The sequence below is a fragment of the Sulfitobacter guttiformis genome (assembly GCF_003610455.1).
Taxonomy (GTDB): domain Bacteria; phylum Pseudomonadota; class Alphaproteobacteria; order Rhodobacterales; family Rhodobacteraceae; genus Sulfitobacter; species Sulfitobacter guttiformis.
The window spans coordinates 863,075-920,302 of the sequence record NZ_RAQK01000002.1; the positions used below are offsets into that span (position 1 = coordinate 863,075).

The window sequence follows — 57,228 nt, forward strand, 5'->3', positions numbered from 1 at the left end:
GCCGCCCCTGAAGTCGATACCGAAGTTAAGTCCCTGAATCAGAAAAGATGCAAAGGCCACAACCATCATAAGACCAGAGATACCCAGCCACAGCTTCCAACGGGTGAAGAAATCGAAATTAGTGTTCTGTTTGACAAGTCTAAAGCGCATATCAGATCTCTATCGTTTTGGGACGGCGGCGTTCGTACCAGATGACCACCATCAGACGCGTTACGTAGATCGCCGTGAACACCGACGTTAGAATACCCAAGCCCAGCGTAATCGCGAAGCCGCGCACCGGGCCAGACCCCATGGCAAACAGAATCACCGCAGTAATGAATGTGGTGATGTTTGCATCCAGAATGGCGCTCAGTGCTTTTTCATAGCCGAGCTCGATTGCCCGTGCTGGCCCCTTAGAGGTCAGCAACTCTTCTCGGATACGCTCGAATATCAGCACGTTTGCGTCCACTGCCATACCCACCGTCAGGACGATGCCCGCAATTCCCGGCAGCGTCAGCGTGGCCCCGACTAGGCTCAGAAGACCAAACAAAAGTCCTACGTTGATGATCAGGGCGATGTTCGCGAAAATGCCAAACAGGCCGTAGGCGGCAAACATGAAAAACAACACCAGCGAGAAGGCTACGATGGTGGCGACCTTACCAGCGTCAATGCTGTCTTGCCCCAACTCGGGTCCAATTGTGCGCTCTTCCAGAAAATCGAGTTGTGCCGGAAGTGCCCCTGCCCGCAGCAGCACCGCCAAGCGGGTAGATTCCTCCACCCCGAAATTTCCGGTAATGATCCCCGAACCGCCCGGAATATGGCTCTGGATTGTTGGCGCGCTCACTACTTCGTCGTCCAGGACGATCGCAAAAGGAGAGCCGATGTTCTCGGCGGTATAGTCGCCGAATTTACGCGCGCCGCTGGTGTTGAACCGGAAACTGACGGCGGGGCCGCCATTCTGGTCAAAGCTGGGCTGCGCGTCGACCAGTTCCTCGCCCGTCACAACCGGCGCGCTTTCGATCACATAGAAAAGCCCTGTTTCATCAAGCGAGGGGACAAGCTCATTGCCGATTCCTGGACGTTCGGCGGCGTCGGTGGTGCGGCGAACAACAGGGTTAAAGGTAAGCTGCGCAGTCGTGCCGATGATTGCTTTCAGCTCGGCGGCAGAGCCGATACCGGGCACCTGAATGAGAATCCGGTCGGCGCCCTGTCGCTGGATCGTAGGTTCGCGGGTGCCGACCTCGTCGATCCGGCGGCGAATAATCTCAAGCGATTGCTGCATTGTGCGCTCGTCGGTCGCACTCCGTTCGGCCTCGGACAGGACCACGGTGATCACACCACTATCGCCGCTGACTTCGATATCATTGGCGCCAGCGCCGGTGAGCGTTTGTACCGGACGGCCAAGACCGCGCACGATCGTCATTGCTTCGGCCATTTTAGTGGGATCTGTCAGGCGGACCTTCAACTCTGCGGGGCCGGACTGTTGCAGATTTACGGGAGAAATCCGACGCACCGCATCGCGCACCTCAGGCCACATCGCCTCAAGGCGGGCGGTATAGACGTCCTCGACACGCACCTCGGCAAGCAGATGTGCACCGCCGCGCAGATCGAGGCCCAGATTAACAAGGTTGTTCGGCATGAAATCAGGCCATAAAGCGCGCTGTGCTTCAAGTTCGGGTGTGGCACCCGACAGCTCAATCTCTTTGACCGCATCATTGTGCCCTTCAACAACGGTGTAAAACCCGTTGGGCGCTGCCAGCATGAGGCCGACCGCACACGTCAGCCAGATGGCGATGCGTTTCCATATGGATATCTGGAGCATATCGCCCGCCTTTTATCTGGTCGCGTTAGAAGTTACTTGGCCGGTTCGGTCTTGCTTACCACAGTGGCAATCGTGCTCTGAATCACGCGGACCTTTACGCCTTCGGCAATCTCAAGCTCGAGTTCACCGTCGTCTTTAACCTTTACAACCTTACCCAGAATACCGCCCTGCGTGACCACCTGATCCCCGCGGCGCAAGCCTGCAACCATCGCCTGATGATCTTTCAGCTTCTTTTGCTGGGGACGGATCAACAGGAAGTACATGATACCGAAAATAAGGATCAGCGGAATAAATTGCTCGATGCCTGACATGGGGGTGGTCCTTTTATGTGGGTCTTGCAGGGCTTGCGCCCCGATGTCTGAAGTTCGGCAGAACCTATGCGCCGTCTCGCCGCTTTGCAAGGTACCGGCCCCCACTTATCGGGCCTATTGCGGAGTTTTCATGCCCCCTCTATGCCGTAACCCGATTATGGGCCATAACGCGGCCTAACGATTCAATATCTCGACCCATGAGTGAATTTTACGGAGGATACACAGATGCATGACATCCGTGCGATACGCGACAATCCCGATGCTTTTGATGCCGCCCTTGCGCGGCGCGGCGATGCGGCGCTGTCTGCCTCCATTCTGACGCTCGATTCTTCGCGGCGCGCAAAAATTCAGGCGGCCGAAACAGCACAGGCCGACCAGAACTCTGCCTCGAAGCTTGTGGGCGCCGCGAAAGCATCCGGCAATGAGGCAGAATTCGAACGCCTGCGCGCATTAGTGTCCGAGAAGAAGGCCGAAGTTGCCGCGATGCAATCCGAGGCCAAGGAGTTGGATGTGCAACTCACTGATATGCTGGCGCGCATTCCGAACATGCCCGCTGACGATGTGCCGATGGGTGCCGATGAGAATGATAATGTCGAAGTGAAAAAATGGGGCGATGTTCCGGTGTTCGATTTTGAACCAAAGGAGCACTACGACCTAGGTAGTGTTGCCGCTTCCATGGATTTCGAGACCGCAGCCAAAACATCCGGTGCGCGCTTTGTCATGCTCAAGCGCGGCGTGGCACGTATCCACCGTGCGCTGGCGCAATTCATGCTTGATACGCATGTCGACGAGAATGGCCTGACGGAGGTAAACTCCCCCGTGATGGTGCGCGACGAGGCGATGTATGGCACCGACAAGCTGCCCAAATTCGGTGATGACAGCTACCGCACGACCGAAGGCATGTGGTTGGTGCCGACCTCCGAAGTGCCGCTGACCTATACAGTTGCGGGCGATACACTGGATGCAGCAGATCTGCCGCGCCGGATGACCTCCCATACGCTGTGCTTTCGCTCCGAAGCGGGGAGTGCGGGCCGCGATACCTCCGGTATGCTGCGCCAGCATCAGTTCGAAAAGGTCGAGATGGTCTCGATCACCCTGCCCGAAGCCTCCGACGACGAGCAAAAGAGGATGCTGGCCTGTGCAGAGGGGATATTGGAAAAGCTCGGCGTGCCCTATCGTACGGTTCTATTGTGTACCGGTGATATGGGATTTGGCGCGCGACGCACCTTTGATATAGAGGCATGGCTCCCCGGCCAGAATGCCTACCGCGAAATCAGCTCCGTTTCCACGACGGGTGATTTTCAGGCACGGCGCATGAATGCGCGGTTCAAACCCGCAGACGGCGGCAAGCCACAGTTTGTGCACACGCTCAATGGATCGGGCCTTGCTGTCGGGCGTTGCCTGATTGCGGTGCTTGAAAATGGCCAGCAGGCGGATGGCACGGTGATCCTGCCTGCTGTTCTTGCTCCCTATCTCGGAGGCAAAACGACCCTCGCCCTCGACGGGATACTTTCATAAAATAGCGGGTGGCCGGGGCTTAACGCCCCGGAGCGTCCCTTTCCCCATTCGGGACGCCGCCGAACAACTCCGGCAACAGATTCTTCAGCGAACGGGGGCGGTAATCCCTGCGCCCTTTGATCCGCTGGTCTGCACTGCCATGCAGATCTATGGCATGCCCCGGCCCGTCGCGCCATTTCAGGAAATTTCCCATTAGAACATACAGCGGCGGTGGCTGGTTCAGCGTGTGACTGTCTGCCATCGGATCGGGCAAACGGTCCAGCAGATCTGTCATGTCAATGTCCAAGCCCGCCTTCTGCGCCCCTTCTGCCACCCATAAAAGAGACTGCCCCGTGAGCGCACGTGCTTTGGACGCAGAGCCACCGATGATGGCGTGGTTACCCGTAAACCAAACCTGCTGGTAGGGGCGCGCCTCGCTGCGGTCCCCTTTGTTCAGGCCTTCATGGCCTTGCGAGGCCTCAAGGTTGTCCCACAGGGCCGGACGGTAAAATACCCGCCGCTCGTCCAAGGCAACCGCATGCCGCGCCGCCTTCACCATCGAGGTGAGCAATGTATCGTGAAAACTGTATTTGCTATTCCACAGCTTTGCCACTGGACCCAACAATGGCGCAGGAACCCCCAGCGATCCAACCGTGTCCCAAATGCCCAGATAGGCAATCTCGACCTTGTGAAACTGAGATGGATCGTTGTGCCACGGCGTTACAGCCCGCCATTCCATATCAGAGCGTGATGTTGCAAAACGCGGCGACAGTTTACGACGCGCCTGAAGAATATGGAGCGCATCGGGGTGATTCTCGATGCCAGGCTTGCGGTAAAGGTGAAATGCTTCGTCCAGTGTTTCAGGCGTCGGGTCAGCAACGATGCCACATTTGCGGATCATTCCGGCCAATGACCGCGCCGTATAGGCACCCCGCGAAAAGCCGAAAATGAAAATCTCGTCGCCCGCCTCGTATTGGGCGCACAAGGCCACATAGGCGTTTTTGATATTCTCGTTAAGGCCCCAACCAAAGGCACCGCCCCCAAATTTCATTGCGGTCTTGCGGAAAAAGCCCGCCTCTTTGCCCGCAGTGCCTACGCCCTCGAAATAACGGGTGTGCTGGGCGTTCGTGTTGCGGGTTTTCCCGAACAGGTGCGCCACATGGGTGGGCTGCTCGATCGTCGGGCTGCTCCATGTGCCGTCGCAAAAAATAGCGATCCGTGCCATTGGCAAAGTTCCTTTGTAGTATATGTCGGGTACCACATACCAGTTTCGACCAGAAAGGTCCCCATGTCACGTCCCCTCACCGCGATTTTAGTGTTTCTTTTTGCGGTGCTTTTTGCCGTGTCACCCGTATTTGTGCCTAATTTTGGCGGATTCGATCCCGACCAGTTCCCGGTACCTCAGATTGATCCGCCGGTGCAGCCTGAGGGATACGCCTTTGCAATCTGGGGGATGATTTACCTGTGGTTGATCGCAGGTTTAGGTTTTGGTGTCTGGAAACGGCGCGACAATGCAGCTTGGCACCCGATGCGCGTCGCGCTGATCCCCTCGCTGGCGGTAGGTTCTATCTGGCTTGCGGTGGCGGTGGCCAGTCCGGTCTGGGCCGCAGTCCTGATCTGGATCATGCTGGTTTCGTCGCTGGTTGCGCTGTTCCGCACACCTGTTCAGGACAAATGGTTCGCGGCACTACCTTTGGGTCTTTATGCAGGCTGGCTAAGCGCGGCGTCCTGCGTCTCGTTAGGGTTGCTTGCGGCGGGGTACGGGTTCGTCGACAGCACGACGGCGGCAGTTGGCGCGATTATCGTCGCCCTCGTTCTCGCCTCGGCGGTTCAAAACAAACTGGCCCGCGCTCCAACCTACGGGGTTGCAGTGATCTGGGCGCTCGTCGGTGTCGTGGTGCACAACTTTGTAGTGCCAAACGTGACGGTCGCAGCACTGGCCGCAGGCGGGGCAATCGCGATGATTGTCCCTACCTTCAAAGCATGGCGTGCAGACAGATAGGAACTACCTGCTGCCGTCATTCGGCTTGCCACCGATATGTTTGCGCAACTTGGAAGGCGGCGCTTTCTTGCGGCCTTTGTAGGGGTTAGCCTCGGACTGGCCGCGCATCCAAAGACGGATGGGCGTGCCCGGCATATCAAAATCAACACGCAAGCCGTTGACCAGATAGCGGTTATAGCTTTCGGGCACCTTGTCGGGATGACTGCACATCACCACAAAACCGGGAGGCCGGGTTTTGGCCTGTGTCATATATTTCATCTTGATCCGCTTGCCCTGCGGCGCTGGGGGCGGATGCGCCTCAAGCATACCCGACAGCCAGCGGTTCAGCTGTGCGGTGGTCACACGGCGGTTCCACATGTCATAAGCGCGCATAATCGCCTGTTGCAAGCGGTCCAGCCCCCTGCCCGTTTTCGCCGAAACCGTGATCAGCGGCGCACCGCGCAATTGCGGCAGCAGCCGCTCAAAACTCTCTTTTAGCTCTTTGAGCTTACCCTGTTTGTCTTCTTCGACGTCCCATTTGTTAACCGCGATAACCACAGCGCGACCCTCACGCTCCGCCAGATCGGCAATTCGCAGATCCTGTTGCTCGAACGGGATCTCGGCATCCAGAAGGACAACCACCACCTCGGCAAACTTCACCGCACGCAGCCCGTCACTCACACTGAGTTTTTCGAGTTTTTCCTGAATCTTTGCCTTTTTACGCATGCCCGCCGTATCAAAGATGCGCATGGGAACTGCGACGCCGTCCGGTCCTGCCCATTCCGTCATGAGCGAGATCGCATCGCGCGTGATCCCTGCCTCGGGTCCTGTGAGCAAGCGGTCTTCTTTAACAATCTGGTTAATCAACGTTGATTTGCCGGCATTAGGCCTGCCCACAACTGCCACCTGCAACGGTTTGGCGCGGGTCGGTACAGGCACCACATCCATATCGTCGCCGTCTTCCTCGCTCAGATCGACGTCAATCTCGGGAGTTTCGTCGGGACGACTTTCGGCAAAGCCATCAGCCAGCGGCATCAGGACGGTATAAAGGTCGGTCAGACCCTCGCCATGTTCGGCGGACAGGCGGATCGGCTCACCCAGACCCAGCGAATATGCCTCAAGCACACCGGCCTCGGCCGCGTTGCCTTCGGCCTTGTTGGCGACAAGCACGACATGAGCAGAGCGTTTGCGCAGGATCTCGGCAAAGACCAGATCAGAGGGCGTGATGCCCACACGTGCATCAACCATGAACAGGCAAACATCCGCCATATCCACCGCACGTTCGGTCAGACGGCGCATCCGGCCCTGAAGACTATCATCGGTGACCTCTTCCAGACCAGCCGTGTCAATCACGGTAAAGCGCAAGTCGGCCAATTTTGCCGCACCTTCACGCAGATCGCGGGTCACACCCGGCTGGTCATCCACCAACGCGAGGCGCCGCCCCACAAGACGGTTGAACAGCGTGGATTTTCCCACATTGGGACGGCCCACAATGGCGAGGGTGAAGGACATGGATACACTCCGAAACGGGTTGAACCTGCGCAATAGCTCAAAGCGACGCGTAGCGAAAGCCCCCGTGACGCAAGCGATGCCCTCAAACGGGCGCACGCCTCAAAGAGTGATCGCCAAAAGCCTCTGCGCGGTCAGCAATCAGCGGTAGGCGAGCAACCGGCCGTTTTTGGACACCACATAAAGCACACGACCCGCAACCACTGGCGCCGACGTGGCACCGCCCGGAATTTCTGCTGTCGCAACAAGCGCACCATTGCTCGGGTCGTAGCTGCGCAAAACCCCGTCTCCTGAGGCAATTATCACACGGCCTCCAGCGAGGATCGGCCCATAATGGGCGACAACGCGGCTTTGCTTTTTGGGTTTGCGTTGGACAAAATTGGGCAGTTCGACACCCCATATTTTGGAACCATCAGCCGCATCAAGGCGCACCAGCTCGTTCAGGTCGGTAACTGCAAACAGGCTGCCCCCTACTGGCCATACGGGACCGATCGCACCATCGCTGGCAGACCACAGCCGCGAACCTGATGCCAGATCGAGCGCGGCAATACGACCCGACTGGTTGCCGACATAAACGCGGTCACCAGAAACGACAGGTGCGGAGGTCACGTCGGACACGTTACTCATGGCGCGCCCTGGGCGTTTGCCCAACACTGATGCATCCCAGCGGTTCAAACCACCGCGGCGGAACACCGCCTGAACTTCGCCTGATCCGAAGGCGAAAATCGCCAGATCTTCCGTGACCGCAGGCGCGGGTGCGCCCAATACGTTGTTCGTGTCGCCCGTTGAGCCGATCTGCCACTCTACTGCGCCATCAGCGCGATTTACGGCCCAGCCGGTGTTGTCACCCGCAGTCACGTAAACCAAATCGCCCGCTACTGTAGGTGTGCCAGAGCCGCTCGCATCAAGTTGTTGTGTCCAGCGCACTGCACCTGTCGCTGTGTCCACCGCGGCAAGGACGCCAAAACCTATCGAAACATAAACTGTGTCGCCGGATACCACGAGCCCGCCACCCGTCGCGTCGCCAGCCTGATCGCGCGCGGGACGCAGATCGATTTGCCACAGTGTCGCGCCTGTGGACGAGGTAGCGGTCACAATCGACTGTGCATCGAGTGTGAAAATACGCCCTCCCGCCACGACAGGATCCGCAGTTATGCGGTGCTTGCGGCTATCGCCCTCGCCGATGTCGGCGGCCCATGCAAGGGTCAGCGCGCCACCCAATGCAGGATGACTGATCCGGTTTGCGGGGCTACCTGCAGTCTGGGACCAATCGGCGTTTGCCTGCGCTGCGGGCAGCGAGATCGCACGCGATGTATTGCCTGTAAAGGCAGCCTGCTCTTCTTCGAACTGGCTTTGATCCTGTAGAACGGAGCGGATATTTTCGCGCTGGCCGGGGAGAATTACATCAGGCTCGGAGCAGGCTGCCAAAAACGCAGCTGCGCCAAGAAGGCCCATCGTCACATGGCGTTGTGCCCTGCGAACGGAGGGAAGCATCGGATTTGAAGTATCTGTCATGGCCTGCTCATTCTGGTCTGCGTTCGACGCCCTATTGCTGTTTAAACTCAATAAGCGGTCTGCATCCTCATCCGTTATTTTCGTCGAGGGGCGCGCCGCTTAGATCCGGCTCCCCACCCAGCGCTACAATCACCTGCAATGCACGTTGTTGCAAGTCCGGTGTCACACCCGCATCACTCAGGACAGCCTGATAGGTTGCAATGGCACCCTCGATATCGCCTTCCTGAATGGCGATCAGTGCAAGTTGCTCCTGCGCCAACAGGCTCAAGTTGCCGCCTGCTGCGCCCAATGCTTCGAACCCCTGCTTGCGATCTGCAGCAGGCATCGTTTCGGCCTGAAGTGTCAGGGCCTTGAATTGTGCAATCTGTCGGTAGATCTCGGGGATATCCCCATTGACGGCAACGGCATCAAGGCTGGCCACAGCGCCGTCGAGGTCTTCGGCGGCCACCTGCTCGGAGGCCGTGAGCAGCGCCAGCACCGCAGCAGCCTGCGGGTCTACCGCATCGACGGCCTGCAAAGCCGTGACCCGCGCCTCAGGCTCTGGGCTGTCCAGCGCTGCGAGCATTGCATCGCCTAGCGCTTCGGCTTGTGCACGGGTCTGCGCCTTTGAATACTCTGAATAGGCCGCACCGCCCACAATCGCAAAAACCGCCAGCACGGCAATCCAGCCATAGCGCCGGAGCGTCGCCATCATCTGGTCGCGGCGCAATTCTTCTGTGACTTCTTCGATAAATCCGTCGCTGTTACTCATCCGGCTCTGGCCCTTGTGCTGGGTGTTTCGCCTCTCTTAACGAAGCGGCGGCCGCAAGCCAATACCCAAGGGCCCCCCGGCCGCCTGCCCGTTGTCGAGGCAAAGCAATAAAACAAGATGGCGATATGCAGAAAATCTCAATCTGAACTGTCCAGTTCAGTTATTTTGCACTACATAAGGCCCCGAGACCGAACTGTGCAAATTGGATAAGACACTCCGCACAGCACGACAGATAGATATAACGAGGCTTAAAATGCGCATCTTCCCCCTTATTGCAGCGATAGCGCTGTCTGTTTTGTTGTACATGGCCGTTCTCGAACGTCCGGCCCTTATGACGTTCTTTGGGGCCGAAGCCGCACAAACGCCCGATACGCAGACAGAGGCCGAAGCCGAAATAGCCGAGCCTTTGGCCGACAGACGGGTGAAAGTAGTTGTGCAAAAGCTAACTGCGCAAAGCATAGATAATGCCGTTGTACTTCGGGGCCAGACAGCAGCGGCACGTCAGGTCGATGTGCGCGCCGAGACCTCTGCGATTGTCGTCTCCGAGCCGCTGCGCAAGGGCGCGCAGATCGAAGCGGGGCAAATCATGTGCAAACTTGACGAAGGGACCCGTAGTGCGGCCCTCACACAGGCCCGCGCGCAACTGACTGAAGCCCAATCGCGTGTGCCTGAATCTGAGGCCCGCGTTGAAGAAGCGACCGCGCGCCTTGAAGAGGCAAAGATCAACCAGAACGCCTCCTCCCGCCTCAATCAGGACGGCTTTGCTTCGACCTCGCGGCTGGCAAGTTCGGATGCTGCAGTTGCAACTGCGCAGGCAGGTGTAAGCTCTGCCCAGTCAGGCCTGAGTGCCGCCCGCTCAGGTATTGAAGGGGCGCAAGCTGCTGTAGCGGGAGCCGAGGCAGAGCTGGCGCGGCTGGTGATCAAAGCGCCCTTTAGCGGGCTTTTGGAGAGTGATACCGCCGAGCTTGGATCGCTGCTGCAACCAGGTGCCCTATGCGGCACAATTGTCCAGCTCAACCCGATCAAACTGGTGGGGTTTGTGCCCGAATCGCAGGTGAACCATATTCAGGTTGGCGCTATTGCCGGTGCCCGGCTGGCGGCAGGGGGCGGCGATGTGCAGGGTCGTGTCACCTTCCTTTCACGCTCTGCCGATCCAACCACCCGTACGTTTTTGACCGAGATCGAGGTTCCCAATCCTGATCTTGCAATCCGCGATGGCCAGACTGCCGAGATCCTCATCGCCTCCGATGGGGCGAATGCCCATCTTGTTCCGCAAAGCGCTTTGACACTTAATGACGAAGGCGCGTTGGGGCTACGGCTGGTGGACGCCGCAAACATCGTAAGTTTCCAAGAGATCAAGCTGGTCCGCGATACAGTTGAAGGTGTCTGGGTTACCGGCCTGCCGACGGAGGCAAACATCATCGTCGTTGGTCAGGAATATGTCGTCGAGGGCGTCGAAGTGGTGCCAACTCAGCGCGAGGCTTCACAATGACAGGTATCGTTGACTGGGCCGCATCTCGGGCACGTATGGTTCTGGCATTTATTCTGCTGAGCCTTGTCGTCGGCGCCTATGCCTACACCACCCTGCCCAAAGAGGGTGAGCCCGATATTGAAATCCCCGCGCTCTTCGTCTCGGTCCCCTTTCCCGGCATCTCTGCCGCTGATGCCGAAACGTTGTTGCTCAAACCGATGGAGACAGAGCTCAGCGATCTGGACGGTCTCAAGAAAATGACCGGTACAGCCTCGGAGAACTATGCCGGTCTGGCACTGGAATTCGAGTTTGGCTGGGACAAGACCTCGATTATTGCGGATGTGCGCGATGCGATGGGTACGGCGGAGGCACAGTTTCCCGAAGGCGCCGAGACCTACTCCATCAACGAAATCAACTTTTCCGAGTTTCCAATTATCATCGTGAATCTGACCGGCCCTGTGCCAGAACGCACGATGGCGCGCTACGCCAAGCAGCTTCAGGATGACCTTGAGGGAATGAACGCTGTGCTGGAAGCAGGCATTGCGGGCAACCGTGACGAAATGCTCGAAGTGCTGATCGACCCGCTCAAGCTCGAGAGTTATGACGTCACCGCCGCAGAGCTGATCCAGACGGTGCAAAACAACAACCAGCTGATCGCAGCAGGAGAAATAGAGAGCCGCAATGGGGCTTTCGCAGTCAAGATTCCATCAAGCTTCGATGAGCCACAGGATGTGTATAACCTACCTGTAAAAACCAATGGCGACCGTGTTGTGACGCTTGGTGATCTGGCGGAAATACATCTGACTTTCGAGGACCGTCTGGGGACCGCCCGATTCGACGGTGAATCATCGGTGGCGCTGCAGGTGGTCAAACGCAAGGGATTCAACCTCATCGACACCGCCACAGAGGTAAAGGAATTGGTCGCAAAAAGCAGCGAGCAGTGGCCCGAAGAGCTTAAGGCAGCGGTAGAGGTAGGTACCTCGAATGACCAGAGCCGCGTTGTGGACAGCATGGTGCAGCAGCTTCTCGGTTCTGTTTTCACGGCTATTGCGCTGGTGATGATCGTTGTTCTGGCAGCACTTGGCATCCGCGCGGCGCTCCTCGTAGGATTTGCGATTCCGACCTCGTTTTTGCTGTGTTTTGCCTTTTTAGCGCTTATGGGCATATCGATCTCGAATATCGTCATGTTCGGCCTGATCTTGGCCGTGGGCATGCTGGTGGACAGCGCGATCGTCGTGGTCGAATACGCAGACCAGAAACAGCAAGAAGGCAGCGGCCCGATGGCGGCCTATGTCGAGGCCGCTAAGCGCATGTTCTGGCCGGTGATCTCCTCTACCGCGACCACATTGTGCGCCTTTTTGCCGATGCTGTTCTGGCCCGGTGTACCGGGTGAGTTTATGGGCATGTTGCCTGTCACGCTGATCTTTGTTCTCTCCGCCTCGCTGGTCGTTGCCCTCGTTTATCTGCCGGTTATGGGCGGCGTGACCGGCCGTCTGGAGAAGTGGATGGCTGACAATATGGAGCGTATCGCGACCCTGCCATGGTATCTGCATATCCTGTTGTTTACAGCGGCCCTGGCAATGGTCTTTCCCGCTCTGTCCCTGCTCGGGTCGGGTTTGCTTTTTGGTTGGATCGGGGCACAGTTTGGCGCAATGGACGGGCTTGACCTGCTCACTTCCGTTATTCCAACCTTCGTAAAAGTGTTCGGCCTTGTATTGATTGCGGTTGCGGTCCTGCTGGTGGCGCTGGGGGGCTTTATGTTGTTCCTTCTCGCAATTTTTGCAGTATTGACCCGCCTTGGTAAAGTGGGCCAGTGGCTCGCTGCGCGGCTGTTCCGCAAGGAGCCGGACCGGATCAACGCGGGCAATAAACGCTCGGCGTTTGGCCGTGTCATCGAAGTGATCGCAGGCAATCCGATCATGCCACTGGTCATGTCAGGCGCGGTCTTCGTCTTTGTCGGCACCACGCTGATTTACTACACCAACAACTCAAAAGGCGTTGAGTTCTTTGTCGAATCCGAGCCGGAACAGGCGATTGTATATGTACTGGCCCGCGGAAACCTGTCGCTGAACGAAAAGGACGATCTGGTGCGGCAGGCCGAACAAGTCGTGATCGCACATCCCGGTATCGCCACTGCATTCTCCTTCGCGGGCGAAGGCGGACTGGACAGCAACACCGGCGGCTCCCAAGCCCCTAAAGACCTAATCGGGCAAGTACAGTTCGAGACTATTCCATGGGAGGACCGCGCACTCAATCCAGAGTTGGACGGCGATATCATCATCGCCGAGCTCACAGAGCAGTTGTCGGCCATTCCTGGCATTCGCATCGAAGTGCTGTCACTGGACCGTGGTCCGGCTTCGGGCAAACCTGTTCACCTGCGCTTTAAAGGGGACCGTTTTGACCGTCTGGTAGAGGCCACAGCCATGGCGCGGGCGCATTTTGACACTGTCCCGGGTCTGACGCTGATTGAGGACACCCGCCCCCTGCCCGGTATCGACTGGCAGATTGACGTAGATGTTGAAAAAGCCGGTCAATACGGCGCCGATGTGCTGAGTGTGGGCGCCATGGTCCAGCTGGTTACACGTGGTCTGTTGCTCGATACAATGCGCGTCGACACCTCTGACGAGGAAATAGAGATAAGGGTCCGCCTGCCTGAACAGGACCGCCTTCTCAACACGCTGGACACGCTCAAGGTGCGTACCCCTGACGGGCTAATCCCATTGTCCAACTTTATCACACGTACCCCTGTACCAAAACTCGCCGAGATCAGCCGCATAGACCAGCAGCGTGTTATGGATGTGAAGGCGGATGTAACACCGGGCCTGATGAAGATCGTCCAGACCACACGCGCGGGTGAAGACGAACGAAACGAGCAGACCCTTGCCACCTTGCGACCTGCCGGGGCCGATGCCGATTTCACCGACATCGAGGGGACAAAATACAAGATGACCGACCGCACCGCTGCCGCCGATGGTATGGACCTGCAGGCCGATTACACTGCCCAGAAACTGCGCCTTGTGCCTGTAAATGGAAACGAGCGGATTGCCGAGATCACGAAATGGGTTGAAAATGCCGATCTGCCTGATGGCATAACTTATGAGTGGACAGGCGATCAGGAGGATCAGGCGGAAAGTCAGGCATTCCTAAGCTCGGCCTTTACCGCAGCGCTGGGTCTGATGTTCATCATCCTGCTGGCGCAGTTCAACTCATTCTATAATGCGGTTTTGGTTTTGGTGGCGGTTGTTTTGTCCACGGCGGGTGTGCTGATCGGGATGCTGGTCATGGACCAGACGTTCAGCATCATCATGACGGGTACGGGCATCGTCGCGCTCGCCGGCATCGTGGTGAACAATAATATCATCCTGATCGACACCTACCAGGAGTTCAGCCAGTACATGCCCCGTATCGAGGCGATCATTCGCACCGCACAGGCACGCATCCGGCCTGTTCTGCTCACCACGATCACAACCATGGCGGGCCTTGCGCCGATGATGTTCGGCCTCAGCCTCGATTTTGCCAACGGCGGCTACACGATCGATAGCCCGACCGCCCTATGGTGGAAACAGCTGGCGACGGCGGTCGTGTTCGGTCTTGGTGTCGCAACGGTGCTGACGCTGGTACTGACACCTTCCTTGCTAGCGATCCGCGTCTGGGCGTCGACCTACGCGGGCTGGATCGCCCAGCTTCTGGCGCGGATGTCGATGGGCCGTGCCAGCCGCGCCGCGCGCGACTGGGCCTTGCAACGCGATGCAAAGCGCAACGCCAGTTCTGAATTGTTGTGGAGCGACGAGACACTGGATCTCACCCGGCCACAGATCGCACCGTCGCAACCGGCAGAATAGCGCACTATCACCGGTTTGTGAAATTTGGCCCCTCGCACAGTCTGCGGGGGGCCTTATGCTGTGGGACGATGAATAGAGTAGAAAAGGATGCAACAATGATGCGTAAACTTTTGGGCCTGACAACCGCCCTCACCCTCGGCTTTGCCGCTACAGACGCTATGGCGCAGATGGTGACAAAAACCAGTCCACATTCCGTCGACGTCACTATCGAGCGCCTCGCCGCTGCTGTGGAGGGTGCAGGCGCCGCCGTGATCGCGCGCGTGGACCATGCGGCCAGCGCCGCCTCCGCCGACATGGAACTGCGCCCCACCACCACCCTGATCTTTGGCAACCCCAAGATCGGAACGCCCGCGATGATCGAAAACCAGACAGCGGGCCTTGATCTGCCACTGCGTGTGCTCGCCTATGCTGACGGCGAGGGTGTTGTGCATGTGGTCTACCATGATCCCGCAGCTCTGGCAGAGGATCATGGCCTGACGCCGGATGCAGAGTACCTCACCATGATGACTGGGGCACTGGGCAAGCTGACCGATAAAGCCATCGCCGAAGACTGATCCCATTTCTGCGCCAGTTTCCGCCCCGTGTCGCAAATGATGCGGGGCAGTTTTTTCCAGGCATCCTCCGGCGGATTACTCCTCGGATTGCTGGCGTTGCCACAGTTGTGCATAGCGCCCATCAGCGGCAAGTAGCGCATCATGTGTGCCCTGCTCGACCACTTCGCCCTTTTCCAGAACAATGATCCTGTCGGCTTCGGCAATCGTGCTGAGTCGGTGCGCGATTGTCAGCACCGTGCGCCCTCTGCCAGCTTGCCGCAGTGCGTCCTGAATCTCGTGCTCCGTCTCGCTGTCGAGCGCACTCGTCGCCTCGTCCAGTAGGAGTATCGGCGGATCTTTGAGCAAAGTACGGGCGATACCCACACGCTGCTTTTCGCCCCCTGACAATTTCAGCCCACGCTCGCCTACCGAAGTGTCGTACCCTTCGGGCAGCGCCTTGATGAATTCATGGATTTGGGCAGCTTGGGCTGCGGCTTCAATTTCGGCCTGTGTCGCGCCGTCGCGCCCGTATGCGATGTTATACCCGATGGTGTCGTTGAACAGCACCGTATCCTGCGGCACCACGCCGATCTGCCGATGAAGCGAGTTCTGGCTGACATCGCGCACGTCTTGCCCGTCGATTTGCACGCTACCGCCCTGCACATCATAGAACCGGAACAGCAGCCGCCCGATGGTCGATTTACCCGACCCCGTTGAGCCCACAATGGCGACCATCTCACCGGGTTCAGCAACAAGGCTAACGCCTTTCAGGATCTGACGGTCATCGTTGTAGGCAAAGGCCACGTTATCGAATTTGATCTGCCCGCCGCTGACTTTGAGCGCTGGTGCATCGGGCTTGTCATTCACTTCAGATGGCTGCTCCAGCAGATCGAACATCTGCCCCATATCGACCAGCGCCTGTCGGATTTCGCGGTAAACCGTTCCGAGAAAGTTCAGCGGCACGGTTATCTGGATCATATAAGCGTTGATCATCACGAAGTCACCAACCGTCAGATCGCCGCTTTGGACCCCGTAGGCGGCCATTACCATGACCGCAACAAGGCCTGCGGTGATGATGACCGCCTGACCAAAGTTCAGGAAGGCCAGGGAGTAGTTTGTCTTGATCGCGGCAACTTCGTATTTTGCCATCGCGCTGTCATAACGCCCCGCTTCGCGCGCCTCGGCCCCGAAGTATTTGACGGTCTCATAGTTAAGCAGGCTGTCGATCGCCTTTTGATTGGCATCAGTGTCCTGATCATTCATCTGGCGGCGCAATTTGACGCGCCATTCGGTCACCGCAAAAGTAAACCAGACATAGAGCGCGATCGTTACGGCGACCACGGCCATATAGCCTGCATTGAACTGGATCGTCAGAATAATCCCGATCAGGAGCAGCTCGAGGATAAGTGGTCCAATGCTGAACAGCAAAAACCGCAGCAAAAACTCAACGCCCTTTACACCCCGCTCGATGATCCGGCTCAGGCCGCCTGTCTTGCGGGTGATGTGGTATCGCATGGAAAGGCGGTGTATGTGGTTGAAGGTCTCGAGGGCCAACATCCGCAGGGCGCGCTGTGCTACCTTTGTGAAAATTGCATCGCGCAGCTGTTGGAAACCGACGCCCATCAGTCGCGCCATGCCGTAAACCACCGTCAGGCTGATCGCCCCGAGGGCGAACATTGGCACACCTTCGCCCGCCAGCGCGTCCACTGCCCCGCGATAGAATTGCGGCGTGGCCACGATCACCACTTTGGACAAAATGAGTGCCAGCATTGCCCAGACAACCCGCTTGCGTACCCAAGGCATATCCGCAGGCCAGAGATAGGGTGCTACCTTGCGCAGCACCCGCATCGAGGACTGGCGCTCCTGTTCGGCGGCGATTTCTTCTTCTGTTACTGCTTGTTTGTGTGGAGTGGCACGCGGGGTAGATGCAATTTTATCAGCGGTCATGGAACTTCCTATGCGGTCTTGTCTCCTACATAGGTCGTCTATGATCCAAGGGCCACCTAGTTCGGGAGATCAAATACCTGACCTGGATAAATAAGGTCAGGGTTACGGATGCTGGCACTGTTAGCCTCGAAGACCTGAACATAGAGGGTGCCATCGCCGTAGCGGTCGCGCGCGATAGCCCAAAGGGTCGCCCCCGCCTGAACCGTGACCGATTTCACAGGACCATCAGCAGTCGCCGCTGCCTGTGCAAGGATGGCAGCCGACTCGCGTTTGAACGGGGTTTCGACGCGGCTACTGATATCGCCCGTCGCAGTCAATTCATCGACACGCAGGGTATAAACCCCCTCGTCCACATCAGGCAAATCTCCGCGCCAGCGTCCATTGGCTTCCACAGGCAGGCTGATCACTGCGCGGTTGTCGAGATAGATGCGCACCGACGCCGCGTCTGCCTGCGCACGCCCAGTAAGCTGCACCTCCCCCAATTCAGAATAGCCGATTGTATCGAGTGCTACCGATTTCATTGCAGCGGGCAAATCGGGATTGAGCAGTGTCACCCCTTCGGCGTCCGATTTCAAAACGGCCAAGCGGGAGGGATCAGCAGCCGCGTCTGACGCACCGGACTCCACGACCGATACTTCCGGCTGTGTTGCATAAGCGTCTTTAACGGCGGATTCTGCCTGCGCGGTGCCATCGACCGCTGCAACAGCTGGTTGTGCAAGGTCCTTAGCAGACTGGGCGGAAATAAGATCGGCCCCTGCAGAAGGCGCCAAAATAATTTCGTCGACAGAGGCGGTCACCACCTCGTCCTTGCGTGCTGACAACGTGATAACTTGCGCGGCCTGATTGGGGGGCAGAGAAGTAATGGCCGCAAACACGCCCGCGCTGTCAGTCTTTGCTGTCGCAACCTCGGCACCGTCGACTAGGATTTTGACGTCGCTCATGGGCTCGGCGCGGCCCGCTATGATCGTGGTTCCATCGGTTTCGCGCCGCAGTTCGTCAAAGCGCGGAGCAGTGACACGCGCCTCTGTCGCTTTCAATGGCGCCTCAGCGCCCGCCTGTACAGAAGTTTCCTGCTCGGCATTCTCCTCGGGCGTTGCGGTCTGTTGTCCGAAGCCAATGTAGGCCCCCAGCGCCAGAACCACGCACATTCCAGCACCGGCCAAAACTGCGCCCTTGTTTCCGCCCAGCACTGTTTGTCCATAGCTCATAAAAGCATTCCCGAAGTGTGGTTTGAAATAGCCGCGTTGAGCCTTTTTAGCGAAGAGGCTATCACGGGTCAAAGACCAATATATATAAGTGATATTTTCATCCCCTTGATGCAGGAGCCTGCCATGAACACCCCCCCGCCGCCAAAATCCGTCTGCGTCTTTTGCGGCTCGCGTGCAGGAGATGATCCCGCCTTCACCGATGCGGCAGTGACGATGGGCCAAGGCATCGCTGCGCAGGGCTGGCGGCTGGTATACGGTGCAGGGGATGTGGGCCTGATGGGCAGCGTGGCGCGTGCGGCGCAAGAAGCGGGCGGCAACACCTTCGGGGTGATCCCTGCGCATCTGGTAGCATGGGAAGTCGGCAAAACCGATCTCACCCGCTACATCGTGACCGAGACGATGCACGAGCGCAAAAAGGTGATGTTCATGAACTGCGACGCAGTGGTGGTCCTGCCCGGTGGCGCTGGCTCCCTCGACGAGCTGTTCGAGGTACTTACGTGGCGCCAGCTCGGGCTACATGAAAAACCAATTTATATTGTTAATACAAATGGCTACTGGGATACATTAAAGCAGTTGATGAACCATGTTGTTGACCGTGGCTTTGCAGACGCGAGTGTTGCGGAATTTTTGACATGGGTGCCGGATGCAAGAGGTGCTTTGACCGGACTGGCCTCGGACTTGTCCACATAAAGTAGATCACACAATGCCTTGATATAATAATCAAAAGCCCCGCAGCATTGCGCTTGCGGGGCTTTTACTTAACTCAGTTTACTAGGCCGTCTACGCCAGCAAGGCGCATAGCCACCGCTTACATGCGGGAAGCGACGTTTTCCCAGTTTACGAGGTTGTCGAGGAAGTTTGTCAGATAGTCGGGGCGCGCATTGCGGAAGTCGATGTAATACGAGTGCTCCCAAACGTCACAACCCAAAAGTGCGGTCTGACCGAAACAAACAGGGTTCACGCCGTTTTCAGTCTTGGTGACTTTTAATCCGCCATCGGTGTCCTTTACCAGCCACGCCCAGCCTGAACCGAACTGGCCCGCGCCCGCTGCCTTGAACTCATCCTTGAACTTGTCGACAGAACCAAAGCTTTCTACCAGCGCCTTTTCCAACTCGGATGGCATCGCGGCGTTGTCAGGCCCCATCATTTCCCAGAACTGGTTGTGATTCCAAAGCTGAGAGATGTTGTTGAAGATACCATTTTGAGCCACAGCTTTGGGATCGTAGGTGCCTTTGATGATCTCTTCGAGGGATTTGCCCTCCCATTTCGTGCCTTCAATCGCTTTGTTGCCATTCGTGACATAGGCATTGTGGTGCTTGTCATGGTGGAATTCCAGCGTCTCCGCGCTCATGCCTTTTGAAGCAAGGGCGTCGTGGGCATAGGGAAGATCGGGAAGTGCAAAAGCCATGTCGGTTTCTCCTAAATATTAAAACGTTATACCCCCAAATGAAGCGCACATACCCCCCGCGTCAAGGGCAGCGGGGGGCAAACTTCAGCCTTAAAGGGAAATTCGCTGATTACAGCGCGTGATCGGTCAAAACACGCCGACTTCCGACCCGGGCTGAGCGGCGACGCTCAGAACATCAAGCATGTATTGAGCTACCGAGCGGAAGCAGACCACACGGAACACGTCTTCGTGCGGCATCCAGAAGGCAGCAGGCACCTGTGCGATGCGAGTACGGCGAAACATGCCGGCGGTGAAACGGTCTGGCGCACAATCGACCGGCGCCAGTTTTGCCAGCACCTCGCGGGCATGCGCGCCGCGCACCTCGAATACCGCGCGTGCGTCCGAGACGTTCACAACCAGCGTATGGGATTTTCCCAACTTGCCGTTAAGTCCGTCGATGGTCGCGCCGACTTCATCGTAGGGGCACATGATCAACATCTCGTCGGGTGACATCCATGCGATGCCCCGAACACCATCGCTCACACATTCGCGCTGCGCAGGCAGGTTCAAGCCGCCTGCGGCAGCGCTGGCGGCCCTGTGCAGCGGTTTGGCAGACAGATCGCCGCGCAGGGCAATCATACCCATAGGGCCAATCTCTTTTATCTCAGCAATACCAGTGTAGTACGCGGCGTTCTTTAATGCGGATACCGGATCAGACATTCTGCTTTTCCCCTTCTTTATCATAGAACACCGGATCGACGATCCGCGCTTTGTAGGTTTTGCCATCAAGGCCGGGGAACTCCAGCACATCCCCCATCCGGTCCGGCCCATTGTGGACCAGCCCCATCGCGATACCTTTGCCAAGGGTCGGAGAATGATAGGTCGACGTAACGCGCCCGATCATGATGCGCTGGCCATTTTCGTTTTTGCCCTCGCCCACGGCATAGGCCCCGTCAGGCAGGGTAGAGCCATCGACCGTTTCGAGGCCCACAAGCTTCCAACGGTTCGGGTCAGCCATATGAGCGCGCAGATGCGCCCGCTTGCCCAGATAATCCTCTTTCTTTTTCGACAGCGCCCAGTGCAGGCCCAGATCCTGCGGAATCACGGTGCCATCACTTTCATCGCCGATCATGATAAACCCTTTTTCGGCGCGCAAGATGTGCAAACATTCGGTTCCGTAGGGCATCACACCCAAATCGGCACCGACCGCCATCAGCGCATCCCAGAACGCCTGACCCTGCCCGGCATCGACCGCAATCTCGTAGCTCAGCTCACCCGAGAAAGAGATACGGAACACCCGCACCTTGAACCCGCCGATTGTGCCGTCTGCCCACTCCATGAATTTCAGCGTCTCCTTGCTGACATCCATACCGCCCAGCTTTTCCAACGCCTTGCGGGCATTGGGGCCCACCACAGCGATCTGGGCGTATTGCTCCGTCACATTGGCGACATAAACCTGCATGTCCCACCACTCGGTTTGCAGCCATTCCTCCATATGGGCGTGGATACGTTCGGCCCCGCCGGTTGTGGTGTGGCACAACCATGTCTCCTCGTCGATGCGGGCAACCACGCCGTCGTCGATCAGAAACCCGTTGTCGTTGCACATCAGCCCGTAGCGGCATTTGCCGATTGCGAGCGTGCTCATCATATTTGTGTAAAGCAGATCCAGAAATTTGCCCGCATCGGGGCCTTTTACGATCAGCTTACCCAGCGTAGAGGCATCAAGCAGGCCCATATTTGTGCGTGTATTGGTAACTTCACGCATCACGGCCGCATGTGTGCTTTCGCCGCTTTGCCTATAGGCATAGGGCCGGCGCCACTGGCCAACCGGTTCCCATTGGGCTCCGTGTGCCTCGTTCCAGTCATGCATCGGCGTGCGCCGCACAGGCTGGAACGCGGCATCACGCGCCTCGCCTCCGATGGAGGCCATGGAAATCGGATGATACGGAGGCCGGAAAGTAGTGATCCCTACGGTCGGAATGTCCTCGCCCAAAGCACCAGCCAAGGTCGCAAGTCCGTTGATATTACTCAGCTTTCCCTGATCTGTTGCCATCCCGAGTGTGGTATAACGTTTGGCATGCTCGACCGAAACAAACCCCTCTTGCGCCGCAAGGCGGATATCCGAGACTTTTACGTCATTCTGGTAATCAAGCCATGCTTTTTCGCGCAGCTTGACCGAAGCCCCCTGTGGCATCAGCCAGACCGGAGCAAGCGGTGCTTCGGCACGGCGCAGGCCTTTGGCGGCTTTTGTATCTTTGGGCAACTTCATTCCTAGACAGCGCAACGTGCCATCCGCAGCAGCAAAGGCATCATTCAGCAAGTCATCAAGGGCAAAAATACCTGACGCGGCCCCTGCGGTAGAGACGAACTGGCCGCCATCAGCACCTTGTGGAGGGCGATTGGGATCAGGGCTGAAACAGGCGTTCACCGTATCCCACACCAGCTTACCGCCGCAATGAGACCACAGATGCACCACTGGCGACCAGCCACCCGACATCGCAACGACATCACAGCTGATTTCCTCAAGCACCGCACCCTCACCCGCCTGCGAGCAGATGGAAACGCCGGTGACACGCTTGCCGCCTTTGACGGAAGAGATTGCGTGGCCCATCAGGACGCGGATCCCCAACGCTTTTGCTTGCGTCATCGCTTCGCTGTCTTGTGGCAGAACGCGGGCGTCAATGATTGCAGGGACATCAAGGCCCGCGTGCTTCAGGGCAAAGGCGGTCAGGTAGGCGTCATCGTTGTTGGTGACCACAACAGTACGGTCGCCCACGGAGACACCGAAATTGACCGCATAATCGCGTACAGCAGCTGCCAGCATCACACCGGGGATGTCATTACCGGCAAAACTCAGCGGACGCTCAATTGCACCTGTGGCAGTGATGACATGCCCTGCCCGCACGCGCCACAAACGGTGGCGGGGACCGGATTTTTCAGGGGCGTGATCTGTGAGCTGCTCGTAACCAAGGACATAGCCGTGATCATAGACGCCTGCGCCCATTGTCCTGCTCCGCAGAGTAACATTTTCCATGCCACCAAGCTGGGCAAGCGTCGCGTCGATCCATGCCTGTGCCGGCATGCCGTCGATATCGCCACCGTCCACGGGTGTGCGACCACCCCAATGGGCCGTTTGCTCCATCACGATCACACGGGCACCGGACAGCGCCGCAGCCCGCGCCGCCTCAAGGCCCGCGATGCCGCCGCCCACGACCAATACGTCGCAGAAAGCATAGAAATGCTCGTAGGTGTCATCATCGCGCGTTTTCGGTGCGCGGCCCAAACCTGCAGAGTGGCGAATGATCGGCTCGTACACGTGTTTCCAAAGCGGGCGCGGATGGATGAACATTTTGTAATAAAAGCCTGCGGGCAAGAACCGGCTGAGGTGTTTGTTAATTGCGCCTACGTCGAATTCGAGGCTGGGCCAGTGATTTTGGCTCTCCGCGCGCAGACCGTCAAAAAGCTCGGTTGTGGTGACGCGGGCATTCGGCTCGAACGAGCCACCAGAGCCAAGGTTTACAAGGCCATTGGGTTCTTCGGGGCCTGCGGCGACAATGCCGCGCGGGCGGTGATATTTGAACGATCGACCAACCAACATCTGGTCGTTGGCAAGCAGAGCCGAGGCCAGCGTGTCCCCCTCGAAACCGCTCATGTGTTTGCCGTTAAAGCGGAACTTGACCGTTTTGGTTTTGTCGACCAAGCGGCCACCGGTTGCAAGGCGGGTGCTCATGAGTGTGGCTCCATCGCGGGGGGTAAATAGGAAACGGGATTTTTCGAAAAAGAGAGCAGCATCAGGATGCTTTCCGCCAGCCAGGGCGTTTCGCATCTATTTTTTGCAGCAGTTCTTCGGGCGGGGCGGAGGTTTGGCCAGTGTAAGTGCCAAAGACCTCAAGTGTCATCGTATCCCTCGCCATATGAAACCACTTGCCGCAGCCATATCGGTGATGCCAGCGCTCGAAATGCACACCCTTCGGGTTTTTGCGCATAAAGAGATAGGTCTCCATCTGATCATCGGTACTGCCTGCGGCATGGCGGGTGATATGGGCCTCGCCGTGAGCGTGAAATTCGGTTTCTTCGGCCGTGATGCCGCAATTAGGGCAAGATACGATCAGCATGGGCATCCTCCTGAGTTGATGAAGCAGCGGCTTTTGAAGCCACTGAAAAACGCAAAAAAGCCGGCGCCCTGCGGGGCACCGACCTCTCTATAAGTGATATTGGACTGTAAATTAGTCTGAGGAAACAGCCCCGTCGACTGCGTCTGCCGCGCCTTCAACATTGATGTTAATGTCACTTGCGCCACCGCCATTGCCGACGATATCGCCGCTTGCGAACATGAAATACGCAATCGCTGCAACGACAACCACAAGGATGCCAACAATGAAGGCCGTCCCGTTTCCGGAACTTGTGGTAGTTGTCGTATGAACTTCTTTAACGCGGGTGTCTGGATCGGCCATGAAAGATCTCCTGAAATTAGGTTGCTTTCAAAGAAGACGCCGCGCACCCCATAAAGGTTCCAACCGTTCATGCCACCGGATGAAATGCTGTAGAACAAGGAGGCCATCAATGTGCCACCCCCGCGGCAACACTCTCGTCTATAAAGCGTCCTTCGGTGAACCGCTCCAGTCCGAATGCATCAGTGAGCGGTGAGCGCCCTTTTGCCATCAGCTCGGCCATGGCCCAGCCGGACCCCGGGATGGCCTTGAACCCGCCAGTGCCCCAGCCGCAGTTGATGAAAATGCCGTCAACGGGGGTTTTGCTCAGGATTGGCGAACGGTCGCCCGTCACGTCAACGATACCGCCCCACTGGCGCAACATTTTGAGGCGGGAGACCATTGGAAATGTCTCGATCAGGGCGCGCACGGTTTCTTCGATGTGGTGGAAGCTACCGCGCTGGGTGTAGTTGTTGTAGCCGTCTGTACCGCCACCGATGACCATTTCGCCCTTGTCTGACTGGCTCATGTAGCCGTGGACGGTGTTGGCCATGACGACCACATCCATGCAGGGTTTGATCGGTTCGGACACGAGCGCTTGCAATGCTACGCTCTCGATCGGTAATCGAAAGCCCGCCATATCAGCGAGGTGACCGGAGTGACCTGCAACTACCATCCCCAGCTTGTCGCAGCCAATGTCGCCCTTTGTCGTGCTTACGCCAACCACTTTGCCACCTTCGGAACGGATGCCGGTGACTTCGCATTGCTGGATCACATCCATGCCCATGTCGGAGCACGCACGCGCGTAGCCCCAAGCGACAGCATCGTGGCGCGCGGTTCCGCCGCGGGCCTGCCACAGACCGCCCAGTACAGGATAGCGTGGACCAGCCAGATTGATGATCGGGACCAGCTGCTTGACCTTCTCGGGGCTGATGAATTCTGTCTTCACCCCTTGTAGCATGTTGGCATGCGCTGTGCGCTTGTATCCGCGGACCTCATGTTCGGTTTGTGCAAGCATAATAACCCCCCGTGGGGAGAACATCACATTATAGTTGAGATCCTGCGACATGGTCTCATAGAGGCTACGGGACTTTTCATAGATTGCAGCGGAAGGATCCTGCAAATAATTGGACCGGATGATGGTTGTATTGCGTCCTGTATTCCCACCGCCAAGCCAACCCTTTTCCAAGATCGCCACATTCGTGATGCCGAAATTTTTGCCCAGGTAATAGGCTGTCGCGAGGCCGTGCCCGCCTGCCCCGATAATGATGGCGTCATAATGTCTTTTCGGCGCGGCGTCGCGCCATGCGCGGGTCCAGCCGGTATGGTGGCGCATTGCTTCGCGTGCCACTGCAAATACGGAGTATTTTTTCATCGCTGGTGTCCTTGAGGCAGATCCGCTGGCGGATAAGGAATGGATTCGGGTCATGCGCGACCCGCTGGCTTCTTCATGGGGGAGTGGCTGGAAAAGAGGATACTCCGCGCGGCACTCTTTATCAATTTTACGACATAGGCTGCAAGCGGTGGCAGTTGCCGGGGTCTATTCGTCGCGGGAGCGGCTTTGCCCTCTTTTGGTCGGGGCCTGCGCGTATTACATGGGTGCGATAACGGAGGACGGACGTCATGGTGAGTTTCTGGATAGTCGCAGGTGCGATCACGCTGATGGTGGCGGGCGTACTGGCGGCGGCCGTGATACGCGGAGCGCGCCGCGAGGTCGGATCGCGGGCTGCCTCCGACGTTGAAGTGTACCGTGCGCAGCTGGCCGAAGTGGACCGCGATGTGGCGCGCGGCGTTATCGGTCAATCGGATGCGGAGCGTGTTCATGCCGAAGTCGCCCGCCGCCTGATTGCCGCCGACAAAGCACAGACGGACGAGCGTGCCAGCACGACCACAGCGCCCGTTGGACTGGCCCTTGCGCTGATAGGCACCGGATTGATTGCGAGTGTTGCCAGCTACCTTTGGCTCGGCGCGCCTGGCTATGGCGATATGGGTCTTCAGGACCGCATTGCATTTGCCGAGGAGGTGCGCACCTCGCGCCCCGCGCAAGTGGTGGCAGAGCGGTCCCTACCCGAATTTGTCGACCCCGTAGAGATGGACGAACGTTATGTCACGCTAATGGCGCAGTTGCGCGAAACCGTGGCCGAACGTCCCGATGACCTGCAGGGCCATACTTTGCTTGTTCAACAAGAGCGCCGGATTGGCAATTTCGTAGCTGCAAAGCAGGCGATGTCGCGTGTCGTCGCCCTTAAACGGGACACTGTCACAGCTCAGGAGCTTGCCGATCTGGGAGAGCTTCAAGTTCTGGCGGCGGGAGGGTATGTGTCGCCGGAAGCTGAGATGAGCCTGCGCGCCGCGCTCACGCAGGACGCAGGCAATGGTACAGCGCGGTACTATCTGGGTCTGATGCTGGCACAGACCGGCAGACCGGATCAGGCCTTTCGCATTTGGGATGGTCTGTTACGTGCTGGACCCGAAGAAGCACCGTGGATACCACCGATTGTGGCCCAGATCGAAGAGTTGGCCCAGCTTGCCGGCGTGCGATACGCGCTTCCGGAAATCGGCAGCAGCGCAGCACGTGGCCCAAGTGCCGAGGATATCGACAACGCCAGCGATATGACACCGGCAGAGCGTATGGACATGATCGGCAGTATGGTAAGCGGTCTGTCACAACGCCTCGCGACAGAGGGCGGGCCCGCACGCGACTGGGCGCGGCTGATATCATCGTTAGGCGTTTTAGGAAAATGGGAACGGGCACAGGCAATTCATGCCAATGCGATCGACGTATTTTCTGATGACCCTGCCGCTATCGACCTGCTGAATGCAGCAGGCCAGCAAGCCGGAGTTGTAGATTGATTTACGAGGACATCAAAGAATTCGCCGCCAATGTTCCTGCGATGCAGGCGCTTATTGGCCTTGATCTGGGCGAAAAGACCATTGGCGTGGCTGTAACCGACAGCTTTTTATCCGTGGCCACCCCACTTGAGACAGTGCGGCGGCGCAAGTTTGGCCTGGATGCCGCGCGGCTGGGTGAAATCATCGCGGCGCGCCGCATTGGAGGGCTGATCCTCGGGTTGCCGTTTAACATGGACGGATCGGAGGGCGCGCGCTGCCAGTCGACGCGTGCGTTTGCGCGCAATTTCGACCGTTTGCACCCTGCCCTGCCCATAAGCTACTGGGATGAGCGGTTGTCGACTGTTGCTGCCGAGCGCGCATTGCTGGAGGCGGATACGTCGCGCAAGCGGCGTGCGGAAGTGATTGACCACGTGGCTGCAGGATTTATCCTACAGGGTGTGCTGGACAGGCTGCGCGTGTTGCGTGCAGCGCAGGAGGTTTGAGCGATGAGTGACGAAGTCTGGAAGCGCGACGAGGTCGAGAGCCCTTGTGTCAAACTTTGCGTGGTACATCCCCAAAGCCGCCTGTGCACCGGTTGCCTGCGTTCTATCGACGAGATTGGTGCATGGTCGCGGATGAGTGCGGAGGCACGACGTGCTGTCATGGCAGAGCTCCCTAGCCGCGCGGCTGTCCATACGCAGCGACGTGGCGGTCGGGCTGCACGTCTGGCGCGCAAGCTCTAGGTTTATCTCAGACTTCGCGTTTCGTCGGGGTCCCGAACATCGCCATCGCTGCGCGACTGCGCAACTGGCGCGGCATCTCTACAACGCGTGGGGCGTAGAGATTATTTGCCGCAACAAGGCGGTCCGCGCGGGCAAACTCACAACATGGCGCGTTCAAAGCGGGATAAAGACCAACGGGTTTGCGGGACGCGTCATGATAGGCCAACCGGCCAAATGGTCCTGTGATGATCTGTTTCATATGCCTGCCTGCCCTCGTCTGTGCCCCTCTTGCGGGGGCGTTTCCTTGAGCCTACCTCCCATTCGGATCAGGCAACAATATGGCAAATGTAAGTTAATTGGATGCAGGTGCGAAACGGTTACAGTTGTGCAACAGGTAAGGCCGTTCGGAAAGGCACGGGCGCAACCACCGCACAAACATCGGGCATAATCCTTCTTACGATAGTTTTCAGCGGCCATTCTTGCGTTGAAAGCGCCTGATTTATTAGCCTGATCAGGGTTTTCATCCGCGTTGTCTTTCAGGGCGTAGAGAGCCACTGCGCCGCACCGCCGGTGTACTGGGGTCGAAAGAATGCGATCATGCGCCCCTCCCCTTGCGGGTCCGCGCAATTGCGCCATTCCTGCGTACCATGCAGGACAAAGGGATGAAGGAGCGCAGATTGCCCTGTGCCCAGAATCAGCGGTATCTCCTCGCAGGTCGCGAAAACTTCGCGGCGGGCGTCCTTATAAACTTCTGTGATATCCACTTGCGCGGGGTCATGACTTCCAATGGCTTTGCGCAATGCCGCTTGCATGATCCGGTGGCTACCGCGCCAGACGGTTGTTGGGGATCCGGCCACATTGTTGAGCGGAATAGACAGGATATACGCATGGAACTCCCGCGCGAACCGCCGCCGCGCAGGCCCTACGGGTAGAAGCCCGTCAACATGCGCCGCTGACCGCTGCCGCCGGTAGCGGTGATTTGCATCACTCTCATCGGGATCCTGCTGAGGGTAGCCCGGATAGATGATAGACACCTGCGCCTGGTGGAGCGGTAGGTCGGGGACGTGCTCGTGCCAAGGTCCCCGCAGCGCCACGCCCCCGATAAGGCCGGCCGCATCGTTAGGCAGTAAGTCCACACCCACAAACCAGGTTTTTCCATGCCTCAGATTTTCTGGCCCGTGCATCGCGGGATCAGTCGCCACTTTGCGCGCCTCAACCACCGCGGCCTGCGCCCAACGCGCCGTGTCAGGATCAGGGTCGAAGACCGTGAACCCGTCGGTGCGGTTTATCACCCCATCATCGCCTTACGCAGCATATTGAGGGCAACCAGCACCAAGAAAACGGCAAATACCCGCTTGAGTGGTTTGGGATCCATCGCGTGCGCCATGCGCGCGCCGATCGGTGCGGTAATCAGCGTCATCGCGATCACCAGCACAAAGGCCACTAAATTGACTGCACCGATGGTATAGGGTGGGCGCGTTGCAGGATCGATGCTCACAAACAAGAAACCGATCACAGACGGCACTGCGATCGCTATGCCGAACCCTGCTGCGGTGGCCACAGCACGGTGGATGGGTGTGTTATAAAGGGTCATAAGCGGTACGCCGAAACTGCCGCCACCAATCCCCATCAACACAGAAAGGAAGCCAACCGACGGCGACAGCGCTGCGAGCGAAATGCCCTTTGGCATCGCCTGCCCCAGCCGCCACTCAGAGCGTCCAAAACCCATGTAAAGACCCACCACCAGTGCCAACACACCGAATATCGCTTGCAATGTCGATGACCGCAGGCCCGAAACCACGAGCATCCCCACCACAGCACCGATCATGATACCGGGTGCCCATGCGCGCAGTATCGCCCAATCCACAGCACCTTTTTTATTATGCGCCAGTACGGAGCGGAGGGAGGTTACGATGATGGTCGCAAGAGATGTCGCAAGACACATCTGCATCAACTGGTCACCGCCGTATCCCAGAGTCTGGAACGCATAAAAGAACGCAGGCACCAGAACGATGCCACCGCCCACCCCCAGCAAGCCGGCCAGTATGCCGGCAAAGGCTCCGATCACCAGCAGCAGTACCGCCATCTGGATTAGCAACATGGTTTCCGGCATTTTGGGCGCTCCTGTGATTGTCCCGCGTGTGAGTCTTGTGGTTTTGCTACACCGCGTGCGTCTGGCTTGCCAGCATGGTTTGCGTCTGAACCTGTTCCAGTGCTTCAAGAACCAGCGCAATGCCCGCATCAGGGCGATGTGCGCCCTCCGACAGCACACGGCGCCAAATACGGGCGCCCGGACGCCCCGCGAACAGCCCCAACATCGGCCGCGTTACAGCCCCCAGTTTGCCGCCACGCTCCAAATGCGCCTCGATATAGGGCAACATGCTGTGAACGATACTTTCGGGCGTGGTATCGTCACCCTCGCCATAGATACGGCGGTCTGCCTGACACAGGATATCGCTCGGCTGGTGATAGGCTGCGCGCCCGATCATCACACCGTCCAACCCCGCATCGAGGGCTGCTTGTGCTGCCTCCAGAGTGGTTATTCCGCCGTTGAGCGAAATGTGTAAATTCGGAAACAGCTCTTTCATCCGGTGCACCAGCGGATAATTCAAGGGTGGAATATCGCGGTTTTCCTTAGGGCTTAGCCCGTCAAGCCATGCCATGCGCGCATGAACTGCCACACGCTCGATTCCCGCGCCCACCATGCGGCTTAAAAACTCCGGCAGCACCTCTTCGGGGTTCTGGTCGTCTACGCCGATGCGGCACTTCACAGTCACCTCGACATCGATCGCATGGCGCATGGCGGTAATGCATTTCGATACCAGTGCGGCATCTTTCATCAAAACCGCACCAAAGGCACCCGATTGAACGCGATCCGACGGACAACCGACATTTAGATTGATCTCGTCGTATCCCGCTGCCGCGCCGATCCGCGCCGCCTCTGCCAGCTCTGCCGGATCGGAGCCGCCAAGCTGCAAAGCTACCGGATGCTCCGACGCATCGTGATCCAACAAATGAAAAGCACGCCCCTGCACCAGCGCAGGCGAAGTCACCATTTCGGTGTAGAGCAATGTGTGCTTACTCATCATCCGGTGTAGGGTGCGGCAATGGGTTGTGGTCCAGTCCATCATAGGCGCGACAGACAGGCGCGCATTTTGATGCAAATTATACTTTTTTATTTCAGACACTTGAACCATCCATCGGCAACTTGGGTAGCGGTGTCTAGGGTTACTGCAAAACAGCCCTGACAACAATAGGCGGAGAGAAGGACCATCTTTTGATATGTCCTTGGCTAGGTAGCAGGGAAACTTGAGTTCAGGCAAAATCGATAAGAAACAACATCCAACGCCCCCGCAACGCACATTGAAAATCTGCAGGATCATCGGCACGTCAGGTAAACGGTCGCCCCCCCGTCACAGCCCTATGGCTGGTCGCATAGCACATATGTCATTTGAGCCGCGCTGCGGTCTGGATAATCAAACTGCTGGCATAGGTCAGTCGTGCCGAAAGCGACCGACCTCGTCGGTGCGCAAGCCATAACTCCTGCCAACGGCGTTCTGGCAGAGGCACGACCTTGAGACGATCAATCTCCCCGAACGAGTCTACGCCGCTTCGGGGAAGAAGAGTGTAGCCGATGCCCTGTGCAACGGACGCGGGGATCTGTCCAATCTGGTTCACATAGCCCCGGACACGCATCTTATCACCGCCGGGATATGCATCCGGAAAGTTCAGATTCAACAGATCGTCTGCGTAGGCATACCCATCAGGATGCGCGATGAAGCCGCGCGCATCAAGCTCCGCAAATGCCGTCACTTCTTCGGGCGCGCCAGCAGGCATAACCAGGCACAGCTCTTCATGTCCAAGGTGGCGTGCCTCCAATCGCGGATGTGTTGGATCAGCCGCCAACACGCCGAGGTCGAAACGTCCGTCGGTTAGACCCGCAAGTATATCCGCTTGCGGTGCTGCTTCAAGCTGGACTGAAAGATCGGGCGCACTTGTCATCCACGGGAACAATGAAGGATAGAGCAGCATAGCGAAGCTGCCTGAACAGGCGATGCGGACCTCGCCTTTATCCCTGTCATCGGTCTCAATTACCTCGCGCAGGCCTTCTTCCTCGCTGCGGCGTGAGAGGCCCAACGCAAAGACCGCCTCGCCTGCCGCCGTAAGCGTAAAGCTTTTGCCCTGCTGGCTAATCAGATTTTTACCCAGCTGCAGTTCGAGCTTTCTCAGATGCTGCGAAACGCCCGGCTGTGTCATATTCAAGCGCTCCGCCGTGCGGGTGAAATGTCCCGTCTCGCAGAGGGTCGTAAATGTGTTGAGCCAATTTGCGTTCAGCATTCTGTCGATTTCGTTTTGTTATGATTAATATTATATTTGATAATTTCACATTAAGCTCCCCCATGTCTAGGTCTGTCTCAATGCACTTTAATTGGAGACCAAAGATGACACCTACCCCACGTACATTTTCCCACATCGGCCTGTCGGTTCCCGACCTTGATGCCGCCGTCAAATTTTACTCGGAGGTCCTCGGCTTTTATGTGGTGATGCAACCTTCCGAAGCCGTCGAGGATGACAGCGCCATTGGCGTTATGTGTACAGATGTCTTCGGACCCGGTTGGGGCTCTCTCAGGATCGCGCATCTGGCAACGGCTGATGGCATCGGCATCGAGATTTTCGAGTTTCCGGGCAACTATGCACCTGAGGACAATCTCGAACACAAGCGTCAGGGCACGTTCCATTTCGCGGTACAGGACCCCGACGTTGAAGGCCTGACAAAGCGGATTGTCGCGGCCGGCGGCCGCCAGCGGATGCCCGTGCGCGAATACTTTCCCGATAAAAAGCCGTACCGGATGGTTTACGTCGAAGACCCGTTCGGGATCGTGTTCGAAATATACAGCCACAGCTACGAGTTGACTTACTCCGCCGGCGCATATGAATAAACGTTCCCGCCGCGCCCTTTGCCATTAAGGGAAAGGCGCGGCGGAAATTGGTAACAGCCTGACTTTGCAGGCCAGATTTCTTGCGCGGCACGTAGAGACCCCAAGGCACGCCAAGCCCTGCAGGGTCTTGCAATGCACGCCGTTGCAGGGATGCGCTAAAGCGGTTCCGCAGCCCTTCAGAAGGCAATAGTTTACGAGCCGTAAAGTCAAACCCCCCGTTGGCATCACGGCTAACTGCCGTCCTTCACGCGGGGCGGATAAACATATTTTCAGTCTCGCCATTCTGGTGGTCAGCGCTGCGGATCGCACGGTAAGCATGCCATGTCGCGTGACCGAGGACCGGAAAGACAACGATCAAACCGACAAATGCTGTCGCGACCGAGGCAAGGAACAGTACCAGCACGATCATGCCCCATGCCAGCATCACAGATAAGTTGTTCCAGACAAGCGCCATGCTTATTCCCAAGGCTGAAAGAGCGTCGGTACGCTCGGTCAGGAGCATCGGCATGGCGAAGACACTGATCGCGAAAGAGAAGGCTGCGAAAAGCGCGCCGACGCTCCCCCCGACCAAGAGTACCACCCAACCGATCGGCGTGGTGAAAAGCATAGGCACAATCTCGTCTGTGCCGGGGAATGGCACGATACCAAAAAACAGTGCCCAGATTAAAACTGCGGCGCGCAGCCATAGCAGCATCAGCAAAAGCAGCAAAACGCCCATAAACCACGCCTGATATCCGGACTTTGGCTGCACAAACAACATGCGCAAAAATGTCGGCTGCTCGCATTCCTCCAGCATCCGGCTTTTTTCATAAAGCCCGTTTGCGATCATAGGGCCAACCACCATAAAGCCGGCAAGCGCCGGGAAAAGGGCGTATTCGTAATTGAACAAGAACAGCGCCCAGACAATCAGCGCCGAGGCTGCAAATATTCCAAAGCCGTACAAAAGGCTGGGTACCGGATTGTTCCATAGGTCCGACCATCCCGCCCGGAGCCAGGCAAACGCCGTTTGCCACGGCAGGTTGCGCGCCCGACGGTTTTCTACCGGTAGTGCCGGCACAACGCCCGGAATGACATCAGCCGCTTCATGGCTATCAGGTTTGGGCGGGTTGTCGGAATTGTTTGTGTGATCACTCAGCATGATGGTTTCGCCGCGCGCAATGCTGCGGCTCCTTCTGTCTGGGGTTGCAGGACGCAGTCGGGTTTGGACGTGAATGCAACCGCGATGAGATGTGCATTTGCACCAATGAACAGGATTGTGACAAAGCTGACAGCGGCAAGCGCAAACAAGCGTGAACCTGTCCAGAACCGGGATCTGGAAACCGTCATCATTGCGCGACCTCCTGCCCAAGTCCCTGAAGATAGACGGCAAGAACTTTACGCTCTGTTTCGGTCATGCGCCCCTCCCACGCAGGCATCCAGCCCTGGCGGCCCTCCCAGATTGTGGTGAACATGCTTTCATCGTCGCCGCCGTAGATCCAGAAATCATCTGTCAGATCGGGCGCTCCCACATCGGTGTTACCCGCGCCGCTGTCACCATGGCAGCTCGCACAGTTATCCGCGAAGATCTCGGAACCGGCTGCAATTGTGTCGGCTTGTGCAACCTCTCCAGACAGCGACTGAACGTAGTCCACAACAGTGCGGATGTCTTCACGGGGCAATATGCCGTCACGCCCGAATGCGAGCATCTGCGCCCATCTGGTATCGGGATGGGTCGCGTTAATGCCCACGCGCAATGTCTCCATGATGCTTTCGGTGTCGCCGCCCCAAAGCCATGCACCGTCAACCAAGCTGGGAAAACCCGGTCCGCCATCGGCCAAACGGCCATGGCAGCCCGCGCAATTGTCACCGAACAACTGGTGCGCAGTGCCGTTAAGCTGCGTCATCATCGCGGGATCCCCAAGTATTTCGCTGGCAGGCAGCACAGCGATCCGGTCGGCCCAAGCGGAACGCCCCATATTTGCGGCGATAATTTTTTCTTCTACCTCAACGCGCTGGTCGAGGCCAAGAATGCCCTTCGTATAGGTTGTGACCAAGGGCCATGAAGGCAGGAGCACCCACATCACCAGCGCCCAGATGTGCGTCAGGATGATGAAAAACCACACTGCACGGGGTACGCGGGTGTTCAACTCGGTGATACCGTTCCATTCGTGTCCGGTGGTCTGGTGCCCTGTAAGCGGGTCGCGGTCTTTTACCGACATGGTTGATCCTCCGCGGATGTTGGGGTGCGCGGTACGGGGGCGTGATGCGCCGGACCGTCTTCATCGTCCAGAATGCTGTTCGCAGCCTTGTCAAAACGGCGTCCCAGAGACGGCCAGAAGGCATAAACCGTGATGCCTATAGACAGCGCAATCAACCAGAACAGGCCAAATGACTTCGCGAGACCGACAAGCAGATCATGTGAAATATTCATCGCTTATTCCTTTGCCAGCGGTTGAAGTTGGGCGGGCAGATCGGTCAGACGCCCGAGGATCTGCAAATATGCTACGAGTGCATCCATTTCGGTCACACGGTCGGATCGCCCGTCGAACATGCGCACAGCAGTTGCATCACCATACCGCGAGATCACACCATCGGCACGGTCGCTATCGGGCTGGGCCTGCCCCACCGCATCATCACTCGCGTGCTCGATCATATCGTCGCTATAGGGCACGCCCACAGCCCGCAGCGCCCAAAGCCGGTCCGGCAGATCGTCGAGGCGCAGTTTTGCATCGAGCAGGGAGGCATAGTGCGGCATTACGGATTCCGGCACCAAGGCACGCGGATCAACAAGGTGGCGCACCTGCCAGTCATCCGAATATTTCTCGCCTATGCGGGCAAGGTCGGGACCGGTACGCTTCGAACCCCAAAGCATCGGATGATCATATTGCGATTCAACTGCCAGCGAATAAGGCCCGTAGCGCTCGACCTCGTCGCGCAGGGTACGGATCATCTGGCTGTGACAGGCATAACAGCCCTCGCGGATGTAGATATCGCGGCCCGCCTGCTCAAGCGGTGTATAGAGCCGCATGTCGGGGTCGATCTCCACAGTATCGTCGATGGTGAACAGCGGTGCGATCTCGACAAAGCCGCCAACACTCGCCGCGAGGATGATCCCGAACGTGAGTGCCATTGAGTGGCGCTCGGCGCGATAGTGGGTTTTTGCCTGAAATTCGAATACCTTGGCAAAGGGTTTTAGGAGGGTTTTCAACATTGGGCTACTCCGCGGCCGGCAGTGCCGGCTCCAAGGCTTTGGTGGGTGTCGGATAATCCAGATCAGGCTCAAGCTCGGGAACGTGGCGGATCGTCATGATCACGTTCCAGAACCCGATGCAGGCACCAATCAGGAAGAGCAGACCCCCGAACGTACGGGCGATATAGTAAGGGTGCATCGCGATCAGCGTGTCGGTGAAGCTAAAGCGCAATGCGCCGCCTTCGGTATATGTCCGCCACATCAGCCCTTGGGTGATGCCACTGTTCCACATCGCAAAGACGTAAATGACCGTTCCCGCCAGCGCCAACCAGAAGTGCCATTCGACAGCTTTCCATGAATACATCGTTTCGCGGCGCCACAGCACAGGCGTCAGCGCGTAGATTGACCCGAAAGTGATCAGCGCGACCCAGCCCATCGCTCCGGCATGAACATGCCCGATCGTCCAGTCGGTGTAATGGGACAGCGCGTTTACCGGACGGATCGCCATAAACGACCCCTCGAAGGTGGACAGACCATAGAATACAGCCGCGACCATCATGAACCGCAGCGTCGCGTCATCGCGCACTTTGTGCCACGCGCCATTCAGCGTCATCAGCGCATTGCCCGCCGATGCCCATGACGGGATCAGTAGCATCACCGAAAACGTCATTCCGAGGGTTTGAACCCAATGCGGAAGCGCAGTGTAGTGCAGATGGTGCGAGCCTGCCCAGATATAGAAGAAGGTAATCCCCCAGAAGGACAGAATAGACAGGCGGTAGGAATAAATCGGACGCCCTGCACGCTTGGGCAGGAAGTAATAGAGCATCCCCAAAAAGCCCGAAGTCAGGAAGAAAGCCACCGCATTATGGCCATACCACCACTGGGTCATAGCGTCCTGAACGCCCGAGAACGCTGAATAACTTTTTGCACCGCTAAAGGACGCAGGCACGGCCAGGTTGTTGACGATATGAAGAATCGCAACGACAAGAATGAACGCCAGATAATACCAGTTCGCAACATAGATGTGCGGCTCGTTGCGGCGCGCAAGTGTCCGGATATAGAGCACAAAGTAGACGACCCAGACAACGACAAGCCAGATGTCGGCATACCACTCGGGTTCGGCATATTCCTTGGACTGTGTAACACCCATGAGATACCCGCTTGCTGCGATGATGCAAAACAGGTTGAACCCCAACAGCACGAACCACGGCGTTACCTGATCGGGCATCCGCGCACGACAAGTCCGCTGCATAATATGAAACGACGTGGCGATCAGGGCATTGCCCCCAAAGCCAAAGATGACGCCGGATGTATGAACTGGACGGATCCTTCCGAAACTCGACCATGGTGCATCAAAGCGCAGATCGGGCCACGCGAGCTGGGACGCAACCCAGACGCCCATGCCCATGCCGACAATGGCCCAGATCAAGGTCAGAATGATGCCGACCTTGGTAGGGTCGTCATAGTAGGATGCTGCGCGGTCCTCATCGGGTTCATGATTATACAGGGCGTTACCCACGACAAAGAACAGCACACCGCAGAACAGAAGGACAATCCAGCCATGAGCGCCCATGACGTCATTGCGCCCCGCAACGGCCATGATAAGGCCGATCAGGGCGCCGATCCCCGTGATCAGCATTGCACGGGCGCGTTCGGCACCGGTCAGGTTGGACATCATGATTTAGTCTCCTTGGGCTTGGCAGGCGTCTTGGTGTTAGTTCCGGTGAGCGGTCTGTCATCATCGAACAGGATGCGCTCTGCATCGCCGGACAGGTCTTCGTACTGGTTGGACCGCAAGCTCCAGAAGAAAGCGGTCAGCCCGATAATCCCCATCAGCAGGGTTACGGGAATGAGGATCGTGAGGACCGTCATGCGGCCACCTCCTTTAAACGTACCGGTGCCGCGGCTGGGCGGATGTCAGGTTGTGCCGCACGGTTCAGCCGCAGGGCATTGAGCGTTACGAGGATCGAAGACCCAGACATCGCAAGAGCCGCGATCAGGGGCGTCACCACCCCCGCAACGGCAAGCGGTATAGCGATGCAATTATAAATGATGGCCAGTGTAAAATTTTGCCGCACGATTTTTGCAGTGTCGCGTGCAACCTGCCATGTTGCAGGGACAGCCCCCAGATTGTCGCGCAGGAAGACAAAGTCTGCTGCCATTCGGCCTGCGTCCGCCGCGCTGGAAGGCGCCATGGACACATGCGCCGCCGCAAGTGCTGCCGTGTCGTTCAGCCCGTCCCCGACCATCAGTGCCCTGTGCCCTGCCCCGCGCAGCACCTCCAGCGCCTCAATCTTTGCAGCGGGCGTAGCGCCATAACGGACGTCCTCAATCCCGACAGCGTCGGCAATATGCAGCGCGCGGCTCTCGATGTCGCCGGAAATCATCGCGACAGGAACTTCCAGCCCCTTGAACACAGCAATAGCGTCAACTGCACCGGGGCGCAGGCTTTCGCTCAGGGCGAAAGAGAAAGCTGGCGCTCCCTCAAAGGCAAAAACGGGGCTTGCCATATCTGCGGGGACCTTTGCAATTTCCCGAACCCAGTCCGCACGACCAAGACGGGCGCGCCGTCCCTCTACCCATCCCTCGACACCGAAACCGGGCAACTCGGTCGTGTCCGATACCTCCTGCGCATGATCGGAAATGTGCATCATAATCGCGCGCGATGCGGGGTGGCCGGAATGCAGCGCAAGCGCCTTGACCGCCGCGCGTGCAGCGGCTGTCGCAGGCACCGCAGCAATGGTCGGTGATCCGGTGGTCAGGGTGCCCGTTTTGTCGAACACGGCGCGGTCGATTTCCGCCAGCCTTTCAAGCGATGACCCGTCCTTCATCAAAATGCCCATGCGCATCAGGCGGCCTGCGGCGACAACATGTGCGACAGGCACGGCCAGTCCAAGCGCACAGGGGCAGGTGATGATAAGCACGCTGATGGCCACGAACGCGGAGGTCTGCCAATCGCCGCCGGTGACGAACATCCATCCTGCAAAGGTCGCCAGCGCCAGTGTATGAACGACTGGCGCATAGAGTCGCGCGGCACGGTCAGCGATGCGGACATAACCGGCCCTACCCGTCTCTGCCGCCGTTTGCATCCGGATCATCTGCGCCAAAAATGAGCTGTCGGAATCGCGCAAGGCACGCACTTCAATCGTACCAGTGAGATTGAGGGTTCCGGCCTCCAACGTATCCCCCGGCCCTGCAGCAACCGGCATGGCCTCGCCGGTGATCAGCGAACAGTCCAGATCCGTACTCCCGCTCTGGATGACCGCATCGACGGGCAACCGCTCGTTCGGAGCGACAGACAACATGGCACCAACGGACACACCGGACAGTGGAACGTAGGAAACGGTGCCGTCCTCCTGGCGGACCATCGCGCCGCTCGGTGACAAACGTGCCAGTCCGGTAACTGCACTACGCGCCCGCGCCCTCATCAAATGATCCAGATACCTCCCTGCCAACAAAAAGAACAACAAGGTGACTGCCGCGTCGAAAAATACATGCTCCCCGCCGCCCAAGGTCTCGAATACGCTCAGCGCAAGGGCCAGAATAACACCCAGCGATATTGGCACATCCATGTTTGTGCGCCGTGCCTTCAGAGCCCCGATTGCGGACGCAAAAAACGGCTGACCCGCATAGGCGACCACAGGAACGGCGATCAGTGCGGAAACCAGATGGAATGTGTCGCGGGTCTGGTCTTCGGCGCCGGACCAAACGCCAACCGACAGCAGCATGATATTCGCAGCACCAAAACCGGCAATGGCCATAGCGCGCAAAAGCTGTCGGCCGACAACATCGGTTTTTTCAGCGTCAGGATCGCCCATGTCGGCGGGGGTGGCATCAAAGCCCAGCGCGGCGAGCGCATCAATCACATTCACCGGATCAGCATCGGGACCGGCCAACGTGACGTTAGCCTGCCGCAGCGTGAGATTGACCCGCGCCGATCGCACATCCTCGCGCGCATTCAGCGCCCGTTCGATAGAAGCGATACATCCGCCACATTTGATACCGGGCACAGACAGAACAATATGGCCATCACCGTTCTCCAATGTTCGCAGGCTTGCGCGCACCTGCGCGCGATCAAGCGGACCGGGTGCCGCATCTGCCGAAAGTCGCGAAGCCAGCACACCAATTGCGGGATTACTGCTTACCATTATTTCTGCCCCGCCTTCCGGATACCCACGCCAATTACCGATCATCCTGCGATCAGCAGCGTCACAATTGCCACGCTGGCACATATGGCAGGTTGATCTGGATCAAGGTTTTTCCAGAATTCGCGCTTAAGCTGATGATACTTTGACCTGCACAAGGAAGCTCTGACACTCACATGCAACAGCCCCTTCAATCCTCGCATCTCATCGGCTTGCGCGACTTTGGTGTTTGTCTGGAGGAGCAGTTCGATCTGTGCGTGAAGCTGGAGGACCTTGCAGACTCGCTCCCCTCGAAAGTAGATACCCGTGTGGCGATGATGCTTGCCCGTCGCCTGCAATCTGCCTTGCGTCGGTGTCACGCCTTGGAGGAAAAAATCGTATTTCCGGTTTTACTAAGTGCTCAGACAGATATTGCGGCCATTCTGGACCGGCTGCGGCAGGAGCACCTTGAAGACGAGTATCATGCCAACGATGTATATGATGCCATTCAGGCGTATGTCGCCACACGCGACAGGAAGGATGCCGAGCAACTTGGATATATGCTCAGGTGCCTGTTTATCTCATTGCGGCGGCATCTGGCCTTCGACTGTGACTATGTGCTGCCACTGTTGCGGCGCGCGGCAGTTCTCTGAGGGTCTGTTGGTACAACGCCTGCGTGAATTTCGAGCGCTGTTAAATCGCTGACTGTGACACAGCGGTTTTTTTCGATCGTCACGATCCCTGCCTTGCGCAGATGCGAGAGCTGGCGGCTGACCGTTTCGACCGTCAGCCCGAGAAAGTCCGCGATGTCCGCCCGGCGGAGTGGAATGTCGAAACTGTTCGCGAAGCCGTTTGCATAGGGGTTGATGTGCCGTCCCAGCAACAGCAAAAAAGAAGCGACCTTTTCGGCTGCGGTTTTCTGCCCCAGTGTCATCATCCAGTCCCGTGCATCATCCAGCTCGCGAAGCGCCTGCTCATAGAGGCGGTGCTCCAATCCGGGCGATTGGCGTAGCATTTCTTCCAATGCCGATCTGGGGAATGTGCACAGGCGCACCGTGCTGGCGGCCTCTGCTCCGATCTCGCTGCTTTTGGCAAATGGCCGCCCTAGAAAATCGGGTGCAAACTGAAGTCCCACAATCTGCTGGCGACCATCAGGCAACAGACTGGTGAGCTTCACAACCCCGCTCAGGATATTGGCGTAACCATCGGCTGGCATACCGGCTGCGATCAATTCGGCACCCGGTTCAACCTCGCGGCGTCCGGCCTGTCGCCCCAACTGCACCAGCTGTTCGGGATCCAGCGCGCCGCATATTCCCCGATGACGTGCTTCGCATGCCTGACAAAGCGTCGGTACATCGGCGTTATGGATATCGCGTCGCATGTAGGCGCCTCCTTGTATCTGTTTGCAGCAGCAAAACCTACCGTGAGCGACATCTCATCGCGTCTGGTCGTAGGCCTGATATTCAGGTCTGAACGCGGTCCCTCAAGATACTCTTATACTCGATAAGCCTGCACGGTATTGAAAATCCGGCGAGTCGGCTTAGCTTAACCGAACCGACTGCGTACTTAAACGTCTGCAAGGGGTATCACACAAAATGATATTTTGGGATAGCCAGTACGCAGGCGCAAAACGGGACTGCCACGCGGCAAACATTGCCCCTATGCGGGAAATTTTTCCAGCTTGGCAAGGATCGGGCAATCAGGCCGGCTGTCGCCTGCGCATTCACGCACCAGATGGGACAGAGTATCGCGGATCGCGGCGAGATCTTCGATTTTACGCTCGATCTGTTGCAAGTGCTCTTTCGCAATGGCGCGCACATCCGCGCTCGCGCGGTCCTGATCATCCCACAGCGCCAGCAAATTACGGCAATCCTCAATGGTAAATCCCAGCGCACGGGAGCGTCCCAGAAACGCCAGCTTGTGCATATCGCTCTCGCGAAAACTGCGATAGCCGTTTGTATCACGCAGCGGTGTAATGAGGCCGATGTCCTCATAATAACGTATGGTCTTGACAGGAAGGCCGGATTTCTTGGCCACTTCGCCGATGTTCATAAGCTTCCTCCTACTCTGCTATTGCGGGGACAAAGGCGGGCTTGCCCCCACGACGGGTAGTTTCTTCCGCAACAGGCCGTTTGATCCAGCGTAACCGTAATGCATTGGACAGAACAAAAACACTCGATAACGCCATCGCCCCTGCCGCCAGCGCGGGCGATAGCATGAGGCCCGACACAGGATAGAATACTCCGGCCGCTACAGGGATCAGAAGTGCGTTATATCCAAAAGCCCAAAACAGATTTTGCCGGATGTTGCGCATGGTTCGGCGACTGACGTGAAATGCGTTAACAACACCGCCAAGATCGCCAGACATCAGCACAACATCCGCTGCCTCTATGGCCACATCTGTGCCAGTACCGATGGCCACCCCCACATCCGCATGCGCGAGCGCAGGCGCATCATTGATCCCGTCCCCGACAAAAGCGACCTTGCGCCCCCCTGCTTGCAACTGCTGCATTGCAGTGACTTTGCCTTCAGGCAGAACTTCGGCAACGATTACATCAATCCCCAGTTGGGACCCGATCGCCTCAGCCGTGGCTTGATTGTCACCCGTGATCATTGCCACCTTGAGACCGAGCCCATGCAGCGCCGCAATTGCCTGTGCACTACCTGCCTTTACAGGGTCCGACACTGCGATGACTGCTGCCAACTGCCCGTCGATTGCAGCGTAAAGCGGAGTCTTGCCCGCTTGCCCCAGTAGCGTACCGGCATCCCGTACACCGTCCAGCGCAATGCCTTCACGCAGCATCAGGCGGTCGGCACCGACGAGGATCTGCTGCCCCTCGACAACCGCGCTAACACCGTAGCCGGTAATCGACCGAAAATTTTCTACCGCTGCAAGGGTCAATCCATCGTGCTGTGCATGACGCACGATGGCATCTGCAACAGGATGTTCCGAAGTGGCCTCGACCGACGCAACAAGGCGCAGCACGTCGCGTTGCGTGAACCCCTCCGTCACGGTCAGATCCGTCAGTTCAGGCCGCCCTTGGGTCAGCGTGCCGGTTTTGTCAAAAGCAACTGTTTGGATGTCGCCCAGCGATTGCAGTGCATCACCGCGCCGGAACAGCACCCCCATCTGCGCCGCACGCCCCGTTCCCACCATAATAGAAGTGGGGGTGGCCAGACCCATGGCACAGGGGCAAGCGATGATAAGCACGGCAACCGCCGCCACCACTGCAAAGCCCAGCGCGGGTGTTGGCCCCACCACCAGCCACGCGCAAAACGTCAGTGCCGCAATCCCCATCACCGCAGGAACGAACCATAGCGTAATCCGGTTAACCAGATCCTGAATGGGCAGCTTGGCACCCTGTGCTTCCTCAACCATGCGAATAATCTGCGACAGCATCGTATCGCTGCCCACCTTTGTGGCGCGAAACACCAGCGCGCCGGCACCATTGACCGTCCCACCAACAACGGTGGCACCTTGGGATTTCTCCACCGGAACAGGCTCACCCGTTATCATGCTTTCATCGACATAAGAGGCACCGCTCACGATTGTACCATCGAGAGGGATCTGCGCACCCGGTCGAACCTGTACCAGATCACCGACGACGATATCATCGACGGCCACTTCAATAGTCTCGCCTCCGCGCTCCACACGGGCGGTACTGGCCTTGAGGCCGACAAGTCGCGCGATTGCCTCTCCGGTCCGGCCCTTCGCACGCGCCTCAAGGAACCGACCCAGAAGAATTAGCGTGACGATCATCGCAGCCGCCTCGAAATAGACCGCACGGCTACCGGCAGGCAGCAACGCAGGAACAAACAACGCAACTGTGGAATACCCCCAAGCCGCCGAGGTGCCCAGCGCCACAAGCGAATTCATATCAGGGGCGCCGCGCAACAGCGCCGGAAACCCCTTGAGATAAAACTGCCGCCCCGGAACCGCGAGAACAATGGTCGTCAGCACAAACTGAATGCCCCAACTCACCGACATGCCCATCGTTTCCATAATCCAAAGGTGCAGCGCGGGGATCATATGACCGCCCATCTCAAGCACAAAAACTGGCAATGTCAGTGCCGCAGCCAGCAATGTCATAAATTTGAGATGGGTTTCTTCCATAGCTTTGCGATCACGAACATCCTGTGCGCCGCCGTCTTCAGTGACCAATCGAGCAGGGTATCCTGCCTCGTTTGCCGCCCGTGAAATTACTTCGGTGGGAATCGCCAACGCTTCAACAGTTGCCACCTCTTGCGCCAAATTGACGGCGGCATGGACAACACCGGGCACGGCCATCAGGGCATGCTCGACCCGCCCCACGCAGGAGGCACAGGACATATTTTCAACCGAAAACCTGTAGGTTTGCAGCTGAGCCGGATATCCCGCCTGCGATAGCGCAACAGCAACATCCCGCAAACCCGCACCGTCAGCCATCACTACCGTGGCCGTCTGCGCTGCAAGATTAACGCTTGCCGACTGCACGTCCTTTACAGCCGTCAAGGCATTTTCAACCCGCCCCACGCATGAGCCGCAGGACATATCGCGCACGTGAAAGGTGAAAGAATTTTGGCGGCTCATGTCATCGACTCCTGTGTTTCACCTCATCACATAGGGGTTCCAGCAGCTGGAGGGTCAAGGGCAGATCTGGGATTGTTTCTGCTGCTGCCATTTGGAAGCTTATCAATCAGTAACTAAGGACAAACTGCATCGACATGATGCCCCCACGCGGGGGGATCCGGTCGCCTCGCGCACGGGCGTGTGGCGCACCCGTCTTGCACTACCTCGCGCTCCGTAAGGTTCTCGTAAGTTTGGCGTGGTGAATGCCGCTTAAACAACAGCAAAGATTCACCACTATGACCCCATTTCAAATCATAAAGACCCGTGTTCAGCAATTGCGGAGCACCTATCCGCTATCGCCGCTGTCTCTGAGCGCGCTGGTGCTTGTATTTATTTTCTGCACAGCCAATGCCACATTCTGGACCATTGGTGCTGAAGTGTTTTCAGGTAGTCTGCTTTCGTTTGCAGGGTTCGGTTTGGCCATATTTTTGCTCACACTAGCATTTTTTTCGACGTTCGGTTTTCCTTGGACGGTCAAGCCCTTTCTGATTTTTATGCTCATCCTGAGCGCAGTGACTTCGTATTACATGGACACGCTCGGCGTGATCATAGACCGCGACATGATCCAGAATGTGATGGTCACTACGATCACGGAATCCAAGCACCTACTAACCGCCGGTTTCATCCTCCATGTGGTCCTGTTCGGCGCTCTGCCCGCCCTTGTTGTGGCAGCAGTCAGGGTAAAACGGTTCGGTCTGCTGCGCACTTCCCTTGTGCCAGTGCTGACGCTGACGTTGGGCATCGCGGTGGCGGCGGGCTTGCTTATGAGTGATCTCAAATCCTATTCGTCTATCCTGCGCGAACGTAAGGATTATATGAGCAGTTTCCAACCTGGTGCACCCTTGGTCGCTACGGTCCGTTATGCCAAAATGATGGCACGTTCTACCAATGTTATCGTGGCAGCAGTGGGCGAGGATGCAGTGAAAGGGGAGGCCTACAGTCCTGAACGCAAACCGTTGCTGACAATCGTTGTCGCGGGCGAGACAGCCCGCACACAGAATTTCAGCTTGAACGGCTACGGTGTGAAAACCAATCCGCGGCTTGAGCATTTGCCTGTCGTCAGTTTTACCGATGTCAGTTCTTGCGGGACAGCCACGGCGACCTCCCTGCCTTGTATGTTCTCGAAGTTTGACCGCGATGGATATTCCTATGAAAAAGGGATTTCGAACGAAAGTGTTCTGGATGTGCTGGATCACGCGGGTTTTCACGTTGAATGGTGGGACAACAACACCGGGGACAAAGGTATTGCCGCTCGCGTTCCCACCCGCAGCCTTACTCATGAAACAGACCCCGAATTTTGTGCCGCGGGTGAATGTATGGACGGCATTTTCATGAATGCGCTTGCTGAATACGCGGACACAATTACCGAGGATACAGTACTGGTGCTCCACCAGATCGGCAGCCATGGCCCCACCTATCACCTGCGCTACCCGGCGCAATTCGAGCGGTTCACCCCGGCATGCAATACTGCGGAGTTCAAGCTGTGCTCTCCCGACGAGATTGTAAATGCCTACGACAATACAATTGCCTACACAGACGAAATTCTGGCGCAGACAATCGAATTCCTTGATGCTCAAGAACGGCTTTCAACAGCACTCATCTATGTATCCGACCACGGTGAATCGCTGGGCGAAGCGGGACTGTACCTACATGGCTCCCCCTATTTCATGGCCCCCGCGACCCAGACAAAAGTACCGATGATCCTGTGGATGTCGCAAACCTTCACGGAGCAATTCGGCCTTGATAAAGATTGCCTTGCCGCAAAACGTGACGCACCTTTGTCACATGACAATCTGTTCCATTCCCTGTTGGGTATGCTGGATGTCCAGACCCAAGCCCGTACACCCGCTCTTGATCTGTTCGAGACGTGCCGTAACCACCAAAAGGTAGCCAGCAAATGAGCCTTCACCCGGACGCATCCCGCGCAAAACCCGATCGTGTCACAGGAATTGCGCATATCTTTGCCGCCACAGGCTATTCCATCGGCGGCATCCGCAGGCTGTGGCAGGAAACAGCGTTTCGGCATATTGTCCTTGGCCTTCCGGTTTGCACAGGAGTTCTGGCCCTCGCAGGCGCGCGCGTGCCCGATTACTGTGTTCTTGTGATCCTGTTTTTCGGTCTCGTTGCCACCGAGGCGCTGAACACGGCAATCGAGTGTATCGTGGACCACCTCGCGCCCCACTGGGCCGAGTTTGCCCGCGATGCAAAAGATCTCGGTTCGCTGGCGACGATGTGTATGCTGGCGGCCAATGGCGTGTTTGTGGGCCATGTTGTGTGGCGGGCGATAAGTGCCTGATCGGGACTTATAGATCATGTCCCACCTTTATTTGTCCGCGTGCAACATTGTAAGCTGCGCACATGCTACTCCGAAAAGGCCAAAACATTCATGCGCATCCTTTTGATCGAAGACGAGGCCGCGTTGGCCCGCCCGCTGCGCGAGCATCTAGAGGCAGATCAAAACATCGTAGAGTGGTTCAAGACGCTCGATGAGGCCGACAGTGCCATCCTTACGCTCGAATACGATGTTGTGTTGCTGGATCTTCACCTGCCTGACGGCGACGGTCTGTCATTCCTGAGCAGAGTGCGTGATCGCAATATCAGCACTCCAGTCATTATTCTGACAGCGCGAGACAAGGTATCCGACCGGATAGACGGCCTTAATCGCGGAGCGGATGACTATGTAATAAAACCTTTTGATCTGGACGAGGTAAAGGCGCGCATCCACTCTGTTTGTCGCCGCAGTGCGGAGCAAAGCACCCAGACCACATTGGTGCGCGATCTGAGCATTTGCCTGACCGATCACAGCGTGACGCGCGCAGGCAAAGCTGTCCGGCTGACAGCCAAGGAATGGAGCGTGCTCGAAGTGCTACTGCGTCGCAAATCGAAGATAGTACCAAAAGAAAGCCTTGAGGCAGCCGTTTACGCTTTCGGTGACGAGGTCGAAAGTAATGCACTGGAGGCTCATGTCAGCCGTCTGCGCGCTAAATTGGGTAAGGATCTGATCGTGACACATCGCGGCGTGGGATACATGCTCGCCCCATGAAAACACGCCCCACCAGTCTGCTGAATACCCTATTCCGGTCACTGCTGCTCCCTGGGTTTGTGGCCGCTATTTTGGGCGTATTCATCGTCTATAGCCTTGTGAAAGAGGAATACGACGAACTGCATGACATTGCATTGCTCAGTAAGGCGAATTTGCTGATGCAGGTTTTCGAGGCCCGGAACGTACCTGTCCGAGGTGCGTCTTTTGCGGATACTTCGAACCCGCTATTGTTCGAATTCGCATTCCTCAAACAAGGCGAGCGGACGGTGTTCTGGGTTCTGGGCCCCGGACAGGAAATCATCCAAAGCTCCCCTGATGCCGATCAAGGATTGCTGGCCGCGCGGATAAAAGACGGACTTGTTACCGCTTTTGATCACCGTATCGCGCAGGTGAGTACACCAGACGGACAATTAAGCGTGGTGGCCGCTGCCCCGATGGGGGAGCGCAACGAGGCGATCAGGGAGGTCGTCCTCGGAGTAAGCGCGGGTTTCATTCTGTTGGGCATGTTTGTCATCTTTGCTGCCTACCGCGCTGTTCGACGCTCAGCCAAAGTAATCGCGGATCTAAGCGCCGAAATCGGCACCAAAGATGCCCATGACCTTACCCCAATTGATCGCAAAAACACATTCTCCGAAATTGAGCCCGCGATTGATACAATCGACACGCTGATGAAGCGCCTTGACGCAACCCTTGCGGCAGAGCGGGCTTTTGCTACCAATGCGGCACATGAACTGCGAACGCCCGTCGCAATCTGTGTTGCCCACGTTCAACGGTTGCGTACTAAATTGAGCGATCCGGCTGCAATCGGCAGCGCGGCAGAGATCGAGCAGGCTCTCAAACGGCTAACGCGCCTGATCGAGCGTTTGCTGCAAATGTCGCGGGCGCAATCAGGGCTCGGCACTGCTGCTGCGCACAGCGATATCGCACCGGTGGTCAATCTTCTGCTGCGCGAACTGCGCGCGCGGGTGCCGTCCGATACCGATCTGTTAATCACACCGTCCAACGGCATATGGCGCAGTAATGTCGACCCCGACGCCATTGGGATCATTCTAAACAATCTTTTTGATAATGCCCTAAAACATGCCTTCGGTAGCAGCCCATTGGAAATCGATGCCTCCTGCGCGGGGCGCATCGTGATCTCGAATGATTGCGAGGCCCTAACGCCCGACAAACTGGGTGAAATTCAGGACCGGTTCGTGCGCAGCTCCCCTGCCGCCGAAGGCTTCGGCCTTGGTCTGTCGATCGTGCGCACGTTGTGTCAGCAATCAGGGAGCAGCTTGACGCTAAACTCGCCTCTTCCGGGGCAGACACGCGGGTTTTGTGCCATTTTGACCCTGCCAATCGACGGTAGCTAAAACAGACGGCAGCGCCAAGCATTGCGCCCCTTGTCAATGCGCGAGGTGCTACGGCACACTGGTGGAAACAAGTTCCAGAAAGCAAATCCATGACCCGCAAACACGCCCTAGACGCAGCCGCCACCTATTTTGACGACGGTACCCTCAAGAATGATCTGGCCGCTCTCGTCGCCTATCGCAGCGAAAGTCAGAACCCTGATCAGGTCGATGTGCTGCACGAATATCTTACAAAAGCGCTCCAGCCGCGTCTTGAGGCGATGAATTTCGAATGTGCGATCCATGACAACCCCGCGACCAGATTTTCGGGCGGTCCGTTTTTGATCGGTCACCGGATCGAAGATGAGGCTCTGCCAACGATCCTTACATACGGGCACGGCGATGTAATCTGGGGACAGGACGCAAAATGGCGCGAGGGACTTGAACCATTTTGCCTGACCGAAGAAGGTCCACGCTGGTACGGACGCGGCACGGCGGACAACAAGGTGCAGCATCTCATCAACATCGCAGCCTTGGAAGCAGTACTGGCTGTGCGCGGCAAGCTGGGTTTCAACGTCAAAATCGTGATTGAGACCAGCGAGGAAATGGGCTCTCCAGGGCTGAGCGAAATGATGTCACTGCACCGTGAGGCACTGGCGGCGGATGTGTTTATCGCCTCTGACGGCCCACGGCTGAGTGCGCAGCGCCCAACGATGTTCATGGGATCACGCGGCGCAATCAGTTTTGATCTCGAAGTTGATTTGAGGGTGGGTGCGCATCATTCGGGCAATTGGGGCGGATTGCTCGCCGATCCCGCGATCATCCTGTCGCATGCAATCGCAAGCATTACGGATGCCCGCGGGCAGATGCAAATTCCACAATGGCGCCCCGACAGCCTGACACCCGCCATTCGGAACGCCTTGCGTGATCTTCCCGTTGCAGACCAGAGCGTACCAGAGGTTGATACAGATTGGGGCGAAGCCGAGCTGACCCCGGCCGAGAGGGCATATGGCTGGAACAGTTTTTCAGTATTAGCGATGACATCCGGGATCCCCGAAGCGCCGGTAAACGCGATCGCAGCAAAGGCATGGGCGCGTTGCGCGCTGCGCTATGTGGTGGGCACGGATGTGGCGCGTATCCTGCCCGCCTTGCGTGAGCATCTGGACGCACGCGGATTTACCCAAGTAAAGGTGGTGCCTGTGGACAAGGGCGTCTTTGCCGCGACACGTCTGGACCCAGATCACCCTTGGGTCAGCTATGTCCGTGCGTCCTTGCGTGAGACAACAGGCAACGAGCCTCACGTTCTGCCCAATCTCGCCGGATCGCTGCCGAATGACTGTTTTGCCGATGTGCTGGGTTTGCCTACGATATGGATCCCCCATAGTTATCTGGGGTGTAACCAACATGCCCCAAACGAGCATGTTCTCAAATCGGTATGCCGCGAGGGGATGTTGGTGATGGCGGGTCTATTCTGGGATATCGGGACAGGCACGCCTGACCGTAAAACTGGATGACTTGCGAGATCAAAGGTGGCGCATTTCAGTAGGCGTTGAATTCAAACAACATCCGCGTCCGCTCCTCGGTGAGGGTGGTTTTGCAATTCATCTCTATCATTCCGTGTAGCGATCCACCCTCATAGGGGCTCGCATGAGCAGAGCAAGCCGCATCGCGGTAGGCGAGCCAAGTCCTTTGCGCGATCAGCAAGGCCTCGCCCTGCCCGATCGCCTCACCGAACTCGCGCGCTGATTTCCATGCATCGTTCAGCGCATCATCCGCAGTGCCGTATGCTTGGGCGGTGCAATCGTTCATCTCCTGCTGGGTGGTCGCGGCATCGCAAGATGGCTCTGACTGGGCCTTCAAGGGTGCGGCAGCGACTACAGCGACACAGACGGCAGCGGCACGCAGGGCGGAATATAACCATTTCGAAGGCGGAAAAGCCATGTCCTAATATCCTTAACTTTGTCTGTCTCGCGCACTCTAAACATCCTGTGTGATCTGGACCTGCGGCCGCGCCCCGCCCAATCCGGCAAAAGCCATCTGACGGCAGGAAAACACAATGACCTGCTGGTCAGCCGCCACACGGTGCAGCGCAGTGAACATCGCCATGATGCGGTTGTCATCAGAATAGACCAGCGCATCGTCCAGAATTACCGGCATAGGCTTGCCCTGTCGAGCAAACAGGCGGGCAAATGCAAGGCGGGTCAGGATGGCGATCTGCTCTTGGGTACCACCGCTGAGCACCTCCATCTGCTCCTCCGCCCCGCCCCGTGCCAAACCTTGTGGCAGCATGGAGGCCGGATCAAAGCTTAGGGCGGCATCCTCGTGCAGCAAAGCCAACAGTGGTGCCAGCTCTTGCTGGACCGGACCGAAATAGGCCTCCTGTGCGGCCCCCCGCTTTGAACGTAGCGTCTCGAGCAGCAAGGTCAGGCCAGCCGCCTCATGGGCAAAGCGTGCGGCGCGCTCATTGGCGGTCCGCATCAGTCCGGCAACCTCGTCGCGCTTTTCCTCCACACCATCCTCGGCGCGCGCACGAATTGTCGCGCTCAGATCGGCGCTGCGGGTACGCAGATCATTGTGCTCCTCCCGGTTGTTATACGCCACGCTTCTGGCGCGGGTCAGATCCGCCTGCGCACTTGCCAAATCAGGAGCTTGGGCGCGAATATCCGCTGCAACGCTGCGGGCAGCAAGCGCTGCGGCCTGTGCGGCCACATGCCTGCGAGCCGCATCAGACTGTCGTTGCGCAAAGGTTTCTGCGTCACCATATGCGGCGGTTGCTGTATGAAATAGCGCCTGTGCTGCCTCGTATCTGGCGGTGGCCTGCACACTGGCCGTACGGGCGCCATCGCGCAAATCGCGAGCCACCTCATATTGGCGTCGCGCGGCCTGCTCGTCTTGTTGTGCGGCCTCAAGAACGGTTTCGACCAGCGCAGGATCAACAGGTGTCTCCGCATCAGGCGTGCGTAGACTGTCGAGCGCGGCCTTGGCCTGCACGAGCGCACTTTGCATTTGCGCCATACCTTGCGGGGCCAACGTCTCGATTATGCGGGTCAAAAGCGCGCATTCCGACGCGGTCTCGGTCCGCTGTGCGGCCGCTATCCGCGCGGCATGGGTATCCTCCATGCCAACCTGCGCAAGCGCACTGTCCAATGTTCGCTGTGCCCTCTCGATCTGGGCTGTGTCTGCTGCTGCAGCACCTGGATCGAGGATCATGCGCCCGATCCCCGGCAGTTCAAACACCTGCCGCCTATCAATGGAATGACCTCCCGCGCCGAGTGGAACATCGCCCGACAGCACCCTGCCCGCCCCCTCGTAAGACAGATGCATTTGCACTCCGCCCGCTGCGCGCTCGGCGGTGATGCGCAGCAGTTCTGCCTCCGCTTTCTCGATGCGGGCAAGTGCCTGCGGCGTCACAAGCAACGTTTCAAGGGCAGCCGTGAGCTGTTCCAGCGCAATGCGTTTCTCGTTCACCTGTCCAACCTGCGCCAAGAGACCGGCATGTTTTTCAGCAGCGCTCCGGCGCAAAGCATGGTTCTGAGCAGCCTCTTTGGCAACTTGCGCCTTTGCAAGGGCGGCGCCGGTGCGGGTGATGCTGGCCTGTGCCAGATCAGCGGCTTCCTGTGCAACAACCGCCTTTTCCTGCGTCTCCTCGCGGATCTTTTCCGCCTGCTCCAACGCGATCTGCGCCATCTCCAACCGCTCCGCAGCAGTGAGCAATCCATTCAGCTTTGTCGCAGCTGCCTCCAGCTCGAGTTGCCGCAGGCTGGCATTGGCTTCCGCCTGTTCGATTTTTTGGGAATGCGCCTGTGCGGCCTCAAAGCGGATCTGCGCCTGCTCCAGATCCTTTTCGATGGCCTCCTTTGCGCCCGGCGCATTAAGGACTGCGAGGCGGGCGGCCACCTCGCGGCGCTGCACCAGCGCCTGTGACAATGCACGACAAGCTAAATCAAGTTCTGCATGATGCGCCTCAAAGGTCTGCGCCTGCGTCAACGCCTCTTTCCACGGGCCATTCGCTTTTGGCTGTCCGGTCGTGGTCGCAAGACGGGCCAGGGCCTGTGTCGCGGCCTCGATCACACGGTCCATGCGACGGCCTCCCGTGATCATGTCGATCTCCCCCGCGACCGATGATAATAGATTGCGCCTTGCGCCCAGAAGACCGTCCTTTTCGGTTTTGCTGCTGCCCGCAGGCTCCAGCGCGGTAATCCCCTGACGCACCCACAAAAGACCGGCAGGTCCCTCAAGGCCGCTGCCCATCAGCTGCCCGATCCAATTTTCCGCCTCGTCATCAAGGGCGATAAGTGTGCCTGCGGCATCATGGACGGAGGCACGTTTTTGCGACAGATACGACTTTTCAACTGTATAGCGTCCTGCAGGCAGTTCGATCTCGGCACGGACCCGCACCGCACCTCCGCTGCGCGGCTGCAGGGATTTAACCTCGCGGGTGGCGGCACCATATTTAAGAAAGAACAGGGCATGCAGCGCATCGAAGAATGTCGATTTGCCGAACTCGTTTGCTTGCGCCACAACACTTACACCGTCGCCAAGACCACTGATTGTAGCAGTCCGGCCTGCAAATTTGCGCACGTTCGTAAGGGTGAGACTGCGCAGTTTCATGCGTCCTGCTCCGCTACAAAGGAATAAAGCTGGGACAGCGCGGTGGCCGCTATAGCGCGGTCCGCAGCGGACATATCCGCATCCTGAGCGGAAGTCACAAGGGATTGAGCAGCGTGACGCAGTGCGCCGCCTGATGGGTCGATCGCCTCAAGGTCGGCAACATCATGTGCCAGACGGACATCCACCAGATCATGTGTCAGTGTTAAAAAGTCGGGGGCCACCCGCGCAAGCGCCTGCGTCAGCACCTGCATTTGCCGCACCCCGAGGCGGCCCTGCGCTACGACATGCATCAGGGTATCGCGGCGCGAGGAAAGCTCGGGCAGCAGGTCCGCAACCAACGCCCCGCAATCCTCTTGCGGGGTCAACTCGAGTGTTTCGCGCTGCCATGCGATTTCGCCTGTGGGTATTGGCGTGACCGCTGGGGTAGCACCCGCACCTGCGATGGCGACCGACAGGGCCGTACCGCTGTGAGGGTGCTTGAAGCTGTCGGGCTCGGGCGTACCGGAGTACCATGTGTTCGCACTAACCCTGATCTGGCCGTGCCAATCGCCCAACCCCAAATAATCAAGACCTGCGCGTATGGCGCGGTCGGGTGCAATCGTACCATTTGGCCCGTCGGCAGCGACCGACCCGAGGCTTGCGAAATCATGGATACCGCCATGGCCAAGACCGATGCGAATGCTCCCCTCCGGTGTGGCCTGCGCCATATCAACCGTCAGATCGCGCCCGGGATTGCGGGCTGTGCAGGGAGCGGGCAACACATGTGCGCGCCCTAGTGCGATCGCCTCGGGCGTCAGTGCAAGGATCACATTGTCGGGCCTGTCGCGCTGGATGGTCTGCCAAAGTTCACTTGCCGTCAGGCTATCGTGGTTCCCGGGCATCAACACCCATGTGATATCCGCCGCCTGCTGCATGGCATTGAGCGCATGACGCGTCACTGTGGGCGCAGGAGTTTCCTGATCGAACGTATCTCCAGCCAGGACTACGATAGTTGCGCCGTCGGCTCGCGCCGCCTGTGCGAGGCGGGCCAACACGCCGTGCCGCGCCTGCCGCAAACGCCCGCGCACGTCCTCCCCGTGGCGACCAAATGGCTTTCCTAAATGCAGGTCGGAGGTATGGATAAAACGGAACATCGGTTGCCTCCGGCAGTGATCGTCAGGAAAGACAGTTTGGTCGCCGTGGCGCACAATGGTCAAGCGGCGATTGGTGGATCCGCACAAACCAATTTTTAAGGGACTTGAACCAAACCGCTGATTTATGCGTTTGTTGATTAAAGCCATTTGAAAGGGCAAAAAACATTGGAAGATCTCACCTCGATCCGCCGCTCGCTACAATTTTTATGCGTTATTGCCCTTTTTGTAACAGCCTATTTTGCCAAAGATCTAATTCTGCCCGTTTTGTTGGGATTTCTTTTGGCCCTCACACTAAGTCCACTTTCGCGCGCGCTGGGGCGTGCTGGAATTTCAAATGGTGTGTCCGCTGCCCTTCTCGTGGGGATGTCGGGGAGCATCATCTTGCTGTTGATGGGCACATCGGCGAGCACAATCGCCCTTTGGTCAGACGAGCTTCCGTCGATTGGCGCGCAGGTACAGTCCAAGCTACGCGGCATGGCCGACACCGTCGAAACTGTGCGACGTGCCACCGAGGAAGTCGAGAAAATGGGCGAAAGCGCAGGCGCTGCGCAAGAAGTCGTGGTCAAACAGCCCGGCCTGCTGAGCAGCGCGATGAGCACGGGTATGAAGCTGGGCGGCACAATGGCTGTCACGCTGATCCTCGCGCTTTTTCTGCTCGCTTCGGGCAACATGTTCTATCTCAAACTGGTCCAGTCATTCCAGACACTCTCCGGCAAGAAACGCGCGCTGAGTGCGGTCTATGATGTCGAACGGCGGATTTCACGGTATCTGCTGACCATCACTGTTATCAACGCAGTTCTCGGCGTGTTTGTCGGGCTCTTTTTGTGGATGCTCGGCTTGCCCGGGGCGCACATTTTCGGAGTGGCGGCCTTCTTGCTCAACTTCCTCCCATATATCGGGGGCGTAATTGGTGCAGTTTTAGCAGGCGCCTATGCGATCATCAGCTTTGATACCGTCGGCTATGCGCTGTTGGCGCCTATCGGTTATATGTTTCTGACCACAATGGAGGGGCAACTGATTACACCTTGGTTGGTCGGCAAGCGCCTCGAGTTGAACACGGTCGCGGTGTTCCTCACGGTGGTTCTGTGGGGTTGGCTTTGGGGAATAGCGGGCGCGTTGATCGCGGTGCCGTTTCTGGTGGTCTTCAAGGTGGTCTGCGAAAATGTCACTGCGCTTCACATCTTCAGTAACTTCCTCGACAATCGCGTGGAGCGAACGGATCTTGAACTGGGAAGGGATGTGCGCACTGCCTCACAAGACAGTGCGCCGCCCACGTCAACCGGCCAGTGACGGCAGCCAAAGGACAATCGCCGGAAAGGCCACCAGCAAGGCAATTGTGATAGCATCCGCGACAAAGAATGGCATGACCCCTTTGAACACGTCCTGAACGGTCAGATCATCCCGCACCCCCGCTACGACAAAGCAGTTGAGGCCAATAGGCGGGGTGATCAGACAAAATTCGGCCATTTTGACCACCAGTATGCCGAACCAGATCGCACACATCGGGCCAGACATGCCAAAAGCAGAGTCTGCCGCCGCGACATTCTCGCCCCCGTTGAGGGCCATCACAGCGGGATAAACAACAGGCAGCGTCAGCAGCAGCATGCCAATCGCATCCATAAACATGCCCAGAACCGCATAGGCGAGCAGGATGAATATGAGGATCATCATCGGCGCCATATCAAGGGATGTGATCCAGTCGGCAAATGCCGCCGGCAGTTCGGCAAAGCCCAGAAACCGCACATAGATCAGTACGCCCCAGATGATCGAGAAGATCATCACAGTGAGTTTGGCCGTATCAAGCAACGCGGACTTAAGCTCGGCCCACCGCATGCCGCGATAGAGCGCCATCAGAAAGATGATGAATGCGCCGATTGCGCCGCCTTCGGTGGGGGTTCCCCATGCATCGCCGAAGGGGTTGTAGACGAAGAAAATGATAATCACGACCACTGCCACGATCGGCAGCGCGGGTGGTAGCGACTCAAAGCGTTGTTTCCACGTGAACCCTCCAATCGGAGGGCCGACGTTCTTCCAGACCACCGCAATGGTGATGATCATTATGGTGTAGACTAGCGCGGAAAACGCACCGGGGATAAATCCTGCAAGCAGAAGCTTGCCCACGTCCTGCTCAACGATGATCGCGTAGATCACCAGAATGGCGGAGGGTGGGATCAGCGAGGCAAGAGTGCCCGCGGCCGCAACAACACCGGCAGCAAATTGTTTATTATAGCCATTTTCAAGCATCTCGGGGATGGCAATGCGTGCAAACACGGCCGAGGTTGCGACCGACGCACCGGAGACTGCGGCAAATCCTGCGGTCGCAAATACTGTGGCCACCGCAAGACCGCCAGGCACCCACGCGATCCAACGTTTCGCCGCCTCGAACAGAGCCTTTGTCAGACCGGCGTAATACGCAAGGTAGCCGATAAGAATGAAGGTGGGGATCAGGCTTAGGGCCTGACTTGCCACTTTTGAATGGGGTACCTGTCCTGCAGTTTTGGTGGCCACGGTGAGCGCCCATGTAAACTGGC

Annotated in this window: 52 protein-coding genes (2 of these 52 only partly in view); 17 read left to right on the top strand and 35 right to left on the bottom strand. The window is 57.8% G+C overall.

Translation table 11 applies throughout. The annotated features are described in order from the left end of the window. The 3 genes in view from secF to yajC are tightly spaced (at most 32 nt apart) and all read right to left on the bottom strand, a layout consistent with a single transcriptional unit that may run on beyond the window. Positions 1-150, bottom strand: partial view of a protein translocase subunit SecF gene (secF, locus tag C8N30_RS16800; protein WP_025061635.1) — the beginning only. It extends 819 nt beyond the left edge of the window; the window shows 150 of its 969 coding nt (coding positions 1-150); it begins with the start codon at positions 148-150; its stop codon lies off the left edge, out of view. A gap of 1 nt (position 151) precedes the next feature. Beyond that, positions 152-1,801: a protein translocase subunit SecD gene (gene secD / locus C8N30_RS16805; protein ID WP_025061634.1), complete on the bottom strand. Its 1,650-nt coding sequence runs from the start codon at positions 1,799-1,801 to the stop codon at positions 152-154. Between the two features lie 32 nt (positions 1,802-1,833). After that, complete coding sequence (yajC, locus tag C8N30_RS16810; RefSeq protein WP_025061633.1) at positions 1,834-2,112, bottom strand: preprotein translocase subunit YajC; 279 nt, start codon at positions 2,110-2,112, stop codon at positions 1,834-1,836. A gap of 225 nt (positions 2,113-2,337) precedes the next feature. On the opposite strand from yajC, the gene serS reads away from it, so the two are divergent. Then, positions 2,338-3,630, top strand: coding sequence for a serine--tRNA ligase (serS, locus tag C8N30_RS16815; RefSeq protein WP_025061632.1), 1,293 nt, complete (start codon positions 2,338-2,340; stop codon positions 3,628-3,630). 19 nt (positions 3,631-3,649) lie between these two features. Here the strand turns inward: serS and C8N30_RS16820 are convergent, their stop codons facing one another. Next, on the bottom strand, positions 3,650-4,834 hold the full coding sequence (locus C8N30_RS16820; RefSeq protein WP_025061631.1) for a DUF2235 domain-containing protein: 1,185 nt from the start codon (positions 4,832-4,834) through the stop codon (positions 3,650-3,652). 63 nt (positions 4,835-4,897) lie between these two features. Here C8N30_RS16820 and C8N30_RS16825 point away from each other — a divergent pair, with 63 nt between their 5' ends. Continuing rightward, positions 4,898-5,611 carry a tryptophan-rich sensory protein gene (locus C8N30_RS16825; RefSeq protein ID WP_025061630.1) on the top strand — a complete coding sequence of 238 codons (714 nt, stop codon included), beginning with the start codon at positions 4,898-4,900 and terminating at the stop codon, positions 5,609-5,611. Between the two features lie 3 nt (positions 5,612-5,614). Here the strand turns inward: C8N30_RS16825 and der are convergent, their stop codons facing one another. The 3 genes from der to C8N30_RS16840 all read right to left on the bottom strand — a co-directional run bounded on the left by der (position 5,615) and on the right by C8N30_RS16840 (position 9,365). Further along, complete coding sequence (gene der / locus C8N30_RS16830; RefSeq protein ID WP_025061629.1) at positions 5,615-7,102, bottom strand: ribosome biogenesis GTPase Der; 1,488 nt, start codon at positions 7,100-7,102, stop codon at positions 5,615-5,617. A gap of 138 nt (positions 7,103-7,240) precedes the next feature. Beyond that, a complete protein-coding gene (locus C8N30_RS16835) occupies positions 7,241-8,614 on the bottom strand; it encodes a PQQ-like beta-propeller repeat protein (RefSeq protein ID WP_025061628.1) in 1,374 nt (457 codons plus the stop codon). A gap of 67 nt (positions 8,615-8,681) precedes the next feature. Continuing rightward, positions 8,682-9,365, bottom strand: coding sequence for a tetratricopeptide repeat protein (locus C8N30_RS16840; RefSeq protein ID WP_025061627.1), 684 nt, complete (start codon positions 9,363-9,365; stop codon positions 8,682-8,684). Between the two features lie 253 nt (positions 9,366-9,618). Here C8N30_RS16840 and C8N30_RS16845 point away from each other — a divergent pair, with 253 nt between their 5' ends. From C8N30_RS16845 to C8N30_RS16855, 3 genes are all read left to right on the top strand, one after another. Next, the gene (locus C8N30_RS16845) at positions 9,619-10,857 is read left to right on the top strand and encodes an efflux RND transporter periplasmic adaptor subunit (protein WP_025061626.1); all 1,239 of its coding nucleotides are present in this window, start codon (positions 9,619-9,621) and stop codon (positions 10,855-10,857) included. After that, positions 10,854-14,678, top strand: a complete 3,825-nt coding sequence (locus C8N30_RS16850) for an efflux RND transporter permease subunit (RefSeq protein ID WP_025061625.1) — start codon at positions 10,854-10,856, stop codon at positions 14,676-14,678. The genes C8N30_RS16845 and C8N30_RS16850 overlap by 4 nt, the downstream gene beginning before the upstream one ends. A gap of 95 nt (positions 14,679-14,773) precedes the next feature. Beyond that, positions 14,774-15,232 (top strand): DUF302 domain-containing protein, encoded by a 459-nt coding sequence (locus C8N30_RS16855; protein WP_084273557.1) that lies wholly within the window; start codon positions 14,774-14,776, stop codon positions 15,230-15,232. Positions 15,233-15,307: 75 nt separating this feature from the next. Here the strand turns inward: C8N30_RS16855 and C8N30_RS16860 are convergent, their stop codons facing one another. Both C8N30_RS16860 and C8N30_RS16865 read right to left on the bottom strand, forming a co-directional pair. Beyond that, positions 15,308-17,059 carry an ABCB family ABC transporter ATP-binding protein/permease gene (locus C8N30_RS16860; RefSeq protein WP_232222868.1) on the bottom strand — a complete coding sequence of 584 codons (1,752 nt, stop codon included), beginning with the start codon at positions 17,057-17,059 and terminating at the stop codon, positions 15,308-15,310. A 155-nt stretch (positions 17,060-17,214) separates the two neighbouring features. Continuing rightward, positions 17,215-18,366 carry a LysM peptidoglycan-binding domain-containing protein gene (locus C8N30_RS16865; protein ID WP_025061622.1) on the bottom strand — a complete coding sequence of 384 codons (1,152 nt, stop codon included), beginning with the start codon at positions 18,364-18,366 and terminating at the stop codon, positions 17,215-17,217. A 123-nt stretch (positions 18,367-18,489) separates the two neighbouring features. On the opposite strand from C8N30_RS16865, the gene C8N30_RS16870 reads away from it, so the two are divergent. Continuing rightward, positions 18,490-19,056 carry an LOG family protein gene (locus C8N30_RS16870; RefSeq protein ID WP_025061621.1) on the top strand — a complete coding sequence of 189 codons (567 nt, stop codon included), beginning with the start codon at positions 18,490-18,492 and terminating at the stop codon, positions 19,054-19,056. 118 nt (positions 19,057-19,174) lie between these two features. Here the strand turns inward: C8N30_RS16870 and C8N30_RS16875 are convergent, their stop codons facing one another. From C8N30_RS16875 to C8N30_RS16900, 6 genes are all read right to left on the bottom strand, one after another. Further along, positions 19,175-19,774, bottom strand: a complete 600-nt coding sequence (locus C8N30_RS16875) for a superoxide dismutase (protein ID WP_025061620.1) — start codon at positions 19,772-19,774, stop codon at positions 19,175-19,177. A 126-nt stretch (positions 19,775-19,900) separates the two neighbouring features. After that, complete coding sequence (locus tag C8N30_RS16880; protein WP_025061619.1) at positions 19,901-20,473, bottom strand: sarcosine oxidase subunit gamma; 573 nt, start codon at positions 20,471-20,473, stop codon at positions 19,901-19,903. Then, positions 20,466-23,483, bottom strand: a complete 3,018-nt coding sequence (locus C8N30_RS16885) for a sarcosine oxidase subunit alpha family protein (RefSeq protein WP_025061618.1) — start codon at positions 23,481-23,483, stop codon at positions 20,466-20,468. The genes C8N30_RS16880 and C8N30_RS16885 overlap by 8 nt, the downstream gene beginning before the upstream one ends. A gap of 61 nt (positions 23,484-23,544) precedes the next feature. Continuing rightward, positions 23,545-23,868 carry a sarcosine oxidase subunit delta gene (locus C8N30_RS16890; RefSeq protein WP_025061617.1) on the bottom strand — a complete coding sequence of 108 codons (324 nt, stop codon included), beginning with the start codon at positions 23,866-23,868 and terminating at the stop codon, positions 23,545-23,547. A 111-nt stretch (positions 23,869-23,979) separates the two neighbouring features. After that, a complete protein-coding gene (locus C8N30_RS16895) occupies positions 23,980-24,207 on the bottom strand; it encodes a hypothetical protein (protein WP_025061616.1) in 228 nt (75 codons plus the stop codon). A gap of 106 nt (positions 24,208-24,313) precedes the next feature. Continuing rightward, the gene (locus C8N30_RS16900) at positions 24,314-25,558 is read right to left on the bottom strand and encodes a sarcosine oxidase subunit beta family protein (RefSeq protein ID WP_025061615.1); all 1,245 of its coding nucleotides are present in this window, start codon (positions 25,556-25,558) and stop codon (positions 24,314-24,316) included. A 248-nt stretch (positions 25,559-25,806) separates the two neighbouring features. On the opposite strand from C8N30_RS16900, the gene ccmI reads away from it, so the two are divergent. From ccmI to C8N30_RS16915, 3 genes are read left to right on the top strand one after another with little or no spacing between them, the layout of a single operon-like run. Next, entirely contained in the window at positions 25,807-27,036 is a 1,230-nt protein-coding gene (ccmI, locus tag C8N30_RS16905) for a c-type cytochrome biogenesis protein CcmI (RefSeq protein WP_322787470.1), read from the top strand. Then, complete coding sequence (gene ruvX / locus C8N30_RS16910; protein WP_025061613.1) at positions 27,033-27,518, top strand: Holliday junction resolvase RuvX; 486 nt, start codon at positions 27,033-27,035, stop codon at positions 27,516-27,518. The genes ccmI and ruvX overlap by 4 nt, the downstream gene beginning before the upstream one ends. 3 nt (positions 27,519-27,521) lie before the next feature. After that, entirely contained in the window at positions 27,522-27,758 is a 237-nt protein-coding gene (locus C8N30_RS16915) for a DUF1289 domain-containing protein (protein ID WP_025061612.1), read from the top strand. 7 nt (positions 27,759-27,765) lie between these two features. On the opposite strand, the gene C8N30_RS16920 is transcribed toward C8N30_RS16915, so the two are convergent. The 5 genes from C8N30_RS16920 to C8N30_RS16940 all read right to left on the bottom strand — a co-directional run bounded on the left by C8N30_RS16920 (position 27,766) and on the right by C8N30_RS16940 (position 32,075). Continuing rightward, positions 27,766-27,996: a hypothetical protein gene (locus C8N30_RS16920; RefSeq protein ID WP_025061611.1), complete on the bottom strand. Its 231-nt coding sequence runs from the start codon at positions 27,994-27,996 to the stop codon at positions 27,766-27,768. 277 nt (positions 27,997-28,273) lie between these two features. Continuing rightward, entirely contained in the window at positions 28,274-29,029 is a 756-nt protein-coding gene (locus tag C8N30_RS16925; RefSeq protein ID WP_025061610.1) for a hypothetical protein, read from the bottom strand. Further along, positions 29,026-29,850, bottom strand: a complete 825-nt coding sequence (locus tag C8N30_RS16930) for a sulfite exporter TauE/SafE family protein (RefSeq protein ID WP_025061609.1) — start codon at positions 29,848-29,850, stop codon at positions 29,026-29,028. The genes C8N30_RS16925 and C8N30_RS16930 overlap by 4 nt, the downstream gene beginning before the upstream one ends. 46 nt (positions 29,851-29,896) lie before the next feature. After that, positions 29,897-30,934: a tRNA dihydrouridine(20/20a) synthase DusA gene (gene dusA / locus C8N30_RS16935; protein ID WP_037967824.1), complete on the bottom strand. Its 1,038-nt coding sequence runs from the start codon at positions 30,932-30,934 to the stop codon at positions 29,897-29,899. A gap of 250 nt (positions 30,935-31,184) precedes the next feature. Beyond that, complete coding sequence (locus C8N30_RS16940) at positions 31,185-32,075, bottom strand: LysR family transcriptional regulator (protein ID WP_025061607.1); 891 nt, start codon at positions 32,073-32,075, stop codon at positions 31,185-31,187. 104 nt (positions 32,076-32,179) lie between these two features. Between C8N30_RS16940 and C8N30_RS16945 the strand changes: the two genes are divergently transcribed. Then, the gene (locus C8N30_RS16945) at positions 32,180-32,677 is read left to right on the top strand and encodes a lactoylglutathione lyase family protein (RefSeq protein WP_025061606.1); all 498 of its coding nucleotides are present in this window, start codon (positions 32,180-32,182) and stop codon (positions 32,675-32,677) included. A gap of 244 nt (positions 32,678-32,921) precedes the next feature. Here C8N30_RS16945 and C8N30_RS16950 read toward each other — a convergent pair whose 3' ends face one another. The 8 genes from C8N30_RS16950 to C8N30_RS16985 are packed head-to-tail and all read right to left on the bottom strand — an operon-like array spanning position 32,922 to position 39,994. After that, entirely contained in the window at positions 32,922-33,815 is an 894-nt protein-coding gene (locus C8N30_RS16950) for a DUF2189 domain-containing protein (RefSeq protein WP_025061605.1), read from the bottom strand. After that, positions 33,809-34,006, bottom strand: coding sequence for a hypothetical protein (locus C8N30_RS16955; RefSeq protein WP_037967822.1), 198 nt, complete (start codon positions 34,004-34,006; stop codon positions 33,809-33,811). Before C8N30_RS16955 ends, C8N30_RS16950 begins: the two co-directional genes overlap by 7 nt. Then, positions 34,003-34,875 carry a cytochrome-c oxidase, cbb3-type subunit III gene (gene ccoP, locus C8N30_RS16960; RefSeq protein ID WP_025061603.1) on the bottom strand — a complete coding sequence of 291 codons (873 nt, stop codon included), beginning with the start codon at positions 34,873-34,875 and terminating at the stop codon, positions 34,003-34,005. The genes C8N30_RS16955 and ccoP overlap by 4 nt, the downstream gene beginning before the upstream one ends. Beyond that, the gene (locus C8N30_RS16965; protein WP_025061602.1) at positions 34,866-35,087 is read right to left on the bottom strand and encodes a cbb3-type cytochrome c oxidase subunit 3; all 222 of its coding nucleotides are present in this window, start codon (positions 35,085-35,087) and stop codon (positions 34,866-34,868) included. Before C8N30_RS16965 ends, ccoP begins: the two co-directional genes overlap by 10 nt. Before the next feature lie 3 nt (positions 35,088-35,090). After that, positions 35,091-35,867, bottom strand: coding sequence for a cytochrome-c oxidase, cbb3-type subunit II (gene ccoO / locus C8N30_RS16970; protein WP_025061601.1), 777 nt, complete (start codon positions 35,865-35,867; stop codon positions 35,091-35,093). Between the two features lie 4 nt (positions 35,868-35,871). Beyond that, the gene (ccoN, locus tag C8N30_RS16975; protein WP_025061600.1) at positions 35,872-37,524 is read right to left on the bottom strand and encodes a cytochrome-c oxidase, cbb3-type subunit I; all 1,653 of its coding nucleotides are present in this window, start codon (positions 37,522-37,524) and stop codon (positions 35,872-35,874) included. Beyond that, entirely contained in the window at positions 37,521-37,718 is a 198-nt protein-coding gene (gene ccoS / locus C8N30_RS16980) for a cbb3-type cytochrome oxidase assembly protein CcoS (protein WP_025061599.1), read from the bottom strand. The genes ccoN and ccoS overlap by 4 nt, the downstream gene beginning before the upstream one ends. After that, a complete protein-coding gene (locus tag C8N30_RS16985; protein ID WP_025061598.1) occupies positions 37,715-39,994 on the bottom strand; it encodes a heavy metal translocating P-type ATPase in 2,280 nt (759 codons plus the stop codon). Before C8N30_RS16985 ends, ccoS begins: the two co-directional genes overlap by 4 nt. A 173-nt stretch (positions 39,995-40,167) precedes the next feature. Here C8N30_RS16985 and C8N30_RS16990 point away from each other — a divergent pair, with 173 nt between their 5' ends. Then, the gene (locus tag C8N30_RS16990) at positions 40,168-40,623 is read left to right on the top strand and encodes a hemerythrin domain-containing protein (protein WP_025061597.1); all 456 of its coding nucleotides are present in this window, start codon (positions 40,168-40,170) and stop codon (positions 40,621-40,623) included. Here C8N30_RS16990 and C8N30_RS16995 read toward each other — a convergent pair. From C8N30_RS16995 to C8N30_RS17005, 3 genes are all read right to left on the bottom strand, one after another. Further along, entirely contained in the window at positions 40,584-41,351 is a 768-nt protein-coding gene (locus tag C8N30_RS16995; RefSeq protein ID WP_025061596.1) for a Crp/Fnr family transcriptional regulator, read from the bottom strand. The genes C8N30_RS16990 and C8N30_RS16995 overlap by 40 nt on opposite strands. 278 nt (positions 41,352-41,629) lie before the next feature. Continuing rightward, positions 41,630-42,022, bottom strand: a complete 393-nt coding sequence (gene cueR, locus C8N30_RS17000) for a Cu(I)-responsive transcriptional regulator (RefSeq protein WP_025061595.1) — start codon at positions 42,020-42,022, stop codon at positions 41,630-41,632. A 10-nt stretch (positions 42,023-42,032) separates the two neighbouring features. Then, the gene (locus C8N30_RS17005) at positions 42,033-44,540 is read right to left on the bottom strand and encodes a heavy metal translocating P-type ATPase (protein WP_025061594.1); all 2,508 of its coding nucleotides are present in this window, start codon (positions 44,538-44,540) and stop codon (positions 42,033-42,035) included. Positions 44,541-44,815: 275 nt separating this feature from the next. Between C8N30_RS17005 and C8N30_RS17010 the strand changes: the two genes are divergently transcribed. The 5 genes from C8N30_RS17010 to C8N30_RS17030 all read left to right on the top strand — a co-directional run bounded on the left by C8N30_RS17010 (position 44,816) and on the right by C8N30_RS17030 (position 50,467). After that, a complete protein-coding gene (locus C8N30_RS17010) occupies positions 44,816-46,480 on the top strand; it encodes a phosphoethanolamine transferase (RefSeq protein WP_025061593.1) in 1,665 nt (554 codons plus the stop codon). Further along, positions 46,477-46,875, top strand: a complete 399-nt coding sequence (locus tag C8N30_RS17015; RefSeq protein WP_025061592.1) for a diacylglycerol kinase — start codon at positions 46,477-46,479, stop codon at positions 46,873-46,875. Before C8N30_RS17010 ends, C8N30_RS17015 begins: the two co-directional genes overlap by 4 nt. Positions 46,876-46,965: 90 nt before the next feature. Next, positions 46,966-47,622 (top strand): response regulator, encoded by a 657-nt coding sequence (locus tag C8N30_RS17020; RefSeq protein WP_025061591.1) that lies wholly within the window; start codon positions 46,966-46,968, stop codon positions 47,620-47,622. Next, positions 47,619-48,977, top strand: coding sequence for a sensor histidine kinase (locus C8N30_RS17025; protein ID WP_025061590.1), 1,359 nt, complete (start codon positions 47,619-47,621; stop codon positions 48,975-48,977). Before C8N30_RS17020 ends, C8N30_RS17025 begins: the two co-directional genes overlap by 4 nt. A gap of 89 nt (positions 48,978-49,066) precedes the next feature. Beyond that, positions 49,067-50,467 (top strand): M20 family metallopeptidase, encoded by a 1,401-nt coding sequence (locus tag C8N30_RS17030; protein ID WP_025061589.1) that lies wholly within the window; start codon positions 49,067-49,069, stop codon positions 50,465-50,467. A 25-nt stretch (positions 50,468-50,492) separates the two neighbouring features. Here C8N30_RS17030 and C8N30_RS17035 read toward each other — a convergent pair whose 3' ends face one another. From C8N30_RS17035 to C8N30_RS17045, 3 genes are read right to left on the bottom strand one after another with little or no spacing between them, the layout of a single operon-like run. Further along, a complete protein-coding gene (locus tag C8N30_RS17035) occupies positions 50,493-50,894 on the bottom strand; it encodes a lysozyme inhibitor LprI family protein (protein WP_025061588.1) in 402 nt (133 codons plus the stop codon). Between the two features lie 36 nt (positions 50,895-50,930). After that, the gene (locus tag C8N30_RS17040; protein WP_025061587.1) at positions 50,931-53,564 is read right to left on the bottom strand and encodes an AAA family ATPase; all 2,634 of its coding nucleotides are present in this window, start codon (positions 53,562-53,564) and stop codon (positions 50,931-50,933) included. Continuing rightward, positions 53,561-54,697, bottom strand: coding sequence for a metallophosphoesterase family protein (locus C8N30_RS17045; RefSeq protein WP_025061586.1), 1,137 nt, complete (start codon positions 54,695-54,697; stop codon positions 53,561-53,563). The genes C8N30_RS17040 and C8N30_RS17045 overlap by 4 nt, the downstream gene beginning before the upstream one ends. A 165-nt stretch (positions 54,698-54,862) precedes the next feature. On the opposite strand from C8N30_RS17045, the gene C8N30_RS17050 reads away from it, so the two are divergent. Then, positions 54,863-55,987, top strand: a complete 1,125-nt coding sequence (locus C8N30_RS17050) for an AI-2E family transporter (RefSeq protein WP_025061585.1) — start codon at positions 54,863-54,865, stop codon at positions 55,985-55,987. On the opposite strand, the gene C8N30_RS17055 is transcribed toward C8N30_RS17050, so the two are convergent. Then, a protein-coding gene (locus C8N30_RS17055; protein WP_025061584.1) for a TRAP transporter large permease crosses the window boundary here: on the bottom strand, positions 55,973-57,228 show its 3' portion. Its footprint extends 145 nt past the window's final position; the window shows 1,256 of its 1,401 coding nt (coding positions 146-1,401); the start codon falls outside the window, past its right edge — the gene reads right to left on this strand; it ends in the stop codon at positions 55,973-55,975. The two genes, C8N30_RS17050 and C8N30_RS17055, sit on opposite strands and share 15 nt — an antisense overlap.

Excerpts from the sequence above, each read along its gene's own strand:
- C8N30_RS16850 (WP_025061625.1), top strand. The coding sequence starts at position 10,854 with ATGACAGGTATCGTTGACTGGGCCGCATCTCGGGCACGTATGGTTCTG.
- C8N30_RS17040 (WP_025061587.1), bottom strand. The coding sequence starts at position 53,564 with ATGAAACTGCGCAGTCTCACCCTTACGAACGTGCGCAAATTTGCAGGC.
- C8N30_RS16890 (WP_025061617.1), bottom strand. The coding sequence starts at position 23,868 with ATGCTGATCGTATCTTGCCCTAATTGCGGCATCACGGCCGAAGAAACC.
- ccmI (WP_322787470.1), top strand. The coding sequence starts at position 25,807 with ATGGTGAGTTTCTGGATAGTCGCAGGTGCGATCACGCTGATGGTGGCG.
- C8N30_RS16900 (WP_025061615.1), bottom strand. The coding sequence starts at position 25,558 with ATGAAAAAATACTCCGTATTTGCAGTGGCACGCGAAGCAATGCGCCAC.
- C8N30_RS16845 (WP_025061626.1), top strand. The coding sequence starts at position 9,619 with ATGCGCATCTTCCCCCTTATTGCAGCGATAGCGCTGTCTGTTTTGTTG.
- C8N30_RS17010 (WP_025061593.1), top strand. The coding sequence starts at position 44,816 with ATGACCCCATTTCAAATCATAAAGACCCGTGTTCAGCAATTGCGGAGC.
- C8N30_RS16875 (WP_025061620.1), bottom strand. The coding sequence starts at position 19,774 with ATGGCTTTTGCACTTCCCGATCTTCCCTATGCCCACGACGCCCTTGCT.
- serS (WP_025061632.1), top strand. The coding sequence starts at position 2,338 with ATGCATGACATCCGTGCGATACGCGACAATCCCGATGCTTTTGATGCC.
- C8N30_RS17025 (WP_025061590.1), top strand. The coding sequence starts at position 47,619 with ATGAAAACACGCCCCACCAGTCTGCTGAATACCCTATTCCGGTCACTG.
- C8N30_RS16995 (WP_025061596.1), bottom strand. The coding sequence starts at position 41,351 with ATGCGACGCGATATCCATAACGCCGATGTACCGACGCTTTGTCAGGCA.
- C8N30_RS16835 (WP_025061628.1), bottom strand. The coding sequence starts at position 8,614 with ATGACAGATACTTCAAATCCGATGCTTCCCTCCGTTCGCAGGGCACAA.
- cueR (WP_025061595.1), bottom strand. The coding sequence starts at position 42,022 with ATGAACATCGGCGAAGTGGCCAAGAAATCCGGCCTTCCTGTCAAGACC.
- C8N30_RS16880 (WP_025061619.1), bottom strand. The coding sequence starts at position 20,473 with ATGTCTGATCCGGTATCCGCATTAAAGAACGCCGCGTACTACACTGGT.
- C8N30_RS17005 (WP_025061594.1), bottom strand. The coding sequence starts at position 44,540 with ATGAGCCGCCAAAATTCTTTCACCTTTCACGTGCGCGATATGTCCTGC.
- yajC (WP_025061633.1), bottom strand. The coding sequence starts at position 2,112 with ATGTCAGGCATCGAGCAATTTATTCCGCTGATCCTTATTTTCGGTATC.
- C8N30_RS17015 (WP_025061592.1), top strand. The coding sequence starts at position 46,477 with ATGAGCCTTCACCCGGACGCATCCCGCGCAAAACCCGATCGTGTCACA.
- ccoN (WP_025061600.1), bottom strand. The coding sequence starts at position 37,524 with ATGATGTCCAACCTGACCGGTGCCGAACGCGCCCGTGCAATGCTGATC.
- C8N30_RS16955 (WP_037967822.1), bottom strand. The coding sequence starts at position 34,006 with ATGATGACGGTTTCCAGATCCCGGTTCTGGACAGGTTCACGCTTGTTT.
- C8N30_RS17035 (WP_025061588.1), bottom strand. The coding sequence starts at position 50,894 with ATGGCTTTTCCGCCTTCGAAATGGTTATATTCCGCCCTGCGTGCCGCT.
- C8N30_RS16860 (WP_232222868.1), bottom strand. The coding sequence starts at position 17,059 with ATGCGGGTGCTGCGCAAGGTAGCACCCTATCTCTGGCCTGCGGATATG.
- C8N30_RS16870 (WP_025061621.1), top strand. The coding sequence starts at position 18,490 with ATGAACACCCCCCCGCCGCCAAAATCCGTCTGCGTCTTTTGCGGCTCG.
- C8N30_RS16825 (WP_025061630.1), top strand. The coding sequence starts at position 4,898 with ATGTCACGTCCCCTCACCGCGATTTTAGTGTTTCTTTTTGCGGTGCTT.
- C8N30_RS16940 (WP_025061607.1), bottom strand. The coding sequence starts at position 32,075 with ATGCTGAACGCAAATTGGCTCAACACATTTACGACCCTCTGCGAGACG.
- der (WP_025061629.1), bottom strand. The coding sequence starts at position 7,102 with ATGTCCTTCACCCTCGCCATTGTGGGCCGTCCCAATGTGGGAAAATCC.
- C8N30_RS16840 (WP_025061627.1), bottom strand. The coding sequence starts at position 9,365 with ATGAGTAACAGCGACGGATTTATCGAAGAAGTCACAGAAGAATTGCGC.
- C8N30_RS16920 (WP_025061611.1), bottom strand. The coding sequence starts at position 27,996 with ATGAAACAGATCATCACAGGACCATTTGGCCGGTTGGCCTATCATGAC.
- dusA (WP_037967824.1), bottom strand. The coding sequence starts at position 30,934 with ATGGTTCAAGTGTCTGAAATAAAAAAGTATAATTTGCATCAAAATGCG.
- C8N30_RS16865 (WP_025061622.1), bottom strand. The coding sequence starts at position 18,366 with ATGAGCTATGGACAAACAGTGCTGGGCGGAAACAAGGGCGCAGTTTTG.
- C8N30_RS16990 (WP_025061597.1), top strand. The coding sequence starts at position 40,168 with ATGCAACAGCCCCTTCAATCCTCGCATCTCATCGGCTTGCGCGACTTT.
- C8N30_RS16945 (WP_025061606.1), top strand. The coding sequence starts at position 32,180 with ATGACACCTACCCCACGTACATTTTCCCACATCGGCCTGTCGGTTCCC.
- C8N30_RS16885 (WP_025061618.1), bottom strand. The coding sequence starts at position 23,483 with ATGAGCACCCGCCTTGCAACCGGTGGCCGCTTGGTCGACAAAACCAAA.
- C8N30_RS17030 (WP_025061589.1), top strand. The coding sequence starts at position 49,067 with ATGACCCGCAAACACGCCCTAGACGCAGCCGCCACCTATTTTGACGAC.
- C8N30_RS16820 (WP_025061631.1), bottom strand. The coding sequence starts at position 4,834 with ATGGCACGGATCGCTATTTTTTGCGACGGCACATGGAGCAGCCCGACG.
- ccoP (WP_025061603.1), bottom strand. The coding sequence starts at position 34,875 with ATGTCGGTAAAAGACCGCGACCCGCTTACAGGGCACCAGACCACCGGA.
- C8N30_RS16950 (WP_025061605.1), bottom strand. The coding sequence starts at position 33,815 with ATGCTGAGTGATCACACAAACAATTCCGACAACCCGCCCAAACCTGAT.
- C8N30_RS16965 (WP_025061602.1), bottom strand. The coding sequence starts at position 35,087 with ATGAATATTTCACATGATCTGCTTGTCGGTCTCGCGAAGTCATTTGGC.
- C8N30_RS16985 (WP_025061598.1), bottom strand. The coding sequence starts at position 39,994 with ATGGTAAGCAGTAATCCCGCAATTGGTGTGCTGGCTTCGCGACTTTCG.
- C8N30_RS16915 (WP_025061612.1), top strand. The coding sequence starts at position 27,522 with ATGAGTGACGAAGTCTGGAAGCGCGACGAGGTCGAGAGCCCTTGTGTC.
- C8N30_RS16895 (WP_025061616.1), bottom strand. The coding sequence starts at position 24,207 with ATGGCCGATCCAGACACCCGCGTTAAAGAAGTTCATACGACAACTACC.
- ccoO (WP_025061601.1), bottom strand. The coding sequence starts at position 35,867 with ATGTTGAAAACCCTCCTAAAACCCTTTGCCAAGGTATTCGAATTTCAG.
- secD (WP_025061634.1), bottom strand. The coding sequence starts at position 1,801 with ATGCTCCAGATATCCATATGGAAACGCATCGCCATCTGGCTGACGTGT.
- C8N30_RS16855 (WP_084273557.1), top strand. The coding sequence starts at position 14,774 with ATGATGCGTAAACTTTTGGGCCTGACAACCGCCCTCACCCTCGGCTTT.
- C8N30_RS17020 (WP_025061591.1), top strand. The coding sequence starts at position 46,966 with ATGCGCATCCTTTTGATCGAAGACGAGGCCGCGTTGGCCCGCCCGCTG.
- C8N30_RS17045 (WP_025061586.1), bottom strand. The coding sequence starts at position 54,697 with ATGTTCCGTTTTATCCATACCTCCGACCTGCATTTAGGAAAGCCATTT.
- ccoS (WP_025061599.1), bottom strand. The coding sequence starts at position 37,718 with ATGACGGTCCTCACGATCCTCATTCCCGTAACCCTGCTGATGGGGATT.
- C8N30_RS16930 (WP_025061609.1), bottom strand. The coding sequence starts at position 29,850 with ATGCCGGAAACCATGTTGCTAATCCAGATGGCGGTACTGCTGCTGGTG.